Annotated in this window: 47 protein-coding genes (1 of these 47 only partly in view); 16 read left to right on the top strand and 31 right to left on the bottom strand. The window is 72.0% G+C overall.

Annotated features, from left to right (window positions below):
• Positions 1-36 precede the first annotated feature (36 nt).
• Positions 37-756, bottom strand: a complete 720-nt coding sequence (locus VGX25_RS22400; RefSeq protein ID WP_326919827.1) for a DoxX family protein — start codon at positions 754-756, stop codon at positions 37-39.
• Positions 757-805: 49 nt separating this feature from the next.
• Positions 806-1,720 (bottom strand): NAD(P)-dependent oxidoreductase, encoded by a 915-nt coding sequence (locus VGX25_RS22395; RefSeq protein ID WP_326919826.1) that lies wholly within the window; start codon positions 1,718-1,720, stop codon positions 806-808.
• 56 nt (positions 1,721-1,776) lie between these two features.
• On the opposite strand from VGX25_RS22395, the gene VGX25_RS22390 reads away from it, so the two are divergent.
• The gene (locus tag VGX25_RS22390) at positions 1,777-2,949 is read left to right on the top strand and encodes a PQQ-dependent sugar dehydrogenase (RefSeq protein ID WP_326919825.1); all 1,173 of its coding nucleotides are present in this window, start codon (positions 1,777-1,779) and stop codon (positions 2,947-2,949) included.
• A 104-nt stretch (positions 2,950-3,053) separates the two neighbouring features.
• Here VGX25_RS22390 and gatB read toward each other — a convergent pair whose 3' ends face one another.
• From gatB to gatC, 4 genes are read right to left on the bottom strand one after another with little or no spacing between them, the layout of a single operon-like run.
• A complete protein-coding gene (gatB, locus tag VGX25_RS22385; RefSeq protein WP_326919824.1) occupies positions 3,054-4,550 on the bottom strand; it encodes an Asp-tRNA(Asn)/Glu-tRNA(Gln) amidotransferase subunit GatB in 1,497 nt (498 codons plus the stop codon).
• Entirely contained in the window at positions 4,547-4,741 is a 195-nt protein-coding gene (locus tag VGX25_RS22380) for a hypothetical protein (RefSeq protein ID WP_326919823.1), read from the bottom strand. The genes gatB and VGX25_RS22380 overlap by 4 nt, the downstream gene beginning before the upstream one ends.
• Entirely contained in the window at positions 4,738-6,243 is a 1,506-nt protein-coding gene (gene gatA, locus VGX25_RS22375) for an Asp-tRNA(Asn)/Glu-tRNA(Gln) amidotransferase subunit GatA (RefSeq protein WP_326919822.1), read from the bottom strand. The genes VGX25_RS22380 and gatA overlap by 4 nt, the downstream gene beginning before the upstream one ends.
• Positions 6,240-6,539 carry an Asp-tRNA(Asn)/Glu-tRNA(Gln) amidotransferase subunit GatC gene (gene gatC / locus VGX25_RS22370; protein ID WP_326919821.1) on the bottom strand — a complete coding sequence of 100 codons (300 nt, stop codon included), beginning with the start codon at positions 6,537-6,539 and terminating at the stop codon, positions 6,240-6,242. The genes gatA and gatC overlap by 4 nt, the downstream gene beginning before the upstream one ends.
• 246 nt (positions 6,540-6,785) lie before the next feature.
• Between gatC and VGX25_RS22365 the strand changes: the two genes are divergently transcribed.
• Positions 6,786-7,439 carry an amino acid-binding protein gene (locus VGX25_RS22365; RefSeq protein WP_326919820.1) on the top strand — a complete coding sequence of 218 codons (654 nt, stop codon included), beginning with the start codon at positions 6,786-6,788 and terminating at the stop codon, positions 7,437-7,439.
• Positions 7,440-7,522: 83 nt separating this feature from the next.
• Here VGX25_RS22365 and VGX25_RS22360 read toward each other — a convergent pair whose 3' ends face one another.
• The 3 genes from VGX25_RS22360 to VGX25_RS22350 are packed head-to-tail and all read right to left on the bottom strand — an operon-like array spanning position 7,523 to position 10,789.
• Positions 7,523-8,023 carry a GNAT family N-acetyltransferase gene (locus VGX25_RS22360; protein ID WP_326919819.1) on the bottom strand — a complete coding sequence of 167 codons (501 nt, stop codon included), beginning with the start codon at positions 8,021-8,023 and terminating at the stop codon, positions 7,523-7,525.
• Positions 8,016-10,142 (bottom strand): NAD-dependent DNA ligase LigA, encoded by a 2,127-nt coding sequence (gene ligA / locus VGX25_RS22355; RefSeq protein WP_326919818.1) that lies wholly within the window; start codon positions 10,140-10,142, stop codon positions 8,016-8,018. Before ligA ends, VGX25_RS22360 begins: the two co-directional genes overlap by 8 nt.
• Positions 10,139-10,789, bottom strand: a complete 651-nt coding sequence (locus tag VGX25_RS22350; RefSeq protein WP_326919817.1) for a hypothetical protein — start codon at positions 10,787-10,789, stop codon at positions 10,139-10,141. Before VGX25_RS22350 ends, ligA begins: the two co-directional genes overlap by 4 nt.
• A gap of 307 nt (positions 10,790-11,096) precedes the next feature.
• Here VGX25_RS22350 and VGX25_RS22345 point away from each other — a divergent pair, with 307 nt between their 5' ends.
• Complete coding sequence (locus tag VGX25_RS22345; protein WP_326919816.1) at positions 11,097-13,937, top strand: NACHT domain-containing protein; 2,841 nt, start codon at positions 11,097-11,099, stop codon at positions 13,935-13,937.
• A 144-nt stretch (positions 13,938-14,081) separates the two neighbouring features.
• Here the strand turns inward: VGX25_RS22345 and VGX25_RS22340 are convergent, their stop codons facing one another.
• From VGX25_RS22340 to VGX25_RS22315, 6 genes are all read right to left on the bottom strand, one after another.
• Positions 14,082-14,357, bottom strand: a complete 276-nt coding sequence (locus VGX25_RS22340) for a hypothetical protein (RefSeq protein ID WP_326919815.1) — start codon at positions 14,355-14,357, stop codon at positions 14,082-14,084.
• A 166-nt stretch (positions 14,358-14,523) separates the two neighbouring features.
• On the bottom strand, positions 14,524-14,808 hold the full coding sequence (locus tag VGX25_RS22335; protein WP_326919814.1) for a MoaD/ThiS family protein: 285 nt from the start codon (positions 14,806-14,808) through the stop codon (positions 14,524-14,526).
• A gap of 4 nt (positions 14,809-14,812) precedes the next feature.
• Positions 14,813-15,901: an exo-alpha-sialidase gene (locus VGX25_RS22330; protein WP_326919813.1), complete on the bottom strand. Its 1,089-nt coding sequence runs from the start codon at positions 15,899-15,901 to the stop codon at positions 14,813-14,815.
• A 25-nt stretch (positions 15,902-15,926) separates the two neighbouring features.
• Positions 15,927-16,691 carry a succinate dehydrogenase/fumarate reductase iron-sulfur subunit gene (locus tag VGX25_RS22325; protein WP_326919812.1) on the bottom strand — a complete coding sequence of 255 codons (765 nt, stop codon included), beginning with the start codon at positions 16,689-16,691 and terminating at the stop codon, positions 15,927-15,929.
• Positions 16,688-18,613, bottom strand: coding sequence for a fumarate reductase/succinate dehydrogenase flavoprotein subunit (locus tag VGX25_RS22320; protein ID WP_326919811.1), 1,926 nt, complete (start codon positions 18,611-18,613; stop codon positions 16,688-16,690). The genes VGX25_RS22325 and VGX25_RS22320 overlap by 4 nt, the downstream gene beginning before the upstream one ends.
• Positions 18,610-19,251 (bottom strand): succinate dehydrogenase cytochrome b subunit, encoded by a 642-nt coding sequence (locus VGX25_RS22315; protein WP_326919834.1) that lies wholly within the window; start codon positions 19,249-19,251, stop codon positions 18,610-18,612. The genes VGX25_RS22320 and VGX25_RS22315 overlap by 4 nt, the downstream gene beginning before the upstream one ends.
• Positions 19,252-19,332: 81 nt before the next feature.
• On the opposite strand from VGX25_RS22315, the gene VGX25_RS22310 reads away from it, so the two are divergent.
• Both VGX25_RS22310 and VGX25_RS22305 read left to right on the top strand, forming a co-directional pair.
• Entirely contained in the window at positions 19,333-20,253 is a 921-nt protein-coding gene (locus tag VGX25_RS22310) for a LysR family transcriptional regulator (protein ID WP_326919810.1), read from the top strand.
• Positions 20,254-20,263: 10 nt separating this feature from the next.
• Positions 20,264-20,770, top strand: coding sequence for a DinB family protein (locus VGX25_RS22305; protein WP_326919809.1), 507 nt, complete (start codon positions 20,264-20,266; stop codon positions 20,768-20,770).
• 1 nt (position 20,771) lies between these two features.
• On the opposite strand, the gene VGX25_RS22300 is transcribed toward VGX25_RS22305, so the two are convergent.
• Positions 20,772-21,803 (bottom strand): methionine synthase, encoded by a 1,032-nt coding sequence (locus VGX25_RS22300; protein WP_326919808.1) that lies wholly within the window; start codon positions 21,801-21,803, stop codon positions 20,772-20,774.
• 34 nt (positions 21,804-21,837) lie between these two features.
• Between VGX25_RS22300 and VGX25_RS22295 the strand changes: the two genes are divergently transcribed.
• The gene (locus tag VGX25_RS22295) at positions 21,838-22,734 is read left to right on the top strand and encodes a serine/threonine dehydratase (RefSeq protein WP_414635916.1); all 897 of its coding nucleotides are present in this window, start codon (positions 21,838-21,840) and stop codon (positions 22,732-22,734) included.
• On the opposite strand, the gene VGX25_RS22290 is transcribed toward VGX25_RS22295, so the two are convergent.
• The 3 genes from VGX25_RS22290 to VGX25_RS22280 all read right to left on the bottom strand — a co-directional run bounded on the left by VGX25_RS22290 (position 22,731) and on the right by VGX25_RS22280 (position 25,468).
• A complete protein-coding gene (locus VGX25_RS22290; RefSeq protein ID WP_326919806.1) occupies positions 22,731-23,633 on the bottom strand; it encodes a LysR family transcriptional regulator in 903 nt (300 codons plus the stop codon). The two genes, VGX25_RS22295 and VGX25_RS22290, sit on opposite strands and share 4 nt — an antisense overlap.
• A 76-nt stretch (positions 23,634-23,709) precedes the next feature.
• Positions 23,710-24,342, bottom strand: a complete 633-nt coding sequence (locus tag VGX25_RS22285) for a response regulator transcription factor (protein ID WP_326919805.1) — start codon at positions 24,340-24,342, stop codon at positions 23,710-23,712.
• Positions 24,335-25,468 (bottom strand): GAF domain-containing sensor histidine kinase, encoded by a 1,134-nt coding sequence (locus VGX25_RS22280; RefSeq protein ID WP_326919804.1) that lies wholly within the window; start codon positions 25,466-25,468, stop codon positions 24,335-24,337. The genes VGX25_RS22285 and VGX25_RS22280 overlap by 8 nt, the downstream gene beginning before the upstream one ends.
• A gap of 145 nt (positions 25,469-25,613) precedes the next feature.
• On the opposite strand from VGX25_RS22280, the gene VGX25_RS22275 reads away from it, so the two are divergent.
• From VGX25_RS22275 to VGX25_RS22265, 3 genes are read left to right on the top strand one after another with little or no spacing between them, the layout of a single operon-like run.
• Positions 25,614-26,303, top strand: coding sequence for an SDR family oxidoreductase (locus VGX25_RS22275; protein WP_326919803.1), 690 nt, complete (start codon positions 25,614-25,616; stop codon positions 26,301-26,303).
• Positions 26,300-27,316, top strand: a complete 1,017-nt coding sequence (locus tag VGX25_RS22270) for an S-adenosylmethionine:tRNA ribosyltransferase-isomerase (RefSeq protein ID WP_326919802.1) — start codon at positions 26,300-26,302, stop codon at positions 27,314-27,316. The genes VGX25_RS22275 and VGX25_RS22270 overlap by 4 nt, the downstream gene beginning before the upstream one ends.
• Positions 27,317-27,333: 17 nt before the next feature.
• Positions 27,334-27,960 carry a hypothetical protein gene (locus tag VGX25_RS22265; RefSeq protein WP_326919801.1) on the top strand — a complete coding sequence of 209 codons (627 nt, stop codon included), beginning with the start codon at positions 27,334-27,336 and terminating at the stop codon, positions 27,958-27,960.
• Here VGX25_RS22265 and VGX25_RS22260 read toward each other — a convergent pair.
• Positions 27,938-30,616, bottom strand: a complete 2,679-nt coding sequence (locus tag VGX25_RS22260) for a CHAT domain-containing protein (protein ID WP_326919800.1) — start codon at positions 30,614-30,616, stop codon at positions 27,938-27,940. The two genes, VGX25_RS22265 and VGX25_RS22260, sit on opposite strands and share 23 nt — an antisense overlap.
• 49 nt (positions 30,617-30,665) lie before the next feature.
• The gene (locus VGX25_RS22255; protein WP_326919833.1) at positions 30,666-32,390 is read right to left on the bottom strand and encodes a S8 family peptidase; all 1,725 of its coding nucleotides are present in this window, start codon (positions 32,388-32,390) and stop codon (positions 30,666-30,668) included.
• A 134-nt stretch (positions 32,391-32,524) separates the two neighbouring features.
• Here VGX25_RS22255 and VGX25_RS22250 point away from each other — a divergent pair, with 134 nt between their 5' ends.
• The 3 genes from VGX25_RS22250 (at position 32,525) to VGX25_RS22240 (ending at position 34,819) form a co-directional block, all read left to right on the top strand.
• The gene (locus VGX25_RS22250) at positions 32,525-33,481 is read left to right on the top strand and encodes an NADPH:quinone oxidoreductase family protein (RefSeq protein ID WP_326919799.1); all 957 of its coding nucleotides are present in this window, start codon (positions 32,525-32,527) and stop codon (positions 33,479-33,481) included.
• A 235-nt stretch (positions 33,482-33,716) separates the two neighbouring features.
• The gene (locus VGX25_RS22245; RefSeq protein ID WP_326919798.1) at positions 33,717-34,373 is read left to right on the top strand and encodes a DddA-like double-stranded DNA deaminase toxin; all 657 of its coding nucleotides are present in this window, start codon (positions 33,717-33,719) and stop codon (positions 34,371-34,373) included.
• Positions 34,370-34,819, top strand: a complete 450-nt coding sequence (locus VGX25_RS22240) for an Imm1 family immunity protein (protein WP_326919797.1) — start codon at positions 34,370-34,372, stop codon at positions 34,817-34,819. The genes VGX25_RS22245 and VGX25_RS22240 overlap by 4 nt, the downstream gene beginning before the upstream one ends.
• 122 nt (positions 34,820-34,941) lie before the next feature.
• On the opposite strand, the gene mnmA is transcribed toward VGX25_RS22240, so the two are convergent.
• From mnmA to VGX25_RS22205, 7 genes are all read right to left on the bottom strand, one after another.
• Positions 34,942-36,030, bottom strand: a complete 1,089-nt coding sequence (gene mnmA, locus VGX25_RS22235; protein ID WP_326919796.1) for a tRNA 2-thiouridine(34) synthase MnmA — start codon at positions 36,028-36,030, stop codon at positions 34,942-34,944.
• Positions 36,030-37,253 carry a cysteine desulfurase family protein gene (locus VGX25_RS22230; protein WP_326919795.1) on the bottom strand — a complete coding sequence of 408 codons (1,224 nt, stop codon included), beginning with the start codon at positions 37,251-37,253 and terminating at the stop codon, positions 36,030-36,032. Before VGX25_RS22230 ends, mnmA begins: the two co-directional genes overlap by 1 nt.
• A gap of 32 nt (positions 37,254-37,285) precedes the next feature.
• On the bottom strand, positions 37,286-38,686 hold the full coding sequence (locus VGX25_RS22225) for an MFS transporter (RefSeq protein WP_326919794.1): 1,401 nt from the start codon (positions 38,684-38,686) through the stop codon (positions 37,286-37,288).
• A 51-nt stretch (positions 38,687-38,737) separates the two neighbouring features.
• Complete coding sequence (locus tag VGX25_RS22220; protein WP_326919793.1) at positions 38,738-39,622, bottom strand: lysophospholipid acyltransferase family protein; 885 nt, start codon at positions 39,620-39,622, stop codon at positions 38,738-38,740.
• Positions 39,619-40,392, bottom strand: coding sequence for a GNAT family N-acetyltransferase (locus tag VGX25_RS22215; RefSeq protein ID WP_326919792.1), 774 nt, complete (start codon positions 40,390-40,392; stop codon positions 39,619-39,621). The genes VGX25_RS22220 and VGX25_RS22215 overlap by 4 nt, the downstream gene beginning before the upstream one ends.
• A gap of 89 nt (positions 40,393-40,481) precedes the next feature.
• Positions 40,482-41,450: an electron transfer flavoprotein subunit alpha/FixB family protein gene (locus VGX25_RS22210; RefSeq protein ID WP_326919791.1), complete on the bottom strand. Its 969-nt coding sequence runs from the start codon at positions 41,448-41,450 to the stop codon at positions 40,482-40,484.
• Positions 41,451-41,591: 141 nt separating this feature from the next.
• A complete protein-coding gene (locus tag VGX25_RS22205; RefSeq protein WP_326919790.1) occupies positions 41,592-42,377 on the bottom strand; it encodes an electron transfer flavoprotein subunit beta/FixA family protein in 786 nt (261 codons plus the stop codon).
• A gap of 330 nt (positions 42,378-42,707) precedes the next feature.
• Here VGX25_RS22205 and VGX25_RS22200 point away from each other — a divergent pair, with 330 nt between their 5' ends.
• From VGX25_RS22200 to VGX25_RS22190, 3 genes are read left to right on the top strand one after another with little or no spacing between them, the layout of a single operon-like run.
• The gene (locus VGX25_RS22200; protein WP_326919789.1) at positions 42,708-43,448 is read left to right on the top strand and encodes a class I SAM-dependent methyltransferase; all 741 of its coding nucleotides are present in this window, start codon (positions 42,708-42,710) and stop codon (positions 43,446-43,448) included.
• Positions 43,445-44,968 carry a glycoside hydrolase family 57 protein gene (locus VGX25_RS22195; protein ID WP_326919788.1) on the top strand — a complete coding sequence of 508 codons (1,524 nt, stop codon included), beginning with the start codon at positions 43,445-43,447 and terminating at the stop codon, positions 44,966-44,968. Before VGX25_RS22200 ends, VGX25_RS22195 begins: the two co-directional genes overlap by 4 nt.
• 33 nt (positions 44,969-45,001) lie before the next feature.
• Positions 45,002-46,255 (top strand): glycosyltransferase family 4 protein, encoded by a 1,254-nt coding sequence (locus tag VGX25_RS22190; RefSeq protein ID WP_326919787.1) that lies wholly within the window; start codon positions 45,002-45,004, stop codon positions 46,253-46,255.
• On the opposite strand, the gene VGX25_RS22185 is transcribed toward VGX25_RS22190, so the two are convergent.
• Positions 46,252-46,995: an acyltransferase gene (locus tag VGX25_RS22185; protein ID WP_326919786.1), complete on the bottom strand. Its 744-nt coding sequence runs from the start codon at positions 46,993-46,995 to the stop codon at positions 46,252-46,254. The two genes, VGX25_RS22190 and VGX25_RS22185, sit on opposite strands and share 4 nt — an antisense overlap.
• Positions 46,996-47,124: 129 nt before the next feature.
• On the opposite strand from VGX25_RS22185, the gene VGX25_RS22180 reads away from it, so the two are divergent.
• Positions 47,125-48,081, top strand: a complete 957-nt coding sequence (locus tag VGX25_RS22180; protein ID WP_326919785.1) for a nucleoside hydrolase — start codon at positions 47,125-47,127, stop codon at positions 48,079-48,081.
• Positions 48,082-48,375: 294 nt separating this feature from the next.
• Here the strand turns inward: VGX25_RS22180 and VGX25_RS22175 are convergent, their stop codons facing one another.
• The gene (locus VGX25_RS22175; RefSeq protein WP_326919784.1) at positions 48,376-49,380 is read right to left on the bottom strand and encodes an acetamidase/formamidase family protein; all 1,005 of its coding nucleotides are present in this window, start codon (positions 49,378-49,380) and stop codon (positions 48,376-48,378) included.
• On the bottom strand, positions 49,377-49,385 hold the final stretch of the coding sequence (locus VGX25_RS22170) for an APC family permease (protein WP_326919783.1). It continues 1,407 nt past the right edge of the window; 9 of the gene's 1,416 nt are visible here — the last part of the coding sequence; its start codon lies off the right edge, out of view; it ends in the stop codon at positions 49,377-49,379. The genes VGX25_RS22175 and VGX25_RS22170 overlap by 4 nt, the downstream gene beginning before the upstream one ends.

The following is a 49,385-nucleotide window of genomic DNA, read 5'->3' as shown; positions in this document are numbered from 1 at the left end:
GGTGCTATCACCCCAGAAAAGACTCACGACACCCGGCTAGTGGTAGACCACGAGGAAGGTCACCGACGCGGCCGCCGCCAGCAGCAGGGCGACCACGCCGAAGGCCGAGGGGTGCCGGTACCACGGGGTCGGCCGGTCCAGCGACACCCGGCCGGGCCCGGCGAACAGCAGCGCGAACGCGGCCGCGGCGTAGATCGCCTCCAGCTCCACGTTGCCGAGGAACTCGTTGCCGTTGAACTTCACCCAGATCGCGCTGCCGGTCAGCGTGAGGATGATCGCCGCGCCCGCCGGGGTGAACAGGCCGAGCAGGACGAAGGCGCCGCCGGCCAGCTCGGCCACCCCGGCCACCCACGCGATCAGGGTGGTGTTGGTGAAGCCGAGGCCGCCGACGAACTCGGCGGTGCCGCCGATGCCGCCGCCCTGGAACCAGCCGAAGAGCTTCTGCCCGGCGTGCGCGATGAAGAACGCCCCGAGGACCAGGCGCAGCACCAGCAGGCCGAAGTCCGCGCCGGCGTGCCAGCCGGCTCTGCGCCGCTCCTCGCCCTCCTCGGTCAGCGAGTCGTAGGCCGACGGTTCGGGGAGAACGGTGGTCTCCTGGTTGGAGAACCCTCCCTCGTCGAAGTAGCCGGAGGAGGTGTCGGAGCGGGTCGGTGCCGCGCCATAACCTGAGTTCGAGTAGCCCTCCGCGCCCTGCGTGTACCTGCCGCTGTCTGCGTAGTCGCCCGCGTGCCTCGGACGATCGCCTTCATTGCTCACGCAGGGGAGGTTAGGCGATGGGCCCGGGCGATGCGCGGCGGGCGGACACTCAGTAGTCCCCGCGGACCAGGTTCTCCGGCTCCGTGCCCGCCGCGAACCGGGCGATCTCGGCCGCGGCGATGGCGTACGAGCGCTCCCGGTGACCGGCGGCCGCGCCGGCGACGTGCGGGGTGAGCAGCAGGCCGGGAGCTGTCCACAATGGATGGTCGGGGGGCAGCGGCTCGGGATCGGTGACGTCGAGCGCCGCCCGCAGCCGGCCGGAGGTGAGCTCGGCCAGCAGCGCGTCGGTGTCCACGACAACCCCGCGCGCGGCGTTGACCAGCACGGCTCCGTCACGCATCCGGGCAAGGAAGGCCCCGTCCACCATGCCCGTCGTCTCCGCGGTGACCGGAACCATCACGACCACGGCGTCGTGGCCGCCGATCAGGTCCGGCAGCTCCTCCCGCCCGTGCACGCCGTCGCGGGCCCGGTAGCCGACCATCGTGGCGTGCGCGTCGAACGCGTCCAGCCTGCGCTTGAGCTGCCGGCCGAGATCGCCCGCACCGACCACCAGGATTCGCTTACCCTGCAAGGTGTCCGTGACATGCTGGGCCCAGTGCCGCGCCTGCCGGTGGCGCTCGAACTCGAACAGCTCCCGGTAGATCGCCAGCAGCGCCCCGATCACCCACTCCGCGGTGCTGCCGCCGTGCGCGCCCCGGGAGGTGGACACCATGACACCGTCGGGAAGCCGGCCGATCCACAGCTCCGCGCCGGCCGACAGCAGCTGCAGCAGCCGCAGGTTCGGCAGCCGGTGGATCAGGTCGATGGTCCGGGCCTGTGCGAACACGCCCGGGATCAGCACCTCGGCCCGCTCCGCCTCCGGCGGCAGGGGCCGGTCGAGATCGAACCGGACCAGCTCGACCCCGTCGATCCCGGAGAGCGCGGCCATGCCGAAGTCGTCCGGCACCAGCACGGTGATCGCCATACGACCCACACTATGGCTTACCCGAGGCTCACGGACGCGTACCTAGCCTGGGTTGTATGTCGGGGCGACGGACTCTGCTCGCGGCCTGCCTGGCCGGCGGCATGTTGCTGTCGGCGTGCGCCTCGTTCACCGAGCAGCCGCCGCCGGAGGCTTGGCAGCCGCAGCAGCCGCTGACCCCGCAGGCCGGGCCGGACCCGCAGATTCCCGGGGAGGGTAACCCGGAGGGTGGCAATGAGGCTCCGCCGCCGGCCTCGATCCCGCCGCCGGACGGCTGCACGGACTACAACCCGCTGGTGCTGGGCACCTGCCTCGACCCGGTGTACGCGGTCGCCGCGTTCCCCGGCGACGGCACCGACCCGATCGCCCTGGTCGGCGAGCGCAAGACCGGGCGGATCATGCGGGTCCGCCGCAACGAGCAGCCCGTCGTGGTGGCCACGCTCCCGGTGGAGGCCGGCACCGACGGGGGCCTGACCGGCCTCGCGCTGTCCCCGAACTACGCCGAGGACCGGCTGCTGTTCGCCTACATCACCACCGAGACCGACAACCGGCTGGTCCGGCTCGCCGAGGGGGACACGCCCAAGCCCGTCCTCACCGGCATCCCGCGCGGCCCGAGCGGCAACAAGGGCGCGCTGGCCCTCGACCACCGGGGGGCCCTGCTGGTGGCCACCGGCGACGCCGGCAACCCGGCCCTGGCCACCGACGCCAACTCGCTGGCCGGCAAGGTGCTCCGGGTGACCGCGGCGGGCAAGCCGGCCGAGGACAACCCCAACCGGGGCACGCCGATCGTCGCCAACGGCGTGCACGCCCCGGGCGGGGTGTGCAGCTCGATGGACGGCGCCCGGATGTGGGTCACCGACCGCGAGCCGCGCAGGGACGTGCTCTACCGCCTTGACCTGGGCAAGCCGCTCGGCGAGCCCGCCTGGACCTGGCCCGACCGCCCCGGCGTCGCCGGCTGCCTGTCCAGCGCCGACGCCATCGCCGTGGTCACCACGGTCGCCGCCAACCTGCAGATCCTCCCGCTCACCCCGGACGGCCGGTTCAGCGGGAAGCCGCAGGTCAGCCTGTCCGACAAGGAAGGCTTCGGCCGGCTGGCCGGCGCCGACCTCGTCAACGACCGCCTCGGCATCGCCGGCACGGTCAACAAGGACACCGGCGGCACCCCGATCTCCAGCGACGACCGCGCGGTGCTGATCATCCCGACCGGCGGCTCCGGCGGCAGCATCGACTAAATGCCCGGCGTGTTGGCGCCTGGCGTCGGCGTGTTGGCGTCGTGCGCGGCAAACACGCCGACGTCAGCGGCAAACACGCCGACGTGAGCGGCAAACACGCGGGGTTAGGAGCAGCGCTCCAGCACCAGCTCGCGGACCCGCTTGGCGTCGGCCTGACCTCGGGTGGCCTTCATGACCGCGCCGACGATGGCGCCGGCCGCGGCCACCTTGCCGCCGCGGATCTTCTCGGCGACGTCGGGTTGGGCGGAGAGGGCCTCGTCGACCGCGGCGTACAGGGCGGCGTCGTCGGACACCACCGCCAGGCCGCGCTTGTCGACGACCTCGGCGGGCTCACCCTCGCCGGCCAGCACGCCGTCGACGACGGAGCGGGCGAGCTTGTTGGTCAGCGAGCCGTCGGCGACCAGGGCGATCACCGCGGCCACCTGGGCGGGGGTGATCGGCAGCTCGGCCAGGTCCACGCCGCGCTCGTTGGCCTGCTGGGCGAGGTAGGACACCCACCAGGAGCGGGCCTCGGCCGGGGGCGCGCCGGCGTCGACGGTGGCCGCGACGAGGTCGACGGCGCCGGCGTTGACCAGGTCGCGCAGCTCGAGGTCGGACAGCCGCCACTCGGCCTGGATGCGCTTGCGGCGCTGCCAGGGCAGCTCCGGCAGGGTGGTGCGCAGCTGGTCGACCCATTCGCGGGCGGGGGCCACGGGGACCAGGTCCGGCTCGGGGAAGTACCGGTAGTCCTCGGAGGTCTCCTTGCGGCGGCCGGCCGATGTGGTGCCGGTGGCCTCGTCGAAGTGCCGGGTCTCCTGGGTCACCGAGCCGCCTGCGGCGAGCACGGCGGCCTGGCGGGTCATCTCGTAGCGGACGGCGCGCTCGACGCTGCGCAGCGAGTTGAGGTTCTTGGTCTCGGTGCGGATGCCGAACTCGGCGGCGCCCCGCGGCATCAGCGACACGTTGGCGTCGCAGCGCAGCGAGCCCTGGTCCATCCGCACGTCGGAGACGCCAAGCGCGCGCAGCAGGTCGCGCAGGGCCGCGACGTAGGCCCTGGCCACCTCGGGCGCCCTGGCGCCGGTGCCGGTGATCGGCTTGGTGACGATCTCGATCAGCGGGACGCCGGCGCGGTTGTAGTCGAGCAGCGCGTAGTCCGCGCCGTGGATCCGCCCGGTCGCGCCGCCGACGTGCAGCGACTTGCCGGTGTCCTCCTCCATGTGTGCGCGCTCGATGCCGACCCGGACGATCTCGCCGTCGGCCAGCTCAAGGTCGAGCCGGCCGTCGACCGCGATCGGCTCGTCGTACTGCGAGATCTGGAAGTTCTTCGGCATGTCCGGGTAGAAGTAGTTCTTCCTGGCGAACCGGCACCACTCGACGATCTCGCAGTTGAGCGCGAGGCCGATGCGGATGGCCGACTCCACCGCGGCGCGGTTGACCACCGGCAGCGATCCCGGCAGGCCGAGGCAGGTCGGGCAGACCTGGGTGTTGGGCTCGGCCCCGAACGCCGTCGGGCAGCCGCAGAACATCTTGGTGTGCGTGGACAGCTCGACGTGCACCTCGAGCCCGAGCACCGGGTCGAAGCGCTCGACCACCTCGTCGTAGTCCATCAGCACCGGGCTCATGCGTCGTCCCCACCCTTTTTCAGCGACCGGACGGCGAGCAGCGCGCCGGTCACGGCGACCGCGATGCTGGCGATCGCGTTGGCCAGCAGCAGCTTGTCCCGGTCCGCCCTGGCCCGCTTCAGGCTGGTGACGGCGCTGACAGCCCCGGTGACCGACCCGACGACGCCGAACGCGCCCTTCATCTTCCTCATCGCGCCATCATCTCCAGCTCGGGGACTCGGTTGGTCAGCGGCTCACCCCGGGCGGCCTCGTACGCGGCGGCCACCCGGTACATCCGGTGCTCCTGCAGCGTCGGGGCCATCACCTGCAGGCCGACCGGCAGTCCGTCCTCATCGGACAGTCCACACGGGACGCTGATGGCCGGGCTGCCGGCCAGGTTGGCCGGGATCGTGCACAGGTCGGCCCGGTACATGGCCAGCGGCTCGTCCACCCGCTCGCCGATCGGGAACGCGGTGGTCGGGGTCGTCGGCGACACCAGCACGTCGACCTTCTCGAACGCGGCGGCGAAGTCCCGGCTGATCAGCGTGCGCACCTTCTGCGCCTGGCCGTAGTAGGCGTCGTAGTAGCCGGCCGACAGCGCGTAGGTGCCGATCATGATGCGGCGCTTGACCTCGGGGCCGAAGCCGGCCTCCCTGGTCAGCGACATGACCTCCTCGGCGGTGCCGCCGTTTCCGGTGCGCAGCCCGTACCGCATCCCGTCGAACCGGGCCAGGTTGGACGACGCCTCGCTCGGGGCGATCAGGTAGTACGCGGACAGCCCGTAGGTGAAGTGCGGGCAGGACACCTCGACGATCTCCGCGCCCAGCTCGCGCAGCCGCTCCACGGCCGCATGGAACGAGGCGAGCACGCCGGCCTGGTACCACTCGCCGGAGAACTCCTCCACCACGCCGATCCGCACCCCGCTCAGATCCCCGGACGCGCCCTCCCTTGCGGCGGCGACCACCGGCGGCACCGGCGCGTCGATCGAGGTGGAGTCCAGCGGGTCGTGCCCGGCGATCACCTCGTGCAGCAGCGCCGCGTCCAGCACGGTCCGCGCGCACGGACCGGCCTGGTCGAGCGACGAGGAGAACGCGACGAGGCCGTAGCGCGACACACCGCCGTAGGTCGGCTTCACCCCGACGGTTCCGGTGACCGCGGCGGGCTGGCGGATCGAGCCGCCGGTGTCGGTGCCGATCGCCAGGGGCGCCTCGAAGGCCGCCAGCGACGCCGCCGAGCCGCCGCCCGAGCCGCCGGGGATCCGGTCGGTGCTCCAGGGGTTGCGGGTCGGGCCGAACGCCGAGTTCTCCGTGGACGAGCCCATCGCGAACTCGTCCATGTTGGTCTTGCCGAGGATGACGATGCCGGCCTGCAGCAGCCGGGTGGTGACGGTGGCGTCGTACGGCGGCAGCCAGCTTTCGAGGATCTTCGAGCCGCATGTGGTCGGCGCGCCCCGCATGGTGAGCACGTCCTTGAGCGCCAGCGGCACGCCGGCCAGCGGGGACGCCGGCCCCTGCCCGGCGGCCACCTCCTCGTCGACCACCCGCGCCGCGGCCAGCGCCCGCTCGGCGTCGACGTGCAGGAAGGCGTGTACGACGTGGTCGACGGCGGCGATCCGGTCCAGGTGGGCCTGGGTCACCTCCACCGCGGAGACCTCCCGGGCCTGGATCATCGCGGCCAGCTCGGCGGCGGTGCGGCGAATCAGCTCGCTGCTCATGCCTGTTCCCCCAGGATCCGCGGCACCCGGAACCGGCCGTCCTCCTCGGCCGGCGCACCGGCCAGGGCCTGCCGGGGGGTGAGCACCGGTCGCGGCAGGTCGTCCCGGAAGACGTTGGTCAGCGGCACGGCGTGCGAGGTCGGCGGGATGTCGTCGGCTGCGACCTCGGTCACACTGGCCACCGACTCCAGGATCACGTCCAGCTGACCTGCGAAGGTGTCCAGCTCGGCGTCGGTGACGGCCAACCTGGCCAGCCGGGCGAGGTGCGCGACCTCGTCGCGCGAGATGGTGGGCACTGCGGCGAACCCCCTGGGTGTTCACGGTGGCGGGTTGACATGGGACGTAGGGGCGAGTCTATTTCCGGTCCCCCGGTCGGCCCGAATGGGTTGTTAGGCCGGGAGGTAGGGGTGTAGACCGGAGCCGTTCCCGCCAACCGGAACACTCGGACGTGGGGACAGTCTGGTCTGCGAGAATCGTCGGCCGGCACGCGCGGCTTGCGGGAAGTCGCGCGGAAGACTACGCAGCTGTGGGAGGCGTTCGCCTTGTCCTTCCTGATCCGGGTCCAGCTCCCGGACGTCCCGGGCACCCTGGGGGCGGTGGCCACCGCCCTCGGCGCGATCGGGGCCGACATCCTCAGCGTGGACGTGGTCGAGCGCGGATCCGGGGTGGCGATCGACGACCTCGTGGTGGAGCTGCCCAAGGGGCGGCTGCCGGACGTGCTGATCACGGCCGCCGAGTCGGTCTCCGGAGTCGAGGTGGACGCGGTCCGACCCTACGCCGGCGTCCTGGACACCCACCGGGAGCTGGAGTTGGTGGAGGAGGTCGCCGCCCAGCCGGACGACGGCATGGCCACCTTCACCGAGGGCGTACCCAAGATCATCCGGGCCGGGTGGGCGCTCGTCGTGGCGTCGGACGCCGGGGGCGCGCGCCGGCTGGCGGCGAGCACCGCGGCCCCGGAGATCCAGACCCTGCAGCTGCCCTGGATGCCGCTGGCCAGGGCCACCGTGCTGGACGGCGAGGAGGCCTGGGTGCCGGAGACCTGGCGGGAGCTGGGCACCGAGCTGGCCGCGACCCCGCTCGGCAAGCCGGACCGGGTGCTGCTGGTCGGCCGCCCCGGCGGCCCGATGTTCCGCGCGGCCGAGGTCGCGCGGCTCGCCCACCTGGCCGGGATCGTCGCGGTCGTGCTCGCCGACTAGCGGCGTGTTTGCCGCTCACGTCGCTGTGTTTGCCGCTCACGCGCCAGGTGCCAACACGGCGACGCCACGCGCCAACACGCCGGTTAGAGGTCCAGCTCGAAGGCGATCAGCCGGACGCCGGGCACCGGGCTCCAGTCCCGCTCCGGCAGCCGGCTGAAGCCCAGGCGCTGGTACAGCCCGTGCACCGGGGTCATCTTCTCGTGGCTGGACAGCACGACCCTGGGCAACCCGAGCTCGCGGGCGCGGTCGAGCACGGCCTGCACCAGCGCGAGGCCGACCCCGCGCCGGCGGGCGTCCGGGTCGACGGCGAGCATGCGGAACTCCAGCTCGCCGGCGCGGGACACCTCGGCGTACCGGGTGCCCGGCCGGGCCATCGTCACGGTGCCGAGCAGCCGGTCCTCGGCGTCCACCGCGACCAGCAGCTCCCCCTCGTCGGCGCGGGTGCGGGCGTCGGACAGCTCGGCGGCGTAGTCGGTCTTGACGCCGTTGGCGAAGTAGCCGTCCGCCTGGTACGCGCGCAGGGTCAGCGCGCCGACCGCGTCCAGCTCCGCCGGCCTGGCCAGCCGGATCGTCAGGTCACTCAACGGTTTCCTCCCCTACCGTCGCCACCTCGCGGGCCGCGTCCGGGCCGGAGTCGAGCAGCACGCGGAAGCCGTCCTCGTCCAGGATCGGCACCTTGAGCTGCACGGCCTTGTCGTACTTGGATCCCGGCGAGTCACCGGCCACCACGAACGCCGTGTTCTTGGACACCGAGCCGGACGCCTTGCCGCCCCTGGCCATGATCGCCTCCTTGGCCTCGTCCCGGGAGAACCCGCTCAGGCTGCCGGTGACCACGACGGACAGGCCCTCGAGGTGGCGCGGGATGGACTCGTCGCGCTCCTCGACCATCCGCACCCCGGCGCGCCGCCACTTCTCGACGACCTCGCGGTGCCAGTCGACCTCGAACCACTCCCTGATCGACGCGGCGATCCGCGGCCCGACGCCCTCGGTGTCGGACAGCTCCTGCTCGCTCGCCGACGCGATCCGGTCCAGCGAGCCGAACTCGCGGGCCAGCGCCTGCGCCGCGGTCGGTCCCACGTGCCGGATCGACAGTGCGACCAGGACTTTCCACAGTGGACGATTCTTGGCCGCGTCCAGGTTGGCCAGCAGCCGGCGCCCGTTCGCCGAGAGCCCGCCCGCCTTCACCCGGAACAGCTCCACTTGGGACAGTTTGTCCTCGTCGAGGTCGAAGAGGTCGGCCTCGTTGTGGATCACCCCGGACTTGAGCAGGGCGTAGGCGCCCTCGTAGCCGAGCACCTCGATGTCGAACGCGCCCCGGCCGGCAAGGTGGAACAGCCGCTCGAGCAGCTGCGCCGGGCAGGACCTGCCGTTGGGGCAGCGCAGGTCGGCGTCGCCCTCCTTCTCGTAGCCGAGCTCGGTGCCGCAGGACGGGCAGTGCGTCGGCATGACGAACTCGCGCGCGTCGTCCGGGCGCGCGTCGATCACCGGGCCGAGCACCTCGGGGATCACGTCGCCGGCCTTGCGGATCACGACCCGGTCGCCGATCAGCACGCCCTTGCGCTTGACCTCGCTGGCGTTGTGCAGGGTCGCCCGCTCGACCGTCGAGCCGGCCACCTTGACCGGCTCCATCACGGCGAACGGGGTGATCCGGCCGGTGCGCCCCACGTTGACCTTGATGTCCAGCAGCGTGGTCGTGGCCTCCTCCGGCGGGTACTTGTAGGCGATCGCCCAGCGCGGCGCGCGCGACGTGGTGCCGAGCCTGCGCTGCAGGGCCACCTCGTCCACCTTCACGACGATGCCGTCGATCTCGTGGTCGAGGTCGTGCCGGCGCTCACCCCAGTGCCGGATGTGCTCGAACACCTCGTCGCGGGTGGACAGCACCTTGGTGTGCTTGGACACCGGCAGCCCCCAGGCAGCGAGCGCCCGGTACGCGTCGGACTGCGCGACCGGCTCGAACCCCGCACGCTTGCCGAGACCGTGACAGATCAGCTGGAGGTTGCGGCTCGCGGTGACCTTCGGGTCCTTCTGGCGCAGGGATCCGGCGGCCGTGTTGCGCGGGTTGGCGAACGGTTCCTTGCCCGCCTCGACGAGCTTGGCGTTGAGCTCGAGGAAGTCCGCCACCAGGAAGAACACCTCACCGCGCACCTCGACCAGCTCGGGCACCGGGAACTCGTCGGTGCCGGTGAGCTGCTCGGGTACGGCGCGCAGGGTGCGCACGTTGAGCGTGACGTCCTCACCGGTGCGCCCGTCTCCCCTGGTCAGGCCCCGAACCAGGCGGCCGTTGCGGTACAGGAGGTTGATCGCGAGCCCGTCGATCTTCAGCTCGCAGAGATACTTGGCGCCATCCCCGCCGGCCCGCTCGACCCTGTCGAACCACGCGGCGAGCTCCTCCTCGTCGAACGTGTTGTCCAGGCTGAGCATGCGCTCGAGATGGTCGAACGTGGCAAAGTCGGTGGAGAAGGTGCCACCGACCTGCTGGCTCGGCGAGTCCGGGGTGACGAGCGCCGGATGCTCCTTCTCCAGTCTCAGCAGCTCGTGCCACAGCTTGTCGAACTCGGCGTCCGAGATCGTCGGGCGGTCGAGCACGAAGTAGCGGAAACGGTGGCCGTGGATCTCCTCGGCCAGGGTGGCGTGGCGCTCGCGGACGTCGGTCGGGACGTCCTCAACGCCCTCGGCCCCGCCCTGCTCATCAACACTGGTCACGGGTGCAGACTAGCCAGTTCGCGCACAAGATCGCGGAGCTCGAGCAGCCCGATCGTGCCACTCGGCTCGGCCACCGCGGTCTCCACTCTCCGCAGCCGTTCCCCGGCGAGGCGCTCACCGAGGGTGGCATCGAGCGGCAGAAACGTCATCGCCGCCCGCGCCGCCGGCTCCAGCTCGGCCATCGCCGGATGGTGCACCGCCACGTCGACCACACCGGCAGCGTCGTCCACCTGCGCGACCACCCTGACGTCGGCCAACGCGATCCGGTGCACTCCCAGGTTCACCGTCACCTTCGTCGGATCCGGCACCGCCGGCACCGAGTCGTGGTACTCCCAGAGCCCATCGTCCGCCGGCGCCGCCGCCTTCCACGCGTCGGTGTACGGCCGCAACTCCGGATCCTCCTGCCCACTCACCACCAGCGCGTAGACCGCCCGCTGCCCCCGGTCGATCGTGAAGTGCAGCCTCGGATGCACCGCCGCCACCAGCTCACACAGCTGGTTCTCCACCCGGTTGGGCTCCCGATCCCCCAGCGCCGCCGCCACCTCCGGCAGCAACTCGCGCCAACCCGACCAGAACCGCTCAGCCAGTTCCCGGGGATCTCCCGGGCTCACCCCTTGACCTGATCGCCGCCGGCGCAGCCACCTCATGGGTCCCCATGGTGCACCGACGGGCAGGTGAAGTGCTGACCGCGTGCTGCGGGGATATCTGGACTCCGGCCGTGGGCTGACTGGGTCGCCGCAACGGCAGAGATCAAAACGGCAGCCTGGCTGGCGCTCGAGCGGGTTGATTCGGTGTATTGCCGAAGAGAGCGCAATGGGTCCTGCCGCAGTCCCGACCGCGGGGTCACGGCCGCACGCGTGCGGCGGATGCGGGTTCGAATGCCAACACCGGCATATATGCCGATCGATGACGTGGTTTCGTCGAGGCCGAGACCGTGGTCTGATATTGCATGTGATGTCTGGACTGGAAGGGCCCGTGTCGCGGGCGATCGAGCGGGTGGGGCAGAAGCTCTTCGGTACGATGAAGACCCGCCGCGCGAGCAGGCGTCTTCGCTGGAATGCGAGAACCTTGGTGCCCGGCCAGGTGGCTCAGGGATTCCTTGCGGAGTTGGACGAGGCGGAAGTTCGTGGGCTCAACGATTATCTTAGCTCGCCCGACTTCGAGGAAATTGTGCTCCAATTCGTGCTTGGTCGTCTGCTCGGGGACGTGTCATGGGAGGGCCTGACAGTCGACATCCGGGAGCAGATGCGCCACGGGTTGCGCCATTCGGCAGGGCTACGCCGCGAACTGCTGGTCACTGGCTCCGACGTGCTGCTCAGCGCGTTGCTCACCACGTTCGAGGTGCCGTTGGGGTCTCAGCTGAAACCGGAGGTATGCGCTAGTGCGGCCCACCTGACCGCTGCCGCGGCCGCCAACTCGCGATTGCTGCGCGAAGTAGCCAACCTGGCGGAGTTCCATGATTTCGCCCGGCAGCTTCGCGCTCAAGTCGCCACCATCCATGGGCACATGCGTTTGCCACACCTGGGCGTCAGCCGTTCCGTGCCTTATGGCCAACTTTATGTCGAGCCCGTGCTGCGTGCGGAATACGGGGATTTTCGGACACCTAACCTGGAAGAGCTGGCGTTGCCTGGTCAGCGATCGGTCATTCTGGGCGACCCTGGCGCGGGAAAGTCCACTCTCGCGGCGAAACTTGCCCACGACGTCGCGTCCGACCTCGTTCCCGGCGCCGAGGGCAGAGTGCCGTTCCTGCTGGTGCTGCGCAACTTCGCTGGTTCGTTCCGCGCAGGGGGCAAAGGATTGGCGCAGTATCTGGAACATGTCTGTGGCGACCCGTACAATCTTGAGCCACCGCCGAAAGCCGTCGACTACCTGCTGCGAAACGGACGCGCCCTGGTGCTGCTGGACGGCTTGGACGAATTGATGGAGCCTGAGTTGCGGCGCAAGTTCGTCCAGCTGGTACATGGCTTCGTGAGCCGCTATCCACTCGTCCCGGTACTCGTCACGGCGCGGCGGATCGGTTATTGGGATGTGCCACTGGACCGCCAGCTCTTCACCACCGGCGTGGTCGCCGAACTCGGCGAAGACCAGGTGAGCAAGTATGCCATACGATGGTTCGCACTCGACGATAGTACGCCGGAGGGCGAACGTACCCGGATGGCGAGCTCGTTCTTGACCGAGAGCAAGAACATTGCGGAGTTGCGGGCGAACCCGCTGCTGCTGGCCCTGCTTTGCGCCATGTATTCCAGTGAGCATTACATTCCCTTGAACCTCGCGCAGGTCTACGAGCGATGCGCCGTGATGCTGTTCGACCGCTGGGATTCCATGCGCGGTATTACGTTGCCTCTGCAGTTCCAGGGCCGGTTGCGCGGGGCGGTGCAGTACTTGGCATGGCAGTTGTTCAACGCCGAGGAGTCTGGCAAAGCTCAGCTCCGTCATCGAATCGTGCAGATCCTGACCGATCACCTGGTGGCAAAGCGATTTGACGAGGACGAAGCTATCGCGACCGCTGAACAATTCGTCGACTTCTGCACCGGACGCGCCTGGATCTTGACCGATGTGGGGGCGACCGACATCGAGCCGCGCTACGGCTTCACCCACCGGACTTTCCTGGAGTACTTCGCAGCTGAGCACCTCGTGCGCGCCCGTCCCACGGCACATCAACTATGGGACGCGTTGCGCCCCAAGGTGCTGGCCGGCCAATGGGAGGTTGTCGCTCAAATTGCGCTGCAACTTCTGGACCGCAATGTCGACGGTGGCGTGGACGCATTCTTGCGCCTGGTGCTCGCGGAGACACCCGATGATATCCATGAACGTTCACGACTTAACCAGTTCTCTGCGCGCACTCTTGGCTACCTGCATCCCAGCCAGGACGTGATCGCTGAAGTCGTGACCGCCGCACTGAACGCTTCGCTTGAAGGCGATATTAGAGATCGGTTCCACTATCGCGCTCACGGCGAAATATTCGCCGAGGTCCAAACCTCGGATAGCGCGTTACGGATCTTGATAGGCAACTGCTCACCAGGGAATCTACCCGCGGTACGTCGATTCTTAGTAGCAATTCTGGACCGCGTGGTCGAGTCCGGGAGCGAGACCGCTCTATTCGTCAGCCTCCGCCTATTCGGAGATTCCATCGACGCGGACGACCGGACTCTACAAGAGTGGGAACAGGCTCGCCAAGATTTTCGCGATCGGCATGCCTCAGTCATTCACACGTGGAGAGAAAGCAGCCCCTGGGGATGCATTGTTACAGGGGAAGAAGCCGATCGCATCGTCACGAAGTTCGGGCCATGGCCGCTATACCTCGGAAATGCTTTCCTGACCAAGCCCCTTCCCTCGCTCGCCGATCAGCTACTCAGCTCGGGCATGGCTATCGGTGGCACATCCCTCGACGTCACAAAATTGTGCAATGCGCTGGTGGCCGCCGGGCGGCCCTGGATCTCGGACGAGCGCTGGTGGAGTCACTTTAGCCAGATAAGGCCACGCCTCAACGAGTTTTACGATAAACTGATTGCTGACCTTACTAGGCGCGATGCGCCGCTCGCTCCAATGGTTTTGCTTTCCTTGCCCTATCTGGAAACACGTACGCATTTGTTCTCCTCTGGCCCGCTACCTCGCACGGCGCAACTGTTGCGCAGGTTGATCACCGTGCGTACTCAAGGCGACATGAACTTGGACCTCGAGTGGGATATGCTGGACCCGACATTCTCCGATGAGGTGCGAACTTTCCTGATCTCCTGGGCACGCGGAGAGTTCAGTGTGCTGACGCCGCCTCTTGAGAGTCTCAGGCGAACATAAGTGGTAGGCGTCGGTGTCAATATTCTCACCGAGCTGTAGGGCCGTCCGTGAATCACCGATGACGACCTGTACCGCCAACTCATGAATGGCGATGTTGGTGGGCCAAAGGCTGTTCACAGCCAATTGCCGTCTTAGCCGAGACGTTCAGCCAGCCGCGCGGCGGCCTGCAATCGTTGCGAAACGACGCAGAGCGTTGGGTGAATCGACACTATCCGCCGAGGGCAACACGGCACCACGACAGCTTGCCAACGGCACCCAGACGGGGCGGTGATGACCTTCTACCAGCAGAGCCCGACCAAGAATGACTGAAGAAGAAAGCTGCTGGCCGCAGTGGTCGGCGTCAGCGAGCGGATTCCGTGCGGCTTGCAGATCGGTGCTGATACAGAAGGTCATTCGGTTGGTGGGCAGCACCACCTCCAAGCTCGAACTGCGGAGCGGGCCGCGCCCTGCGGATCGTGCCGGCTGAGCGGCGGCGCAGCCGGCGCGAGGAACGAGCGCCGAGCTGCGCGGCCGGGCAGCCGGCACCCCGGGCGGGCCGGCACTCCGACCGGACAGCCGGCGCCCCGGAGCGGGAGTGGGCGTGTTGTCAGCCGCCGGCTACCGAGGGGATGATCTGGACCTCGGTGTCGGGGCGCAGGGTGGTGGCGGGGCCGCCGGAGTAGCGGCATTCCTCGCCGTCGACGTAGAAGTTGACGTAGCGGCGGAGGCCGGAGCTTTCGTCGCGGAGGCGGCGTTCCAGTGCGGGGTAGTCCTTGGCGAGGACGTCGAGGAGCGAGCCAAGGGTGGCGGGTTCGGGGACGTCGACGTGCAGTTGGGACTCGCCGCCGGCTTTGTCGCGGAGGACGCCGGGAAGCAGGACGGTGACGCGCATGGGGCTACACCCTTGCGGCGCGGACGGACAACACGTCGGGGAGGTGGGAGGCGACGAGGTTCCAGGATTCGCCTTCGTCGCGGCTGGCGTAGACGTCGCCGGTGCGGGAGCCGAAGTAGATCCCGGCGGGGTCGGCGTCGTCGGCGCACATGGCGTCGCGCATGACGGCGGCCCAGTAGTTGTCGGGGAGGCCGGAGCCCAGGGCGTCCCAGGATTTGCCGGCGTCCTCGCTGCGGTAGACGCGGCACTTGCCGTCGGGTGGGAACCGGTGGGCGTCGGCGACGAGGGGGAAGTTGTAGATCACGTCGGGGCGGTGGGGATGCACGACCATGGGGAAGCCGAAGTCGCTCGGCAGGCCCTCGGCGATGGACTGCCAGCTGGCCGCGCCGTCGTCGCTGCGATAGACGCCGTGGTGCACCTGGGCGAAGAACCGCTCCGGAGCATCCGGGTGCGCGGCGATCTTGTGCACGCACTGGCCGTACTCGGGGTACGGGTCGGGCACGTGGACGGCCCTGATGCCGGTGTTGCTCGCCTGCCACGAGGCGCCGCCGTCGTCGGTCCGGTAGACGCCGCCGGTCGACATGGCCACGGTGATCCGGCTCGGCGACGTCGGGTGCGGGACCACCGTGTGGATCGCCTTGCCGCCGCCGCCCGGCGTCCAGTGCTCCCGGTGCGGGTGGTCCCACAGGCCGCGGACCAGCTCGTAGGTGCGGCCGCCGTCGGTGGACCGGAACAGCGCCGAGGGCTCGACCCCGGCGTAGACCACGTCCGGCTCGCTCGCCGGGCCCGGCGCGAGCTGCCAGGCCCTGGCCAGCGCCTCGCCGGTGTCCTCAGGGAAGGCGATCGGGGCGTGGTCGGGCTCCTGCCAGGTCGCGCCGAGGTCGTCGCTGGTGGCCACGCTCGGCCCGAAGTGCTCGCTGTTGACGCCGGCGAGCAGGCGGGGCGCCGACCGGCGGGTGTCGATGCCGACGGCGTACACGTCGGTCATCGGGTGGTGCGGGCCGGTCACGTCCCAGCTCCCGCGCCCCTCCTTGCTGGTGGCCAGCCACAGGCCCTTCCTGGTGCCAATGGCCAGCAGAACGGTCTCCGACATGCGGTCCCTCCCAGGTGGCTTTAGATCACTTGGAGACCTTACGCCGCCGCGCCGACACCGACGCCCGGAGCACGTCGCGGTTGAGCCGGGCGATGGCCTCGAGCGGGATCTCCTTGGGACAGGCGGCCGTGCACTCGCCGGTCAGGGAGCAGCCGCCGAAGCCGAGCGCGTCCTGGGCGGCGAGCATGTCCACGGCCCGGGTGTCGCGCTCGGCTTGGCCCTGGGGCAGCAGGCCGAGGTGGGTCACCTTGGCCGCGGTGAACAGCGACGCCGAGCCGTTCGGGCAGGCCGCGACGCAGGCCCCGCACCCGATGCAGGCGGCCGCCTCGAACGCCGCGTCCGCGTCGGCCTTGGGCACGCCGACGGCGTGCGCGTCCGGGGCGCTGCCGGTCGGGGCGGTGATGTAGCCACCGGCCTCGATGATCCGGTCCAGCGCGGAGCGGTCCACCACCAGGTCCTTGAGCACCGGGAACGGCCGGGCCCGCCACGGCTCGACGACGATCGGCACGTTCGGGTCGAAGTGCCGCATGTGCAGCTGGCACGTGGTGGTGGCGCGCTCCGGCCCGTGCGCAACGCCGTTGATCATCATGCCGCACGCGCCGCAGATCCCCTCGCGGCAGTCGTGGTCGAAGGCCACCGGCTCCGCGCCCTCGGCGGTCAGCCGCTCGTTGAGGACGTCGAGCATCTCCAGGAACGACATGTCCTCGGTGACACCGTCGATCACGTACGGCACCAGCCGCCCGGCCGAACCCGGCCCTGGCTGCCGCCAGATCCGCAGCGTGTACCTCACGTGTAGCTCCGCCGGCTCGGGCTGACCGCCTCGAAACGCAGCCACTCGGCATGCAGCACCGGTTCCCTGCCGGTGTGCTCCCACGCGGCCACGTAGCCGAAGTTGTCGTCGTCGCGCAGCGCGTCACCGGCCGGGGTCTGGCTCTCCACCCGGAAGTGGGCGCCGCAGGATTCCGTGCGGTGCAACGCGTCCAGGCACATCAGCTCGGCCAGCTCGAGGAAGTCGGCCACCCGCCCGGCCTTCTCAAGTGACTGGTTGAGCCCCTCGCCGTCACCCGGAACCCGCACGTTGCGCCAGAACTCCGCGCGCAGCTCGGGGATCCGGTCCAGCGCCTTGCGCAACCCCTCCGCGGAGCGCTCCATCCCGCAGTGGTCCCACATGAGCCGGCCGAGCTCCCGGTGGAACGAGTCCACGCTGCGATCTCCGTTCACCGACAGCAGCCGGTGCACCCGGTCGCGCACGCCGCGCTCCACCTCGTCCACGGTGGCGTCGTCGACCGTCCCGAAAGGAGCGTCGGCGAGGTAGTCGCCGATCGTGGCCGGCAGCACGAAGTATCCGTCGGCAAGGCCCTGCATGAGCGCGCTCGCGCCGAGCCGGTTCGCGCCGTGGTCGGAGAAGTTGGCCTCGCCGATCACGAACAGCCCGGGAACGGTGCTCTGCAGGTCGTAGTCGACCCACAGCCCGCCCATGGTGTAGTGCACCGCCGGGTAGATCCGCATCGGCGAGCGGTACGGGTCCTCGCCGGTGATGCGTTGGTACATCTGGAAAAGGTTGCCGTACCGCTCGTCGACCACGGCCGTCCCGAGCCGGCCGATCGCGTCGGCGAAGTCCAGGTAGACCCCCAACCCGCCGGGGCCGACGCCGCGGCCGGCGTCGCACACGTTCTTGGCCGCGCGCGAGGCGATGTCGCGCGGCACCAGGTTGCCGAAGCCGGGGTAGAGCCGCTCGAGGAAGTAGTCCCGCTCGTCCTCCGGGATCGCCTCCGGCGCGCGGCGGTCCCCGGCCGCCTTCGGCACCCACACCCGGCCGTCGTTGCGCAGCGACTCGCTCATCAGCGTCAGCTTCGACTGGTGGTCGCCGCTGACCGGGATGCAGGTGGGATGGATCTGGGTGTAGCACGGGTTGGCGAACAGCGCGCCGCGCCGGTGCGCCCGCCAGATCGCGGTGGCGTTGCAGCCCTTGGCGTTGGTGGACAGGTAGAAGACGTTGCCGTAGCCGCCGGTGGCCAGCACAACGGCGTCGGCCACATGGCTGGAGATCCGGCCCGTCACCAGGTCGCGGACCACGACGCCGCGGGCCCGGCCGCCGGCGACGATCACGTCCAGCAGCTCGGTGCGCGGGCGCATGGTCACCCGGCCGGCGTGGATCTGGCGGGCCAGCGCCTGGTACGCGCCGAGCAGCAGCTGCTGGCCGGTCTGGCCGCGCGCGTAGAAGGTCCGTGAGACCTGCGCGCCGCCGAACGAGCGGGTGTCGAGCAGCCCGCCGTACTCGCGCGCGAACGGCACGCCCTGCGCCACGCACTGGTCGATGATCTGCAGGCTCAGCTCGGCCAGCCGGTACACATTGGACTCCCGGGAGCGGAAGTCGCCGCCCTTGACCGTGTCGTAGAACAACCGGTAGACGCTGTCGCCGTCGTTGCGGTAGTTCTTGGCCGCGTTGATCCCACCCTGCGCGGCGATGCTGTGCGCCCGGCGCGGGCTGTCCTGGTAGCAGAAGGAAAGCACCCGGTAGCCGAGCTCGGCCAGGCTGGCGCCGGCCGACGCCCCGGCAAGGCCGGTGCCCACCACCGCGATCGTCAGCCGGCGGCGGTTGGCCGGGTTCACCAGCCGGGTGGCGAACCGCCTGCGCTCCCAGCGAGTCTCAAGTGGACCATCGGGCGCCTTGGTGTCGGCGATCGGCTCGCCGATGTCGTAGGAGATCATCGCAACATTCCGAAGAGGACGGCGTAGGGCACGGAAAGGAAGCCGACGGTGATCACCACCGCGTAGCCGAGCGCGAACGAGTGCGCCACGGCGGTCGCACCGAGGCTGCGCAGCGCGCTCCACACGCCGTGCCGCAAGTGGAAACCGAGCGCGAGCACGGCGACGGTGTAGGCGAGCACCACGTACCAGCGCTGGAAGTCGGCGGTCACGTTGCGGTAGATCTCGCCGGAGACGCCGTGCGGGTTGAGCACGCCGGCGGTCAGGTCGAGCAGGTGGTAGACGACGAACAACGCGATGATCACGCCGCCCCAGCGCATGGTGCGCGCCGCGTAGCTGCCCTGGATCCTGATCCGGGTCTGGTACCGCCCGGCCGCCCGCCGGCCCGCCCGCGCCAGCTGGGTGGCCGCGACCAGGTGCAGCACGACACACGCCACCAGCACCGAGCGCATCAGCCACAGGACGCCCTCGTAGCCGAACACCGGCTCGAGCAGCTCGCGCAGCCAGCGGCCGTACCCGTCCAGCGAGCCCGCGCCGAAGAACACCTTGAGGTTGGCCAGCATGTGCACGGTGACGTAGCCGAGGAGCACGATCCCGGTGACCGCCATGACGGCCTTCCTGCCGACCGTCGTCCGCACCATGAGCACCACGAAGGCAACGGTAGGAGCCGACCCGTCGAGTCGTCCAATATATCGTTCGGCTCGTCACGATAGCCTGCAGCTATGACCCTCCAGCAGCTGGTCTACTTCGTCGCGGTCGCCGAGACGCGGCACTTCACCAAGGCGGCCGAGCGGACCCACGTGGCGCAACCGTCGCTGTCCAAACAGATCCACGCGCTGGAGAGCGAGCTCGGCGCCCCGCTGTTCAGCCGGGCGCGGGGCAACGTCACGCTCACCCCGGCCGGCGAGGCGCTGCTGCCGGTGGCCCGGCGCATTCTGTCCGATGTGGATACGGCGCGGCTGGAGGTGGCCGAGCTGGCCGGACTGCGCCGCGGGCGGGTGCGGCTCGGCGCCACCCCGAGCCTGTGCGTCGGCATCCTGGCCGACGTGCTGCGCCGGTTCCACGACACCTACCCGGGAATCCAGTTGGTGGTCCAGGAAAGCGGGTCGCGGGACCTGACCCGCGCGCTCATCGGCGGCGAGCTGGACCTGGCGCTGATCATCATGCCGCCGCAGGGTGCGGACCCGGCGCTCACCGTGACGCCGATCCTGCGCGAGCAGCTGTCGGTGGCGTCGGCGGCCGGTGGAGCGCACGCCCTCGCTCGCGGCCCGGTCCGGCTCACCGCGCTGCGGCACACCCCGATGGTGATGTTCCGGGAGGGCTACGACCTGCGCGAGACCACCCTGCAGGCCTGCCGGCGGGCCGGCTTCGAGCCCACGATCGCCGTCGACGGCGGGGAGATGGACGCCGTGCTGCGCTTCGTGGAGGCCGGGCTCGGCGTCGCGGTGGTGCCCAGCATGGTGCTGCCCGGCCGGACCCGGCTGCACGGCACCGCGCTGGCCGCCCCGGGCCTGCGCCGGACCGTGGCGCTGGCCCACCGCACCGACGCACCCCCGACCAGCGCGGCCCGCGCCTTCCGGGAAAAGCTGGTGCGCTTCCTCGCCGACGCCCGGCTGCCGGCCGGTGTCGGGCTGATCCGGTAGGAATGCGCGTATGACCGTTGAGCGAACCGACCCGCCGGGACAGGCGGACGAACGCACCAGCCTGGCGTCCTTCCTGGACTACCACCGGGCCACCCTGGCCTGGAAGTGCGCCGGCCTGACCGCGGCGCAGCTGCGTGAGCGGCCGGTTCCCCCGTCCACGATGTCCCTGCTCGGACTGGTGCGGCATCTGGCCGATGTGGAGCGCGGTTGGTTCCAGCGCACCTTCGCCGGCGAGGAGGCGCCGCGGATCTACTACTCCGACGACGATCCGGACGGCGACTTCGACAACGTCGACGAGGCCGACGCGGACGAGGCGTTCGCCACCTGGCGGGCGGAGTGTGAGCGGTCCCGGCAGATCCTCGCCGCGGCGCCGTCGCTGGACGCGACCGCCACGACCCGGCACGGGGAGATCGTGTCGCTGCGCTGGATCATGCTGCACATGATCGAGGAGTACGCCCGGCACAACGGCCACGCGGACCTGTTCCGCGAACGGCTCGACGGCGCCACCGGAGAGTGAGTCACCAGCTCTCCGGCGGCTCCACGAACGCCTTCCCGACGTCGCGGCACAGCTCAAGGGCGCGCTTGGCCCAGCCCGCGGTCGCGCCGGCAAGGCCGCACGCCGGGGTCGGGACGGCCCGCTCGGCCAGCAGGGTTCTTGGGAACCCCAGCCGGTCCACCAGGCGCAGCGCCGGCCCGGCGGCGTCGGCCAGGCTCGGCGGGGCGGCCGGGTCGACGGTCGGCAGCACGCCGAGCAGGAACACGGCGCCGGCGTCCCAGGCCTCGCCGATCTCGTCGGCCAGCGCGGCCGGCGCCCCGTCCAGCAGCGTGGCGTCCAGCGCGATCGCGTCCGCGCCGGCCGATCGCAACAGGCCGACCGGAGGCCGGGTGGCGCAGCAGTGCACGATCACCGGCTGGCCGGTCGCCGCCCTGGCCGCGGTCACCATCCGCTCGAGGATCTCCCGCGCGTCCGACTCCGGCACGGCGGGCACGGTGCCGAGCCCCGACGGGGTGGACAGCGCCCCGGCCAGGATGGTCGGCAGCGACGGCTCGTCGAGCTGGACGACCACCGGGTGGCCGGTCCGCCGGCTCAGCTCGTCGACGTGCCCGGTGAGCCCCTCGGCCAGCGACTCGGTGAAGTCGTGCAGCGCGCCGCGATCGGTGAGCACCCGGTGGCCGCGGGGCAGCTCGATGCCGGCCGCCAGCGTCCACGGCCCGGCGACCTGCACCTTGACCGCGGCCGGTGCGGCAAGGTCGACCGCGTCGGCGAACGCGTCGAGGTCCCAGCGCATCAGGTCGACCGCGCGCCGGTGGTCGGCGCCGGGCCGGGCGGTCACCCGGTAGCCCGACGGGACCACCTCGATCGCCAGGTCGATCAGCAGCGCGGCGGCCCGGCCGATCAGGTCCGCGCCGAGGCCGCGGGCCGGCAGCTCGGGCAGGTGCGGCAGGTCGGGCAGCTCACCGACGACGACGGCGGCGGCCTCGGCGGGATCGGCGCCGGGCATCGAGCCGATCCCGGTCGCGGCGCCGGTGGGCCAGGGCATGGTCGACACGGGGTTAGTCTGGCTCATGACCACCTCGACGATCATGCTCACCCCGGCCGACGTGGCCGGCGCCGCGCGGCGGGTGGCGCCCTACGTCCGCCGAACCCCGGTGCTGCGGGCGTCCGTGGACGGCCGCCCGGTCGTGCTCAAGCTCGAGCACCTGCAGCGGACCGGCTCGTTCAAGCTGCGCGGCGCGGTCAACGCCGTGGTCGGCGGGGACGGGCCGGAGCACGTGGTCACGGCGTCGGGCGGCAACCACGGCCTCGCGGTGGCCACCGCGGCCGGGCTGCTTGGGCGCCCGGCGACGGTGTTCGTGCCGGTGACCGTGCCGGACGGCAAGGCCCGCCGGATCGAGGCGGCCGGCGCGCGGCTGGTGCGGCACGGCGCGATCTACGCCGAGGCGGTCGCCGCCGCGCTGGCCGAGGCGGCGGCGATCGGCGGCCGGTGCGTGCCGGCGTACGACGATCCGCTCGTGGTGGCCGGGCAGGGCACCTGCGCGCTGGAGGTCACCGAGCAGGTTCCCGACGTGGACACCCTCGTGGTCGGGGTCGGCGGGGGCGGGCTGGCCGCGGGCACCGTGCTCGGCTCGGGCGGTCGCGCGGTCGTGGCGGTCGAGCCGACCGGGTGCGCCTGCCTGCATCACGCGCTCACCGCCGGCGAACCCGTCGACTCCACTGTGGACTCGGTGGCCGCGTCGGCGCTCGGCGCCACCCGGGTCGGCGGCATCCCGTTCGCCGTGCTGCGGGACTCCGGAGTGCGCTCGGTGCTCGTCGACGACGCGGAGATCCTGGCCGCCCGCGACCGGTTGTGGGAGGAGTTCCGGCTGGCCGTCGAGCCCGCCGCGGCCGCCGGCTTCGCCGCCTGGCTCGCCGGTCGCATCCCCGGCGACCTCCCCTGCATCGTCCTCAGTGGATCGAACACGGACTGGAGCCCGGCCTAGCCGCGCAGGGCCCAGGCCTCGCGCAGGGTGGTGAGGAACGCCTGGACGGACGGGCGGCGGGTGGTTTCCTCGCGCCAGACGGCGAAGACGCGCCGGGAGATGGTGGGATCGACGGGGATCAGCCGGACGTCCGGGGGGACGAAGTCGCCGGCGAGGCGGGGCATGAGGGCGACCCCGAGGCCGGCCGAGACCAGGGCCAGCTGGGTGGGGAACTCGGCCGCCTGGTGGGAGATCCGCGGCTCGTGGCCGGCGTTGCGCAGCGTGGACGTGAGCCACTCGTAGCAGATCGTGCCGACGGTGGAGGCGACCCAGGTCTCGTCGGTGAGCTGCTCGAGGGACAGCCGGGGGCGATCGGCAAGCGGGTGCGCGGCGGGCAGCGCGAGGTCGGCGGGATCGGCGCCGATGTCGGTCTTGCACACGCGATCCGGGACCGGCAGCGGGACGGTGGCCCAGTCGGCGTTCACCACCACGTCGAGATCACCACGGGACACTTTGGACATTGCCTCGTAGGACTCGGTTTCCTGCAAGCGGATTCGCAGCCTGGGATAACGCGTTGCCATCGTCACCAGCACGTCGGGGAGCAGACCCCTTGCCGCGGTGGGAAAGGCGCCGACGGACAGCTCGCCGAGCACCTGACCGCGCCGTTCGTCCAAATCGGACTCCGCTTCGGCGACGGCGCCGAGAATCCGGCGCGCGTGCTTGGCCAGCAGCTCGCCCTCCTCGGTGAGCCGGGCGCGGCGACCGTGCCGCTCGATGAGCCGGCAGCGCGCCTCCCGCTCGAGCTTGGCCATCTGCTGGGACACCGCGGACGGCGTCAGGTGCAGCACGTCGGCGGCCGCGGCCAGCGTGCCCTGATCGGCCACCGCCGCCAGCACGCGCAACCTGCCCAGATCGAACATGCAGTGATGCTAACCCGATCTGACAACGAATATTAACCTGTCCTTCACCGTGAACGTGATGATGGGGGTGGGGCGCTCAGCCCGCCACGAGTCCGGTCCGCACCGCCGCCAGCGCCGCCTGGGTCCGGTCCTGCACCCCCAGCTTCGACAGGATCGCGCTCACGTGCGTCTTGACCGTCTTCTCCGACAGGGAAAGGGCGCGGGCGATCTCCCGGTTGGACCGGCCGCGGGCGACCTCGGCGAGCACCTCCCGCTCCCGCGCGGTCAGCGCCGTGCCGGCCGGCTGGGCCTCGCCTGCGGCGAGCAGGCGGGCCACGTCCGGGTGCAGCAGCACGTGCCCGGCGTGCACCGACCGGATCGCCGCGGCCAGGGCGGGCGGGTCGACGTCCTTGTAGACGTAGCCGGACGCGCCGGCGCGCACCGCCGGCAGCACCGCGGCCGGCTCGGTGAAGCTGGTGATCACCAGCACCCGGGCCGGGTTGCCGCGCTCGCGCAGGCCGTGCAGCGCGTCAAGGCCGTCGGAGCCGGGCATGCGCAGGTCGAGCAGGACCACGTCGGGGCGCAGCTCCTCGGCCGCGGCGACCCCGGCGGAGCCGTCGGCCGCCTCGCCCACCACGGTGATGTCGCCCTGCAGGTCCAGGAACGTGCGAAGCCCTTGCCGGACAACGGGATGGTCGTCGACGAGGAGCACGCGGATCGGCTCAGGCATCGGTCGGCACCGCCAACCGCACCGTCGTTCCGGCGCCGGGGCTCGACGTCACGGTGAGCTGGCCGCTGAGCGTGCGGGCCCGCTCGCGCATCGAGGCCAGGCCAAGCCGGCGGGTGGCCTCGCCGGCGGCGAGCGGATCGAAGCCGCGGCCGTCGTCGGTGACCTCGAGCACCACGTATCCGTTGCGGCACAGCAGGTTTACGTCGATCCGGCCGGCCTCGGCGTGCCGCAGCGCGTTGTGCATGGCCTCCTGCGCGACCCGGTAGACGCCCTCCAGCCGGTCGTCGGACAGGCGGGGCACGCACCGGCCGGCGAACCGCACCTCGGCGTCGTGCACCCGGTCGAGCAGGTCGACCTGCTTGCGCAGGGCCACGCTCAGATCGTCGCCGGTGAGGTCGACCGGGCGCTGGCCGACCACGATCGCGCGGAGCTCCTCGGTGGCCTCCGCGGCCAGCTTGCGCACGCCGTCAAGCACCGCGCCGGCCCGGTCCGGATCCTCGCGCAGCAACGAGGCCGCGGCGTCGGCGGTCAGCCGCAGGCTGAACAGCTTCTGGGTGACCGCGTCGTGCAGCTCCCGGGCGATCCGATTGCGTTCCTCCACAATGGACAGCTCGCGGCTGCGCTCGTAGAGCCGGGCGTTGACCAGCGCGATGGCGGCGTGCGCGGCGAGCAGGCGGAGCAGCTCCTCGTCGGCGGCGGTGAACCCGCCGGGGCGGCGGCTGTTGGCCAGGAACAGCTCGCCCAGGATCTCCTCACCGTCCACAATGGGCATACCGAGGAAGTCGGTCAGCTCCGGATGCGCCGCCGGCCACCAGCCGAACTTCGGGTGGTCGCGGATGTCGGCCAGCCGCACCGGGTTCGGGTCGCACAGCATCAGCCCGAGCAGGCCGTGCTGACGGGGCACCGGGCCGATCGCCGCCCACTGCTCGTCGCTGATCCCGTCGGCGAGGAACTCCCGGAACGAGCCCTTGTTGTCCGGCACGCCGAGCGCGGCGTACCGGGCGTCGAGCAGCCGCCGCGCGGTGGTGAGGATCGTCTGCAACACGTCCCGAACGGACAGATGGGAGGTGACCGCCAGCACCGCGGCGCTCACCTCGCGCAGCTCGTCGCGCTCGATTCCGGTCACACGGCCACGGTACCCAGCCGGCGGCGGTTCGGGATCGGGCCGCGGTCCTAGGTCCAAAGTCCGAGGCCGGTCCGGCCCGCGGCCCGATGGCGGCGGCGGGCGGCGAACCTAGCGTCGACAGCAGAGGAACGGAGGTGCGCACGCGATGCCTGTCGCGATCATCACCGGAGCGTCAAGGGGATTGGGCCTTGCCTTGGCGCAGGGCCTGGCCGAGGCGGGGTGGAGGCTCGTCGTCGATGCCCGCGGCGCGGCGGCGCTGAGCCGCGCGGCCGCGGTCCTCGGCGACGTCCGCGCCCTGCCCGGCGACGTCACCGACCCCGCGCACCGGGCGGCCCTCGTGGCCGCCGCCGACGAGCTCGGCGGCGCGGACCTGCTGGTGAACAACGCCGGCATCCTCGGCCCGAGCCCGCAGCCGCGGCTGGCCGACTACCCCCTCGAGGCGCTGCGTGAGGTGTACGAGGTCAACGTGATCGGCCCGCTCGGGCTCATCCAGTGGGCGCTGCCGGCGCTGCGCGAGAAGTCCGGGTCGATCGTCAACATCACCTCGGACGCCGCCGTCGAGGGCTACGAAGGTTGGGGCGGCTACGGCTCGGCGAAGGCCGCGATCGAGCAGGCCAGCCGGGTGCTCGCGGCGGAGGAGCCGGACGTCCGGGTGTGGTGGGTGGACCCCGGCGACCTGCGCACCCGGATGCACCAGGAGGCCTTCCCCGGCGAGGACATCAGCGACCGCCCGCTGCCGCAGACCGTCGTCCCGGCGTTCCTCCACCTGGTATGCACCCGCCCTGACTCGGGCCGCGTGCGGCTGACCGACCTCGCCGTGCCGGCGCGGGCATGACCGCGCTGGAGTTCACCCTGCCGGCCGAGCTTGAGGCGCACGAGCCGCCCGAGGCGCGCGGGCTGAGCCGCGACCGCGTGCGGCTGCTCGTCGGCCACCGGTCGAGTGACACCGTGCGCCACCACCGGTTCACCGATCTGCCCGGCCTGCTGGCACCGGGGGACGTGCTGGTGGTGAACACCTCGGCCACCCTGCCGGCCGCGGTGGGCGTCACCGGCGGCGAGCTCACCGTGCACTTCTCCACCGAGCAGCCGGACGGCTCCTGGCTGGTCGAGCCGCGCCGCAACACCGCGAAGGCCACCGAGCCGTTCGGCGACGCCGCCGCGGGCGACAGCTACCCGCTGGTCGGCGGTGCCACCGTGACCCTGCGCGAGCCCTACTCGGCCGGACGCCTCTGGATCGCCACCCTCGACACGGCCGTTCGCCCGTACCTCGACGCGTTCGGCGCGCCGATCCGGTACTCCTACGTCCACCGGCGCTGGCCGCTGTCGTACTACCGGACGGTGTTCGGCACCACCCCGGGCAGCGCGGAGATGCCGAGCGCCTCCCGGCCGTTCACCGACCGCATGGTCAGCCGCCTGGTCTCGGCCGGCATCCAGTTCGCCCCGGTGCTGCTGCACACCGGCGTCGCCTCACCGGAGGCCCACGAGCGCCCCTATCCCGAGCCGTTCGCCGTGAGCGCGCACAGCGCCAGAGTGGTCAACCAGGCCAGGGCGGCCGGCGGCCGGATCATCGCGATCGGCACCACGGCGGTGCGCGCCCTGGAAACCGCGGCCGGCGCGGACGGTCTCGTCCACCCGGCCAACGGCTGGACCGACCTGATCGTGACACCCGGTCGAGGGGTACGGGTGACCGACGGCCTGCTGACCGGTTTCCACGAAGCGCAAGCCTCCCATGTGGACATGCTGACCACGATCGCCGGCCCCCGGCTGCTCGACCACACCTACACCGAGGCCATCTCGGCCGGCTACCTCTGGCACGAGTTCGGCGACGTCAACCTGATCCTGCCCTGACCGGGTACCGTCGGGCCGTGGACTGGGTGGCCTGGCACGAGGAATACGACGAACCCGGATCATCGTTGCGGCGCCGGCTCATGGTGGTGCAGCGCCACATTCGGCAGGCGTTGGACGGCCGGCCGCCCGGCCCGATCCGCGTGCTCAGCATGTGCGCCGGGCAGGGCCGCGACCTGCTCGGCGTGCTCACCGACCACCCGCGCCGGGGCGACGTGCGGGCCCGGCTCGTCGAGCTGGACCCCCGCAACGCCGCGCTGGCAAGGAAAGCCGCTCCCGCGGGCGTCGAGGTCGTCACCGGCGACGCCGGGCTCACCGCCGCCTACGACGGCGTGGTCCCCGTCCACCTGGCTTTGGTCTGCGGCGTGTTCGGCAACATCTCCGACGAGGACATCCGCCACACGATCACCGAGCTGCCCCGCCTCTGCGCGCCGGGCGCCACCGTGATCTGGACCCGCCACCGCGAGCCCCCCGACCTGACACCGGCGATCCGGGAGTGGTTCGCCGACAACGGGTTCGAGGAGCTGGCCTTCCACCCCGACCCGGATTCCTCCTCGACGGTGGGCGCCAACCGGCTGACCGGTCCGGCCCTGCTCTACCGCCGCGACACCAGGCTGTTCGAGTTCATCCGGCACCCAGGCAGATGAACGGGCGGCGGAAGGGGTCGGCGGCGATGGCTTCGGCGAGGGCGACGGCGGGGCGGGTGCCGGCGGCGACGCTGGTGTGGTAGTCGACCATGGCGGTGGCGGCGGCGAGGTCGCCGACGCGGCTGATGGCGGCGACGACCGTGCGGACGCCGCCGGCCAGCAGGGCGCCGGCGAAGCCGAGGGCCTCGTCGCCGGGGCGGATGTGGTTCATGGCCAGCTCGCACGCGGCGAGCACGACCTGCCGGGGTGGCTCGCGCAGGCGGGACAGCTCGTGGGCGAACAGCGGGCCGTCGGCCAGCTCGAGGCGGGAGAACAGGGCGTTGGTGGGCTCGTGCGCGCCGTGCGCGGCGAGGTGGGCGATGCCGGCGCCGTCGAGGGCGTCCAACACGGTCGACACGGTGGCGGCGGTTCCGCTCAGCCGCACGGAGTTCGGGTAGATTGTCCGAAGTGGACCCTCTTCGGCGATGGCCTCGGTGAGCAGCGGGCCGCGGGCGAGCACGACCCGGTCGCCGTGGTGCTCGCCTCGTTCGGCGGCCAGCCAGGCGGTGGCCGAGGGCGCGACCACGACGGGGCAGCCGGCCAGCGACGGGAGGCTGCCCCACGGTACGGCGTAGAGCGCGCCGGTGGGCACGACGATCAGCTCGCGGCCGCCGGTGAGTGTCGACAGTGGACGGACGAGCTGAGTGTCCAGCGCGCGGGCGGCGGTGCGGACGCTGCGGTCGAGCAGGCCGTGCAACGGGCGGACCAGCTGCGCGTCAAGGGCGTCGGCGGTGCGGCTGGCCGATCTGGCCACCACCGCGGCCATCGCGCCGGGCAGGCTGTCCGGCGCCAGCGCGTCGAGGTCGGCGTGCAGCCGGGCGGCCCACTCACCGGCCAGGCTCGCCGAGCCGAGGCGGACCAGCCGGGCCCTCGACGCGGTGGCCACGACGGCGACCAGCTCGTCACCGGAGGTCGCGAACGTGATCAGCGCCCGGTCGCCGAGCGCCGACGCCACGTCGGCGAAGGTGGCCACCGGTTTCGGCCGGCCCCACGGGGTGGCGTACCAGCCCTGGCTCACGATCTCCCGCTCCAGCATGGCCACCTGGCGGGCCTGGCGCCGCGCCGGCCGCCCGGCCACACGTTCCAGCTGCACCGCCCGGCGCTTCGAGCGCAGCTCGTCGACCTTCTCGGCCAGCACCGGGTCGTCGATCGTCGGCATCGGCTCATAGCGGTACACCTGCGCCCTGGTGCGCTCCAGCCAGCCGAACAGCTGCCGGACGTTGGTGCGACCGGCCTGCAGCACCAGCCGGGTGCCCAGCTCGCCGAGCTCCTGACCGTGGATCGCGGTGCCGCACACCAGCTCGAGGCCACCCATCCGGTCCCTGGCCCGGCCCAGCTCGGCCAGCCCGGCCCGCGCCTCGGCCAGCGCGGCCCGCGGATTTCCCTCCGCCACGGCCAACTCCGCCCGGCACAGCCGGCGCAGCATCCGATGGTCCACAGGGGACGTCGCACGTGGACGCCGCACCTGGTCGAGCAGCAGGGCGGCCGCGGCCGGCTCGCCCCGCGCGATCTCCAGCCGCACGGCCAGCATCAGCGCCAGCTCGGTCTCGTCCTCCAGCATCAGCGCGCGCAGGTGCTCGGACAGCTTGACCGCCTTGGTGGGCAACGACTCCGGGATCCGGCGGGCGCCGAGCGCGGCCACCGTGGCGGCGCGCAGCTCGGCGAGCGCGGCGATGGCCGCCCATCTGGTGTTGCCGCGCCGGGTGAAGCGCCGCTCCGCCGACCGCGCCAGCCGCGCGGCCCGCCGCACGTCGCCCTCGAGCAACGCCGCCGCGGCCCTGGTCACCTCGGCCTCGGCGACGTCCTGCCCGGCCCGCCGCCTGCGCAGCAACGGCAGCGCCTCGTCCAGATGCCGGGCCGCGTTCTCCACCAGCCCGGCCGCCAGCAGCGCCCGCGCCTGGTCCAGCCGCACCACGGGAAGCATCCCGGGCGCGCGGGTCTGGCAGCTGCGAGCGGTGTCCTCGTAGTACCGCAACGCGGTCGGCATGTCCCCGGTCATGTAGGCGACGTAGCCGAGGTTGTGCCGCGCCTTGATGCCGATGATCGGGTGCACCTCGTGCTGGTCGCACAGCTCGATGCAGCGCTCGAGGGCGCGGGCGGCAAGCCGAGGCTGGGCCCGTCCGATGTGGGCAAGGCTCTGGTTGAGGTACAGGCTGGCCAGCACGTTGGGATCGCCGAACCCGCTGGCCAGCCCGCTTTCCAGCCACTGCGCGGCGACGTCGAGCTCCTCGAGGCCGTCGTCGATGCGACCGGCCCTGATCAGCAGGAACCCGCGCTGCTGCAGCACGGCGCCGGCCAGCTCGGTGCGCCGCGCACCGTCCGGAATGGTCGCCAGCAACGCGTCCGCGGCGTCGAGATGCTCGAGCCCGACCGCGATCGGCCCGCCCTCCGTCTCCGCGTATGCGAGGCTGACCAGCACGTACACCCGCAACGCGGTCAGCTCGACGTCGCCGGACGCGTCCAGCGTGTCGAGCACGGCAAGCGCCTCCCGAAGCAGCCGGCGCGCCTCGGCGAAGCTGTACGCGTAGGTCGCGTCGCGGGCCCGCCCGCGCAGCGCTGCCGCCTGCCGGAGGACCTGCTCGCGGGCCGCGTCTCGCGAGCTGCGCCCATCCGACATGCTCAGTACGTTACGGGCTGCGCGGCGCGGTCCGACGCGGGCCTGGAGATCAGTTGTGCCACTTGTTTTCGGCCAGCTTCGCCCTCGTCTCGGCCAGCGCGGCCCTCGCCCGCTCGAAGCGCTCCTCGTCGGTCTTCCCGTCCGGCCGGTCGGCAAGGCATCCGGCCAGGATGCCGGCCACCACCGGCGTGGCGAAGGACGTGCCGGCCCATACGGCGAACCCGGTCCTCAAGTCGTCGTTGTCCGGACCGGTCCGTGGCCGCTTCTGCCCGTTGCCCGACGCCGGCTCCGCCTCCAGCTCGGCGTCCGGGTCGGGAACCACCACGTCCGGACCCTCGGCGCCCTCCCACAGCGGCACGGTGCTGACCACGGCGTTGCCGGGCGCCCAGCAGGTGACCCAGTCGCCCTCGTTGGAGAACGCCGCGACGGTCCGGCCGGACGCGTTGAGCGCGCCGACCGCGACGAGCAGCTCGTTGCCGTTGTTGGAGCCGTCGGTGTTGAGCGCCATGGCGGCCGGCACGAACGGCCGGGTGGTGGCGTCGTTGCCGGCGGCGGCCACCACGGCGACGCCGAGATCGGTCAGCTTCTTGACGGCCCTGGCCAGCCGGCTGCTGATCAGCTGGTTGCTGGCCTCGGGGTAGAACCCCAGCGACAGCGACACGACGTCGATCAGCTCCTCGGGGCGGTTGTCGGTCAGCGCGGCCTTGTGCCGGTCGTGCAGCCATTCCAGCGCCAGCAGCACCGAGGCGTCGGAGCCGATCCCGTCGGTGTGCAGCACCCGCAGCGACAGGATGCGCGCGTCGGGGCAGTTCTGGAACACCAGCCCGGCCACGAACGTGCCGTGCCCGGCGACCGAGTCGGTCAGCCCGAGCAGCGGCTGGATCACGTCGCGCTCCTCGAACGGCGTCAGCCGCGGCGGCTCGGGCGCGCCACTGGCCAGTGCGACCGCGGCCTCCTGGTCGGACAGCAGCGTCTGGAACTCCTCGGAGACCTCGATCACCGGGTCCGGGTCGGCCGGCGCGAGGGTGAGCCACGGGTGGTCTCCGATGCCGGTGTCGAGCACCGCCACGACCGGGCGCCGGCCGGCCGGAAGCTGCTTGGGATCACCGCAGCGCTTGGGCTCCGGCACGAACACCCGCACCGGGTTGCGCGCTCCGGTCGCCAGCGACAGGCCCGCGCTGCCGTTGCCGAACGGCATCCCGAAGGATCCGTTGCCGAACGGCGACGCCACCGAGCCGTTGCCGAACGGGGCCCCGCCGACCTCCACGGCCGCGGCGGCCACGAGGTGCTCCAACTCGATCACGTCGACGTCCGCTTCCGCGGCGTCGAATCCGGCCATCGAACGGCGCAGCGCGACCAGCGCCGCCCACGGGTCGGGCGCGCGATCGGACAGCCTGTCCTCACGCGACAGCAGCAGGATCGGAATCTGGAGGTCGGGGCTGAGCCGGTCGCGCGCCTTGCACCACGTCGGCGTGTCCGGCAGGACGACCTTGAGCTCGAAGCCCAGCGGCTCCAACGCCTTGTTGTACCGCTCGATCACATCCGGCAGCAGCGCCTGTCGCAACGGGAGCAACAGCGTGTCCGCTCGGTACACGGTGGACTCCACTCGGCGACCGCTCGGTCCCACGACGGCGGTCGAGGGGTCGAGCAGCCTGGCCCGGTGCCGAACCAGCACATCGGCGGGAAGCCCGAGAAACTCCGGAACCCGGCCGCGGCTCGCCGGATCCCTTGTGCCGTCGCCGACCTTCGTTTCGGCCGGAAGGCGTATCTCCATCGTCACCCCAAGATCGTCGTCACGTCGGTTCACTTACCTAGGTCGACGAGTCGACCGAGGGCGTAACGGTTTTCGCGGGAGAGGCTAACGGACACCCATTCGGGTGCGATCCCGGTGGCCATAGGGTGATGTGCGTGCGCGCTATTCAGATCACCGAGTTCGGCGGGCCCGAGGTGCTCAACCTGGTGGAGGTGCTCGAGCCGAAACCGGAGCCGGGGCAGGTGCTCATCGACGTGTCGCGGGCCGGCGTCAACTACGCCGACACGCACAACGCGGACAACTCCTATCTGGCGCCGGTCAGCCTGCCGTTCATCCCGGGCGGGGAGGTCGTGGGGACGACGGCGGACGGGCGGCGGGTGGTGGCCCTGCTCGCCGGGGCCGGCGGGTACGCGCAGCGGGCGGTGGCGCCGGAGGACTGGGCGTTCGAGGTGCCCGAGAGCGTCGACGACGTCAGCGCGCTCGGGTTGATCGTTCAGGGGACGACGGCGTGGATGCTGCTGCGGCAGTGCGCGCACCTGCAGCCGGGGGAGTCGGTCGTGGTGCATGCCGCGGCCGGCGGCGTGGGCACGCTCGCGGTGCAGCTGGCGCGGTCGCTGGGGGCCGGGCGGGTGATCGCGGCGGCGAGCTCGGAGCGCAAGCGTGAGCTGGCGCTCGAGCTGGGCGCGGACGTGGCGGTCGATCCGGCCGCGGAGGACCTCACCGCCGCGCTCCGCGAGGCGAACGGCGGCCGGCGGGTCGACGTCGTGCTGGAGATGACCGGCGGGCGGGTGACCGACCAGAGCATCGCGGCGCTCGCCCCGTTGGGCCGGTTGGTCTTCTTCGGCATGGCCAGCCGGGAGGCGCCGAAGCCGATCGACCCGCGGAACCTGCTCGGCCACTCCAGCACGGTGGCCGGGTTCTGGCTGCCGCACGCGTTCACCAAGCCGGGCCTCATGCAGCGGGCGATGACTGAGCTGATCACCGCGGTGACCGACGGCAGCCTGCGGGTGATCCCCGGCGGCGACTACCCGCTCGCCGAGGCGCGCCGGGCCCACGAGGACCTACTGGCCCGCCGGACCATCGGCAAGCTGGTTCTCGACCCCAACCGCTGACCGGCGCTCACCGGCGATCTCGCGCACCGCCAGCGCCTCGGAATGTCCTCAGTGGACGGATGGCCGGGTACGACTGCCCCGCGCTCGCGCTGGATCCGGACGAGCTAACCGACCCTCACCCACATGAGGGACGACCATTGCCGCGATATGACTGCGAACAGTAGCGTCCTGACTACTCACCATGCTCGAGGGTCAGGAGCCTGCGCCGGTGTCCTCCAGGTCCGTGCTGAGCCCGATGCGGCTGCTGATCACCGCCGCCGGGCTCGCCGTGGCACTCATCGCCGTGCTACTCCTGCTGAACTGGTGGATGGTCAGCTGCGGCCGGCTCGCCTGCGACATCAAACCCGCATGGGCCGCCGCCGAAGCGTCCACCCCGGACAGCTGCCCACCCAACCTCAAAGCTGCCGCGTCCGACGCGGTCTGGGCGCGCGGCGTCTACGACAACCTCCCGGCATGGCGGCCAGCCGACCCGGCAACCCATCGGCCGGCCGACAAGACCACGGGATGGTTCTTTGCCGAAGGCTTCTCCACAAGGAAGCTGATCAGCGGCGAAGGCAGCAAGGCCGAGCCCGATCCGCTGTGGCAGGAAGCGGTCAACCTGCTCGGCGCCGCTCAAGGTGTTGCCCATCCACCGAACCCACGGGCACCGCATCCAGCGGCTTCGCACAGCGAGACGAAGGCCGCTGTATGGATGCGGCAGAACAAGATCACCTACGCCGTCGCGGTGATCAACAACACGCGTGGACCCTGCGGCCAGGAAGCACCCCAGGACTACCCTTGCACCGCGGCTATTCCAGCAATCCTGCCGGTGGGTAGCACAATGGTGGTGTGGTGGTGGGCCGCCCAGGACGGCCACATGACTTCGGCCACCTACGAGGGGACGGCACGATGACGGCAATGGTGGAACGCGCTGCCACCATGCTTGGCGGCGACACCTACCGACGCGAGGTCTTCGCCGCCCACGAGTTCGACCGGCTTGTGGACGCGGCGCTCGTGGACGGCGGGGGTGTAGCGCAGCGCGTGGTGTGGGCGCAGGCCATCCCGGATCCATATCCGCGTGGCTGGGTGCCGGAGACCGTTCTCGTGGTAACCGTTCGCGAGAGTTGGGGCGCGCTGTACTACCGCGGCAACGACCATCGAGCGTGGATCACCGAGAACCCGCAGCCGTCGCCCGATGCGCCCGTGCTGATCTTCGATGACCAGGCACCAGCCGACTTTCCGGCCGATGCCGTGCTCCCGGTCGATCAGATTCGCGCCGCCGTTGAGGAGTACGTGCATACCGGAGAACGTCCGACCTGTGTGCGATGGCGGGAACCTGACCGGTACATGACCTGGTAATGCGACAGCCGGCCAGGTCCGATGGTCGGGGTGCCGCATTGAGTTGTCGATCAGCAGGCTTCAGCGGGGGTCGAACCCGGGTTTCTTGAACTGGCGGACGGTTTGTTGGCTTAGACGGGCGCTTAGCGGGTGCGGGCGATGGTGGCGCTGCCCAGCACGACGTCGCCGGCTTCGTCCGGGCGGTAGAGCACCACGGCCTGGCCGGGGGCGACGCCGCGCAGCCCGCCGTCGAGCCGCACGACCAGCTCGTCGCCGGCCACCGAGGCGACCGCTTCGGCCGTGCCGCCGTGCGCGCGCACCTGGATGGTGCACCGCACCGAGCCGGCCAGCGGCACACCCGACGGCCACACCGGGCGTTCGCCGGCGATCTCGCGCACGGCCAGCGCCTCGGCCGGTCCCACGTGGACGGTGCCGGACACCGGCTCGAGCGCCAGGACGTAGCGCGGCCGGCCGTCGGGGGCCGGCGCGTCGATGCCGAGCCCGTGGCGCTGGCCGACGGTGAACCCGTGCACTCCCGTGTGGACGCCGAGCACCGCGCCGGTCTGCGAGTCGACGAGCCGGCCGGGCCGCTCGCCGAGCCGCTCGGTCAGGAACGCGCGGGTGTCGCCGTCCGGGATGAAGCAGATGTCGTGGCTGTCCGGCTTGTCCGCGACGGCGAGCCCGCGGACCGCGGCCTCGGCCCGCACCTCGCCCTTCACCGAGGCGCCAAGCGGGAACATCGCGTGCCGGAGCTGATCCGCGGTGAGCGAGGCCAGCACGTAGGACTGGTCCTTGGCGGTGTCCGCGCTGCGCCGCAGCTCCGGCTGTCCATCCACAAGGGACAGCCGGGCGTAGTGCCCGGTGCACACCGCGTCGAAGCCCAGCGCGAGCGCCTTGTCGAGCAGCGCCTCGAACTTGATCCGCTCGTTGCACTTCAGGCAGGGGTTGGGGGTGCGGCCGGCGGCGTACTCGGCGACGAAGTCGGAGACCACGTCCTCGGTGAACCGTTCGGCGAAATCCCAGACGTAGAACGGGATCCCGAGGATGTCGGCGACCCGCCGGGCGTCGCGCGCGTCCTCGACCGTGCAGCACCCGCGGGCGCCGGTGCGCAGCGTGCCGGGCTTGGCGGACAGTGCGAGGTGCACCCCGACCACGTCGTGCCCGGCGTCCACCGCGCGGGCCGCCGCCACCGCGGAGTCGACCCCGCCACTCATCGCCGCGAGGACCCGCATCAGACCTCGATCCCCGGCTTGGCCGAGCGCCGCATGCCGGCCATCCCGGCGCTGCGGGCCCTTGCCACCACCGGGCCGATCACGTCGGCGACCGCGCGCACGTCCGCGCGGGTCGAGGTGTGCCCGAGCGAGAACCGCAGCGATCCGCGCGCCGCGGCCTGGTCCATCCCCATGGCCAGCAGCACATGGCTGGGCTGGGCGACGCCCGCGGTGCACGCGGAGCCGGTGGAGCACTCGATTCCCTTGGCGTCCAACAGCATCAGCAGGCTGTCGCCCTCGCAGCCGGGGAACGTCAGGTGCACGTTGCCCGGCAGCCTGGACGGTCCACCGTCCACATCGGACTGGCCTGGGTCGCCGTTGAGCTCGACGTCCGGGACCGCGGCGCGCACGGCGTCGATCAGCTCGTCGCGCAGGGCGGCCAGCAGCTCGGCCTGCTCCACCCGCCGCTCGACCGCGACCCGCACCGCGGCCGCCGTCGCCACGATCCCGGGCACGTCAAGGGTTCCGGAGCGCAGGTCGCGCTCCTGCCCGCCGCCGTGCAGCAGCGGCGCGCACGGCACGTCCCGGCCGAGCAGCAGCACGCCGACCCCGTACGGCCCGCCGACCTTGTGCCCGGTCATCGTCAGCGCGCTGACCCCGGACGCGGCGAAGTCGACCGGGAGCGCCCCGACCGCCTGCACCGCGTCGGTGTGGAACGGGATCTCGTGCTCGGCGCACGTGGTGGCCAGCTCGCGGACCGGGTTGACGGTGCCGACCTCGTTGTTCGCCCACATCACGCTGACCAGGGCCACGTCGTCGGGGTTCTCGGCGATCGCGGCGCGCAGCGTGTCCTGGTGCACCCGGCCGAACCCGTCCACCTCCAGCACGGTCAGCTCGGCGCCCTCGTGCTCGGCCAGCCAGTGCGCGGCGTCGAGCACGGCGTGGTGCTCGACCGCGGAGACCAGCACCCGGTTGCGGGCCGGGTCGCCGGCCTTCCTCGCCCAGTAGATCCCCTTGACGGCAAGGTTGTCGCTCTCCGTGCCGCCGGCGGTGAAGATCACCTCGGACGGGCGGGCGCCGAGCGCGGCGGCGATCTCCTCGCGGGCCTCCTCGACGACGCGCCGGGCCCGCCGGCCGGAGGCGTGCAGGGACGAGGCGTTGCGCAACAGCGGCAGCGCCCCGGTCATCGCCGCCACCGCCTCGGCGACCATGGGCGTCGTGGCCGCGTGGTCCAGATACGTCATCAACCCACGAGAGTAGTCCGCGTCGGTGAATATCAGTCCCCTACGTCGGTCGCCGCGGCGCGGGCGGGGCGGAACACCAGCACGCCGAGCAGGGCCAGACCGGCCATCAGCAGGTCGATGGCGATGACCGCGGCCGTGGGGTGGGCCGCGGAGGCCAGCGTGGTGAGCAGCACACCGCCGAGGCCGATCGTGATCGCCGCCGTGGTCAGGTCGGAGACCTGCAGCGCGGCGGAGGCGAAGCCGCGCTCGCGCGGTGCGGCGTAGTCCAGGGTGAGCAACCCGATGGACGGGATGGCCAGCCCCATCGCGGCGCCTGCGACCAGCCACAGCGGCGCGGCCAGCAAGGGCAGTCCCCAGCTCGGTGCGGTCAGCGTCATCGCGGCAAGGGCCGCGGCCAGCGTCACGTAGCTGATCCGGATCAGCACCGGCCGCGGGATGTCCGGGTGGCGGCCCTGCCAGTGCGACGCGCCGGCCCAGCCGAGCGCCCCGATCGTCAGCGGCAGCCCGGCCATGGCCGGCGAATGGTGGTGCACGGCCACCAGGGTCAGCGGGACGTACGCCTCGACCCCGAAGAACGCCCCGGCGAACAGGCCGCGGGACAGGATCGTCGCCGGCAGCCCCGGCCGTGCGGTGAGCGTGCCGCGGGGCAGCAGCACCCGCAGCGCCGGCACCAGCGCGGCCAGCCCGGCCAGCCCCAGCCAGAGCGTGCCGAGCGACGGGTGCTGCGCCGCCCAGCTCAGCGCCGTGACGCCGAACCCGGTGGCCACCGCCGCCAGCGGGATCCCGCGCCGGGGGGTCGCGGCCGGGGCCGACGGGTCGAGGTCCGGCAGCCGGCGCACGGTCGGCAGGATCAGCAGGACGCCGAGCACGCCGAACGGCACAAGGCCCAGGAAGACCCACCGCCAGCCGAGGTGCTCGGTGATCAGGCCGGCCGCGGTCGGGCCGACCAGCGACGGCACCACCCAGGCCGCGGCGATCAACCCGAACACCCGGGGCCGGGCGCGCTCCGGGTACACCAGCGCCACCAGCACGTAGATCGCCACGATCTCGGCGCCGAGACCCAGCCCCTGCAGCACCCGCCCGGCAAGCAGCACCGGCATCCCGCCGGCCGTCCCGGCGACCACCAGCCCGACCAGCAGCAGGCTCGGCCCGACCAGCAGCCCCGGCCCCGGCCCGAACCGGTCGGACAGCCGCCCGGACAGGACCGTGGCGGTCACGCTGGCCGCGAGGAACGCGGTGAACGGCCAGGAGTACAAGGCGTTGCCGTTGAGGTCGGCCAGCATCCGCGGCATCGCCGTGCCCACGCCCATGTGCTCGAACGCGGCCACCGTGACAATCATCACCATCCCGACCGTGGTGGCGCGGATCTGCGCGCCCCACAGCGGGTTCGGCCCCGTGGCCTTGGCGGATTCCGGGTTCGCAGTCACCGTCACGAGATCATGGTGCAACCTCCACCGTGGTGGAGGTCCAGCCCGTGCGGCGGACTAGTGCGGCGAGACCGGGGTGCGGGTGTCCTTGCGGACGGCCGAGCGCAGGCGGCGCTGGCGGGGAAGCTGCACGCGGCCGAGGGCGGAGCTGATGGAGGCCTCGGCCAGGGCGGCGAGCTCGCGGCGGCTTGTGGTGCGGCCGGGGGGCAGCTCGTCGAGGACGTGCATCTCCATGACCAGCCCGCGCAGCCGGGCCACCCGGAGGATGGAGTCGATCAGCGTCTCGTCGCCGATGAAGGCCGGGGCGGTGGTCTCCCGGCCGCCGGACATCCGGAAGCGCAGGGCGATCGGGATCACCGGCACGCCGCCGTCGATCGCCGCCTGGAAGGCCGCGGCGCGGAACGGGCCGGACGCCCGGCCGCACCAGCTGGTGCCCTCCGGGGTGACGTTGACCATCGAGCCGGCCCGCATCACCTCGGCGAGCTCGGCCACGGCCGCCGGCAGCAGGCGCAGCCGCTCGCGGTCGACGTAGACCGTGCCCGCGGCGTCGGCCAGCCGACCGATCACCGGCCAGCTCCTGACCTCGCTCTTGGCCTGCGCGCGCATCGGCTGGGCCGCGTTGATCGCGACGATGTCCAGCCAGGAGATGTGGTTGTTGACCACGAGCGCACCCCGGCCGGGGACCGGCCGCAGCCGGGCCGCCCCGAACACCGCCAGCCGGATGCCGAACGCGCGCAGCACCGCGCGGAAGAACCAGCGCGCCACGTAGGCCCGGCCGCGCCGGCCGACGATCGGCATCAGCGGCGAGACCGCGAGGGCGCGCAGCACCACCCCGGCCGCCGCGATCAGCCGGCCGGCGGCGCGCAGCCGCCCGACGGTCGGCTCGCCGCCGGTGATGCAGTGCGGCCCACACGGCGAGGTGGGCATCCAGGCATGGCTCATACTGTCCCGTCCCCCAGGAAGAACCGAAGGTAACGCTGGTCGACGCCGTGCACGTCGAGCAGCACGAACAGGTCGGCGACGCCGAAGTCGGGGTCGTGGGCCGGCGGCCCGCACACCCAGGCGCCGAGCCGCAGGTAGCCCCTGAGCAGCGGCGGGATGATCGGGCGGGGCGGCGGGTCCACCTCGCCGGTCCGCCATGGCCGCAGCGGCCTGACCCGGTACTCGGGCGGCGCGTAGTGCTTGGCCCGCACCAGGTTCCACACGCCGTTGGCGAACGATCCACCGTCGGACAGCGGCACCGAGGCGCAGCCGGCCAGCCAGCGGTGCCCGGCCAGCAGCATGTACCGCCCGATGCCGGCCCACACCAGGCTCACCACGGCGCCGGTGCGGTGGTCCCGGTGCACGCACGACCGGCCGGTCTCGACCAGCGCCCCGCGCAGCGGCGCGATCGCGGTCAGGTCGAACTCGGTCTCCGAGTAGAGGGTGCCGGCCGCGGAGGCCCGGTCCGGCGGCAGCATCCGGTAGGTGCCGACGATCTCCCCGGTGAGGTCCTCGCGCACCACCAGATGGTCGCAGAACTCGTCGAAGCGATCGATGTCCAGCCCGGGCTCGGTGGTGTGCAGGCTGGCGCCCATCTCCTCGGCGAACACCTGGTGCCGCAACCGCTGAGCGGCCCGGATCTCCGTGTCGTCCCTGGCCACGAGCAGCGAGTAACGCGGGGCGTCGGTTCCGGATTGGGCGGTGCTGACCAGCAGCTCCGACATCGTCATACAGCCGGTCTACTTGGTACGGACCAACGGGCGCGAGTCTGAATCGATGACGTACGAGTGCAGACTGGGTGAACCCTTAGCCAATGTCCTTAGCCCTTGCGCTTGGCGACTTCCTCGGCGAGCTGCGGCGCAACCTTGAACAGGTCCCCGACCACGCCGAAGTCCGCGATCTCGAAGATCGGCGCCTCGGGGTCCTTGTTCACCGCGACGATCGTTTTGGAAGTCTGCATCCCGGCCCGGTGCTGGATGGCACCGGAGATTCCCAACGCAATGTACAGCTGTGGGGACACCGTCTTGCCGGTCTGCCCGACCTGGAACTGCGCGGGATAGTACCCGGAGTCGACCGCCGCGCGGGACGCTCCCACGGCCGCGCCCAGCGTGTCGGCGAGTTGCTCGACCACCGCGAAGCTCTCCGCGCTGCCGACCCCGCGGCCGCCGGAGACGACCACGGACGCCTCGGTCAGCTCCGGCCGGTCGCCGCCGGCCGCCGGCTCGGTGCCGGTGATCCGCGCCGTCTTGGCCGCGTCGACGGCGGGCACGGCGACGCTCTCCTCGACCGCGGCGCCCTGCGCCGGCTCGGCATCGAGGCCGCCGGGGCGCACGGACACGATCGGCACACCCTTGGTGGACTTGGACTTCACCACGAACGCGCCGCCGAAGACGGACTGGACGGCGGTCAGGTCGCCGCCGGAGCCCTCCAGGCCGACGGCGTCCCACAGCAGGCCGGAGCCGGTCCGCGCGGCCAGCCGGGCGGACACCTCCTTGCCCTCCGCCGAGGCCGCGACCAGCACGGCGGCCGGGGACGCCCGCTCGACCAGCGCGGCGAGCACGTCGACCTTCGGGGTGACCAGGTAGGCCGCCGCGTCGTCGGACTCGGCGATGTACACCTTCGTCGCGCCGTAGGAGGCCAGCGACTCCCGCAGCTTGGCGCCCGTGCCGGGCGCGCCCACCACGACCGCGGCCGGCTCGCCGAGCTGGCGCGCCGCGGTGAGCAGCTCGAAGGTGACCTTCTTGGCCTCGCCGTCCGCGTGCTCCACGAGGACCAGGACCTCGGACATGTTCTGTTCTCCTCGTTCTTGTGAGGGCTTACCGGCGCCGAGGCCGGGCCGAAGGCTCGCCGAGGGGTCGGTGTCTGCCAACCGCCGGCCGGACCGCGAAAGTAGTGCTTCCAGCCCTGCCCTCACATTGATTTGTCACTGTCAGATGAGCTTCTGGGACACCAGGTACTCGGCGATCTTGACGCCGCCGTCGCCCTCGTCGGTCACCCGCTGGCCGGCGGAGCGGGGCGGCTTGGGCGCCGCCTCCACGACGGTCGTGGCGGCGTTGGCCAGGCCGATCTCGCCGGCGTCGATGCCGAGGTCGGCGACGGTCAGCGTCTCCACCGGCTTCTTCTTGGCGGCCATGATCCCCTTGAAGGACGGGTAGCGCGGCTCGTTGATCTTCTCGCCGACGCTGATCACCGCGGGCAGGCCGGACTCCAGGTGCGTGATGCCGTCGTCGGTCTCCCGGTCGACCTTCAGCGTGGCGCCGTCCAGCTCGACCTTGCGGGCGTGGGTGAGCTGCGGATAGCCGAGCAGCTCGGCCAGGATCGCCGGCACCGCGCCGCCGCTGCCGTCGCTGGACTCGTTGCCGGCGATCACCAGGTCGACGCCGTCGAGCCGGCCGATGGCCGCGGCGATCACCATGGCGGTCTGCAGCACGTCGGCGCCGTGCAGCGCCGGGTCGCAGACGTGCACGGCCTTGTCGGCGCCCATGGACAGCGCCTTGCGGATCGCCTCCGCGGCGCGCTCCGGGCCGACGGACAGCACGGTCACCTCGCCGTCGTGGGCCTCCTTGAGCTGCAGGGCCTCCTCGACGGCCCGCTCGTTGATCTCGTCGAGCACCGCGTCGGCCGAATCACGGTCCAGGGTGTGGTCAGACTCGGTGAGCTTGCGCTCCGAGTAGGTGTCCGGCACCTGCTTGACCAGCACAACGATGTTTGGCATTGGCCCTTCCCGACCTCCCGATCAACGCACGGTGACGTGCGCCCGCATGTTACTTGCGAGTAGCATAGGGGCAAGCTCGAGCATGCCGCCGGCCTTCGTGATCGTGCTCACCCGCTCTACGGACAAGGTTAGCCCCCAGCCCATGCACGCCCGCGCCGACTCGAGAACCACAGGGACGAGCCCGGGCCACGCGGTGCCATCCGCGGCCAGGGTGGCCGGCGCGGGCGGCGGGCCGCGCCGCGTGCCGGACGCCCTCGCGCGCCGGTGTCCACGTTGGACCGGGCGTGGTCGGCATCTCCGTCTCCCCCGCGTGATGGCTAGTGTGCTGGCGTGACCTCGACACCTCTGCCGCTGACCGGGGAGCGGACCGTGCCAGGGATCCCGGAGGAGAATTACTGGTTCCGGCGGCACGAGGCCGCGTATGCCGAGCTCGCGGGACACTGCGCAGGGGCCGTGGTGCTGGAGACCGGGTGCGGCGAGGGATACGGCGCCGACCTGTTCGCGCGGACCGCGCGGCTGGTGTGCGGGGTGGACTACGACGAGCCGACCGTGGCGCACGTGGCGCAGGCCTACCCGCGGGTGCGGGCGGTGCGCGGAAACCTGGCCGCGCTGCCGGTCCGGTCGTCCACAGTGGACGTCGTGGCGAACCTGCAGGTGATCGAGCACCTGTGGGATCAGGCGGGGTTCCTCGCCGAGTGCCGCCGGGTGCTGCGGCCGGGTGGCCGGCTGCTGATCACGACGCCGAACCGGATCACCTTCTCCCCCGGCCGGGACACGCCGCTCAACCCGTTCCACATCAGGGAGCTGGCTCCGGCCGAGCTGGCCGAGCTGTTGCTGGCGACCGGGTTCGAGGTGGAGCTGCTCGCCGGGCTGCACCACGGGCCGCGGCTGCGGGAGCTGGACGCGGCGCTCGGCGGCCTCATCGAGGCTCAGGTCGCGGTCGCGGTGAGCGGATCGCCGTGGCCGGCCGAGCTGCTGGCCGCGGTCGCCTCGGTGTCCACTGTGGACTTCCTGATCGCCACGGAGGACCTGGACACCAGCCTCGACCTCGTGGCGGTGGCGCGCCGATGACCGCACGAGAACCGGTCGGGTCGTTCTGCCTCGTGCTGCACAGCCACCTGCCGTGGCTGGTGCACCACGGGTCCTGGCCGGTCGGTGAGGAGTGGCTGTACCAGGCGTGGGCGCACTCCTACCTGCCGATGGCCGACCTGCTGCGCCGCCTCGCCGAGCAGGGCCGGCGGGACGTGCTGACCATCGGCGTCACGCCCGTGCTGGCCGCACAGCTCGACGATCCCTATGCGCTGCGGGCGTTTCACGACTGGCTGGGCACCTGGCAGCTGCGCGCCCAGTACGCGGCGGTGCGCTGGCGGGGCGCCGACCCGCTGCTGCGCGACCTGGCCGCGACCGAGCACCGGGCGGCCGCGTGGGCCATCGAGGAGTTCGAGTCGCACTGGCGGCACGGGTTCTCGCCGGTGCTTCGCTCTCTTGTGGACGGTGGGGTGGTCGAGCTGCTCGGTGGCCCGGCCACGCACCCGTTCCAGCCGCTGCTGCGCCAACCGCTGCGGGACTTCGCGCTGCGCACCGGGTTGGCCGACACCGCGCTGCGGATCGGGCACCGGCCGGCGGGCATCTGGGCGCCGGAATGTGGCTTCGCACCGGGGATGGAGCGCGACTACGCCGCGGCCGGGGTGCGGTGGTTCCTTGTGGACGGTCCGGCGCTGCGCGGGGACACGCACGCGGCGCGGCCGGTCGGCGACTCGGACGTGGTGTGCTTCGGGCGGGATCTCGAGGTGACGTACCGGGTGTGGTCGCCGCGGGCGGGGTACCCGGGGCACGCCGCGTACCGGGATTTCCACACGTTCGACCACCCGACGGGGCTCAAGCCGTCTCGGGTGACCGGGCGGAAGGTGCCGCCGGAGGCCAAGCGGCCGTACGACCCCGCGCTTGCCGCGGCCGCGGTTCGCCGGCACGCCAACGACTTCGTCGACACCGTGGTGGGCAGGCTGGCGTCGCTGCGCGCCCGGCACGGGGCGCCGGGGCTGGTCGTTGCGGCGTACGACACCGAGCTGTACGGCCACTGGTGGCACGAGGGCCCGGCCTGGCTGGAGACCGTGCTGCGGGCGCTGCCGGCGGCCGGGGTGCGGGTGACCACGCTGCGCGGGGCGCTCGAGGCCGGGCACCTCGGCACGGCGGTGGACCTGCCCGCGTCCTCCTGGGGATCGGGCAAGGACTGGCGGGTGTGGGACGGCGAGCAGGTCGCCGACCTCGTCACCGCCGGCGCCGCGCTGCAGGACGAGCTGCTCGCGCTGCCGCTCGGTGGCGGACCGGCGCGTGATCCGGTGCTGGACCAGACGGTGCGCGAGGCCCTGCTGGCGCTGTCCAGCGACTGGGCGTTCATGGTGACCAAGGACTCCGCGGCCGACTACGCCCGGCGGCGCGCCAAGGTGCACGGCGACCGGTTCGCCGAGCTGGCGAGCCTGGTCCGGGCCGGGCACCGGGCGCGGGCGGCGGACCGGGCCGACGAGCTGCGCGCCGAGGATGGGGTGTTCGGGCACCTCGACGCCCGGACGTTAGTTGGTACCGGCCGGTAGGTCGCGGCGCGCTGATGCGAGGATCACTCCCATATGCGCGTCCTGATGCTGTCCTGGGAGTACCCGCCGGTCGTGGTCGGCGGGCTTGGCCGGCACGTGCACGCGCTGGCCAAGCACCTGGCCGAGCAGGGGCACGAGGTGGTCGTGCTGTGCCGGCACGAGGCCGGGACCGACGCGCTGACCCACCCGACCGCCTGGTCGGTGCACGAGGGCGTGCGGCTGGTCCGGGTCGCCGAGGACCCGACGCACCTGGTGTTCGAGAAGGACCTGGTGGCGTGGACCCTGGCGATGGGGCACGCGATGATCCGCGCCGGGCTCGGGCTGCTGCGCCGGTGGCGGCCGGACGTGGTGCACGCGCACGACTGGCTGGTGACGCACCCGGCCATCGCGCTCGCCGAGCAGGCCGGGGCGCCGCTGGTGGCCACGTTCCACGCCACCGAGGCCGGCCGGCACAGCGGGTGGCTGGCGCAGCCGCTGAACCAGCAGATCCACTCGGTCGAGTGGTGGCTGGCCAACCGGGCGGACGCGTTGATCACCTGCTCGGCGGCGATGCGCGCGGAGGTGGCCCACCTGTTCGAGGTGGACCCCGACGGGATCGCCGTCATCCACAACGGGATCGAGCCGCGCCGCTGGCGGGTGCCGGCGGAAACCGTGCGGCAGACCAGGAAGCGGCACAGCCCGCACGGCGAGCCGCTGATCGTGTTCTTCGGGCGGCTGGAGTGGGAGAAGGGCGTGCATGACCTGATCACCGCCCTGCCCCGGATCCGGCGCACCCATCCGGGCGCCCGCCTGGTCGTTGCCGGGCGCGGGCGGCAGGCGGCGACGCTGCTCGCCCTGGCCCGCAAGCACCGGGTGGTCCGCTCCGTGGAGTTCGTCGGGCACCTGCCCGACCGGGAGCTGGTGGCCTGCCTGGCCGCGGCCGACGTCGTGGTGCTGCCCAGCCGGTACGAGCCGTTCGGGATCGTCGCGCTCGAGGCCGCCGCGGCCGGCGCGCCGCTGGTCGCCGCCGCCACCGGCGGGCTCGGCGAGGTCGTCATCGACGGCGAGACCGGGCTGTCCTTCGCACCCGGCGACGCCGCCGGCCTTGCCGGTGCCGTGCGCGCGGTGCTCGACGACCCGGTCGCCGCCGACCGCCGGGCCCGCCGCGCGAAGTCCCGCCTCGCCGAGGACTTCAACTGGACCACGATCGCCGCCGAGACCGCCGAGGTCTACCGCCGCACCGAGATTCGCGAGCACGAGCCGCTGGGCCGCCCGAAGATCGCCTCGGGCAACGCGTTCACGGCCTAGGAATCCAGCGTCTGCTTGAGCGCCTCGCGCGCCTTGCGGGCCATGTCGGCGACGGCGGCCCGGCGTTCGGCGTCGGCCTCGTAGTCGGCGAGGCGGTCCCGGACGACCCTGGCCGGGGAACCGACCGCGATCGCGTAGTCCGGGATGTCGCCGCGGACCACGGCGTGCGCGCCGATCACCGCGCCGCGGCCGATGCGCGAGCCGCGCAGCACCGAGACCTTGGTGCCCAGCCACGTGTCCGGACCGATCCGGACCGGGGCCTTGACGATGCCCTGGTCCTTGATCGGCCGGTGGATGTCGGAGATGACGTGGTCGAAGTCACAGATGTAGACCCAGTCGGCAACCAGGGCGGCGTCGCCGAGCTCGATGTCGAGGTAGCAGTTGATCACGTTCTGCCGGCCGAAGACCGCCTTGTCGCCGATCCGCAGCGAGCCCTCGTGGCAGCGGATCGCGTTGCCGTCGCCGATGTGCACCCAGCGGCCGATCTCCATCCGGCCGTACCCGGGGCGGCAGTGGATCTCGACGTTCTTCCCGAGGAACACCATGCCGTGCACGACGATGTGCGGGTTGGCCAGCCGGAACCGCAGCAGCCGCCAGTACCGCACCAGGTACCACGGCCGCCACGCGCGGTTGCGGATCACCCAGCGCAGCGAGGCGAGGGTGAGAAACCTGGCCTGCGCCGGTTCCCGCCGCGTACGCCGCCAGCGCTGAGCGATCGGCGCGCCCCACATCGTGGTCATGAGTTCCTGCCCGAGGACGTCGCGGCACCCGAGGCGACCACCGGGCGCGCCGGGCCCGAAGTTCGCGCAAAGTCGCGTGGATGGACCGTCATGGGAAAGACGGTAGCCGACCGGATTACCGTCGAATTCATGACGTCGCTGATCATCGACACCGATCCCGGGGTGGACGACGCGTTCGCCATCGCGTTGGCGTGCGCCAGCCCGGAGGTCGACCTGCTCGCCGTGACCACCGTGTTCGGCAACGTTCCGCTCGAGTCGACCACGCGCAACGCGTTGCGGCTGCTGGCCTTGTGCGGCCGGGAGGACGTGCCGGTGGCCCGCGGCGCCGCCCGGCCGCTGGTCTACCCGCGGGTGCAGGAGGCGGAGTACGCGCACGGCAGCGACGGGCTGTCCGGCCGGGCGCACACCCTGCCGGACCCGAGCCGGGACGTCGTCGGGCTGGACGCGGTGGCCCTGATGGCGCAGATCCTGCGGGACGCCGCGGCGCCGGTGACGATCGTCCCCATTGGACCGTTGACCAACATCGCGCTGCTGCTCGCAGCCCATCCCAGCCTGCACGCCAAGATCGAGCGGCTGGTGATCATGGGCGGCGGGCTGTCCGGCGGCAACACCACCGCCACGGCGGAGTTCAACCTGTGGTCCGACCCGGAGGCCGCCCACCGCGTGCTGGTCGAGGAGCGGGTGCCCACGGTGCTGGTGCCGATCGACCTGACCTTCGCCTGCCGGGTCGACCGGGCCTGGCTGAGCCGCCTTGTGGCCGCGGGCCCGCTCGGCGCGACGCTGGCCGGCCTCACCGACGACTACGTCGCCCACTACACCAAGTTCTTCGGCTACGAGTGCACGATCCTGCACGACGCCATCGCCGTGGCCGAGGCGATCCGGCCGGGCCTGCTGCGCACCAAGACGTACCCGGTCGAGGTGGACAGCACCTTCGGGCCCGGCCGCGGCACGCTCATCGCCGACCGGCGCGAGCCCGACATCATCGCCACGTTCGGCGCCAAGCAGGCCCGCGCCCTGGACATCGCGCTGGAGACCGACGTCGACGAGGTGCGCGCGTTCCTCCTCGAGCGCCTTGCCACAGGGTGAGCCCGCGTGCCGGCCGGAGGGTGGGGGTATCGCCCGGCACGCGGGCCCAGGTCAGCCGACGGCGTACCGGGTCGATGGATGGCACGGAGCTGGGCCTCGCTCAGCTCCGTGTCACCCCTTTCGACACCCCCGGTGGTGCCGTCGGGATCGCTTTGTTGCGGCCCACAACATTTGGCTGCGAGTGCACCGTAGCGCTCCCCACAGGCGGGGTCCAGCCCCCAATGGCCCATGCCGGCCCGGTGTTCGGCCGTCACCCAATCGGCCGTTCGGCGTCAACCGCGCGCAACGATCTGCTCACCGGAGCAGCTGGGCGGCCTGCTCGCGGAGCTCGGCGTGGGTGCCTCGGTAGGCGGGTCGGGCGGGCAGGTAGGACTTGTCGATCTTGCTGGTGACGGTGTAGATGGGGTTGCAGACCTGGGCGACCGGGGCCAGGGCGGCCTGGGCGACGATCTGGTAGGCGTCCATGTGGTCGAGTCCGTGGAGGTCGGCCAGCCAGCCGATCATGTCGACCTGGGCCACGCGGTAGGCGTTCTCAAGGGGGCGAGCGGCGCCGACGGTCATCAGGTGGGTGTCGGACTCGAGGCGGGGCCACGGGGTCAGCATGCCGGGGATGAGGCCGACGATCAGCACGGTGTTCATGGCCACCTCGACGCCGGTGCCGCAGGCCTCGCCCTCACCCTGGCGGGCGTGGCCGTCGCCGAGCGAGAACAGGGCGCCCTCGACGTTGACGCCGAAGTAGGCGGTCACGCCCGCGCGCATCTCCGGGGTGTCCAGATTGCCGCCGTGGGAGTCGGGCACGAGGGCCGACCGCGCCTCGAACGCGGCCGGGGCGACGCCGACGGTGCCGTGCATGGGATCCATCGGGAACTCGAGGGTCAGGTCCGCGCTCTTGGCGTGGTAGGTGACCGTGCGCCGCTGCCGGTCCAGCTCGTAGAGCCAGACGAGCTCGGGCAGCGCCTCCTGCAGGGTGGCGGTGTGGTGGTCCGAGGTGAGCGCGCCGAAGAACGGCACGGTGGTCGCCGCGCCGATGTCGCGGGCGGGCTCGATGGACACGAAGTGCAGCGCCAGGGTGTCGCCGGGCTTGGCGCCGTCCACATAGAACGGTCCGGTTTGCGGGTTGAGAAAGGGAAACTCGCAGACCTGGGAGACGAGGTCCTGTTCGGACCGAACCTTGCCGGCGTAGCAGTCCTCGGTCCACAGCCGGATGACGTCGCCCGGCTTGACCTTGCGGGCCGGCGGCGCGCCGCCGAAGGTCCAGACGAACTCGCTGGGCTCTGGCCGGTACTCGACGATGGTCATGCGCC

The organism is Actinophytocola sp., from assembly GCF_035942955.1.
GTDB lineage: Bacteria > Actinomycetota > Actinomycetes > Mycobacteriales > Pseudonocardiaceae > DASYTH01.
This window is presented reverse-complemented; position numbering and strand designations above follow the sequence as displayed.

Bases quoted from the DNA above. Each gene is read 5' to 3' on its own strand.
- VGX25_RS22305 (WP_326919809.1), top strand. From the start codon at position 20,264: ATGACCGTTGAGCGAACCGACCCGCCGGGACAGGCGGACGAACGCACC.
- VGX25_RS22315 (WP_326919834.1), bottom strand. From the start codon at position 19,251: ATGGTGCGGACGACGGTCGGCAGGAAGGCCGTCATGGCGGTCACCGGG.
- VGX25_RS22330 (WP_326919813.1), bottom strand. From the start codon at position 15,901: ATGTCGGAGACCGTTCTGCTGGCCATTGGCACCAGGAAGGGCCTGTGG.
- VGX25_RS22395 (WP_326919826.1), bottom strand. From the start codon at position 1,720: ATGGCGATCACCGTGCTGGTGCCGGACGACTTCGGCATGGCCGCGCTC.
- VGX25_RS22335 (WP_326919814.1), bottom strand. From the start codon at position 14,808: ATGCGCGTCACCGTCCTGCTTCCCGGCGTCCTCCGCGACAAAGCCGGC.
- VGX25_RS22345 (WP_326919816.1), top strand. From the start codon at position 11,097: ATGTCTGGACTGGAAGGGCCCGTGTCGCGGGCGATCGAGCGGGTGGGG.
- VGX25_RS22270 (WP_326919802.1), top strand. From the start codon at position 26,300: ATGACCGCGCTGGAGTTCACCCTGCCGGCCGAGCTTGAGGCGCACGAG.
- VGX25_RS22240 (WP_326919797.1), top strand. From the start codon at position 34,370: ATGACGGCAATGGTGGAACGCGCTGCCACCATGCTTGGCGGCGACACC.
- gatB (WP_326919824.1), bottom strand. From the start codon at position 4,550: ATGAGCCCGGTGCTGATGGACTACGACGAGGTGGTCGAGCGCTTCGAC.
- VGX25_RS22230 (WP_326919795.1), bottom strand. From the start codon at position 37,253: ATGACGTATCTGGACCACGCGGCCACGACGCCCATGGTCGCCGAGGCG.
- VGX25_RS22255 (WP_326919833.1), bottom strand. From the start codon at position 32,390: ATGGAGATACGCCTTCCGGCCGAAACGAAGGTCGGCGACGGCACAAGG.
- VGX25_RS22380 (WP_326919823.1), bottom strand. From the start codon at position 4,741: ATGAGGAAGATGAAGGGCGCGTTCGGCGTCGTCGGGTCGGTCACCGGG.
- VGX25_RS22290 (WP_326919806.1), bottom strand. From the start codon at position 23,633: ATGTTCGATCTGGGCAGGTTGCGCGTGCTGGCGGCGGTGGCCGATCAG.
- VGX25_RS22210 (WP_326919791.1), bottom strand. From the start codon at position 41,450: ATGTCCGAGGTCCTGGTCCTCGTGGAGCACGCGGACGGCGAGGCCAAG.
- mnmA (WP_326919796.1), bottom strand. From the start codon at position 36,030: ATGCGGGTCCTCGCGGCGATGAGTGGCGGGGTCGACTCCGCGGTGGCG.
- VGX25_RS22195 (WP_326919788.1), top strand. From the start codon at position 43,445: ATGACCGCACGAGAACCGGTCGGGTCGTTCTGCCTCGTGCTGCACAGC.
- VGX25_RS22260 (WP_326919800.1), bottom strand. From the start codon at position 30,616: ATGTCGGATGGGCGCAGCTCGCGAGACGCGGCCCGCGAGCAGGTCCTC.
- VGX25_RS22190 (WP_326919787.1), top strand. From the start codon at position 45,002: ATGCGCGTCCTGATGCTGTCCTGGGAGTACCCGCCGGTCGTGGTCGGC.
- VGX25_RS22285 (WP_326919805.1), bottom strand. From the start codon at position 24,342: ATGCCTGAGCCGATCCGCGTGCTCCTCGTCGACGACCATCCCGTTGTC.
- VGX25_RS22295 (WP_414635916.1), top strand. From the start codon at position 21,838: ATGCTCACCCCGGCCGACGTGGCCGGCGCCGCGCGGCGGGTGGCGCCC.
- VGX25_RS22220 (WP_326919793.1), bottom strand. From the start codon at position 39,622: ATGAGCCATGCCTGGATGCCCACCTCGCCGTGTGGGCCGCACTGCATC.
- VGX25_RS22175 (WP_326919784.1), bottom strand. From the start codon at position 49,380: ATGACCATCGTCGAGTACCGGCCAGAGCCCAGCGAGTTCGTCTGGACC.
- VGX25_RS22180 (WP_326919785.1), top strand. From the start codon at position 47,125: ATGACGTCGCTGATCATCGACACCGATCCCGGGGTGGACGACGCGTTC.
- VGX25_RS22185 (WP_326919786.1), bottom strand. From the start codon at position 46,995: ATGACCACGATGTGGGGCGCGCCGATCGCTCAGCGCTGGCGGCGTACG.
- VGX25_RS22320 (WP_326919811.1), bottom strand. From the start codon at position 18,613: ATGATCTCCTACGACATCGGCGAGCCGATCGCCGACACCAAGGCGCCC.
- VGX25_RS22350 (WP_326919817.1), bottom strand. From the start codon at position 10,789: ATGAGGTGGCTGCGCCGGCGGCGATCAGGTCAAGGGGTGAGCCCGGGA.
- VGX25_RS22390 (WP_326919825.1), top strand. From the start codon at position 1,777: ATGTCGGGGCGACGGACTCTGCTCGCGGCCTGCCTGGCCGGCGGCATG.
- VGX25_RS22245 (WP_326919798.1), top strand. From the start codon at position 33,717: ATGCGGCTGCTGATCACCGCCGCCGGGCTCGCCGTGGCACTCATCGCC.
- VGX25_RS22310 (WP_326919810.1), top strand. From the start codon at position 19,333: ATGACCCTCCAGCAGCTGGTCTACTTCGTCGCGGTCGCCGAGACGCGG.
- gatA (WP_326919822.1), bottom strand. From the start codon at position 6,243: ATGAGCAGCGAGCTGATTCGCCGCACCGCCGCCGAGCTGGCCGCGATG.
- VGX25_RS22275 (WP_326919803.1), top strand. From the start codon at position 25,614: ATGCCTGTCGCGATCATCACCGGAGCGTCAAGGGGATTGGGCCTTGCC.
- VGX25_RS22215 (WP_326919792.1), bottom strand. From the start codon at position 40,392: ATGACGATGTCGGAGCTGCTGGTCAGCACCGCCCAATCCGGAACCGAC.
- VGX25_RS22205 (WP_326919790.1), bottom strand. From the start codon at position 42,377: ATGCCAAACATCGTTGTGCTGGTCAAGCAGGTGCCGGACACCTACTCG.